Annotated in this window: 59 protein-coding genes (2 of these 59 running past the window's edge); 34 read left to right on the forward strand and 25 right to left on the reverse strand. The window is 35.7% G+C overall.

The features are described 5' to 3' along the window. Nucleotides 1-609: the 3' portion of a DeoR/GlpR family DNA-binding transcription regulator gene (locus tag BHE19_RS12375; protein ID WP_070907378.1), read on the forward strand. It extends 141 nt beyond the left edge of the window; only the last 609 of its 750 coding nucleotides appear in the window; its start codon lies beyond the left edge, outside the window; its stop codon occupies nt 607-609. 207 nt (nt 610-816) lie between these two features. On the opposite strand, the gene BHE19_RS12380 is transcribed toward BHE19_RS12375, so the two are convergent. Beyond that, nucleotides 817-1,809 carry a tail fiber protein gene (locus tag BHE19_RS12380; RefSeq protein ID WP_070907379.1) on the reverse strand — a complete coding sequence of 331 codons (993 nt, stop codon included), beginning with the start codon at nt 1,807-1,809 and terminating at the stop codon, nt 817-819. A 200-nt stretch (nt 1,810-2,009) separates the two neighbouring features. Between BHE19_RS12380 and BHE19_RS12385 the strand changes: the two genes are divergently transcribed. Together BHE19_RS12385 and BHE19_RS12390 are read left to right on the forward strand one after the other, a co-directional pair. Continuing rightward, entirely contained in the window at nt 2,010-2,819 is an 810-nt protein-coding gene (locus tag BHE19_RS12385; RefSeq protein ID WP_017495292.1) for a helix-turn-helix domain-containing protein, read from the forward strand. 148 nt (nt 2,820-2,967) lie between these two features. Continuing rightward, on the forward strand, nt 2,968-3,525 hold the full coding sequence (locus BHE19_RS12390; protein WP_123923525.1) for a YybH family protein: 558 nt from the start codon (nt 2,968-2,970) through the stop codon (nt 3,523-3,525). A gap of 98 nt (nt 3,526-3,623) precedes the next feature. On the opposite strand, the gene BHE19_RS12395 is transcribed toward BHE19_RS12390, so the two are convergent. The 11 genes from BHE19_RS12395 to BHE19_RS12445 all read right to left on the reverse strand — a co-directional run bounded on the left by BHE19_RS12395 (nt 3,624) and on the right by BHE19_RS12445 (nt 17,264). Beyond that, nucleotides 3,624-5,072 (reverse strand): TolC family protein, encoded by a 1,449-nt coding sequence (locus tag BHE19_RS12395; protein WP_070907380.1) that lies wholly within the window; start codon nt 5,070-5,072, stop codon nt 3,624-3,626. Continuing rightward, entirely contained in the window at nt 5,065-8,232 is a 3,168-nt protein-coding gene (locus BHE19_RS12400) for an efflux RND transporter permease subunit (protein ID WP_070907381.1), read from the reverse strand. Before BHE19_RS12400 ends, BHE19_RS12395 begins: the two co-directional genes overlap by 8 nt. Before the next feature lie 24 nt (nt 8,233-8,256). Continuing rightward, the gene (locus BHE19_RS12405) at nt 8,257-9,339 is read right to left on the reverse strand and encodes an efflux RND transporter periplasmic adaptor subunit (protein WP_017495288.1); all 1,083 of its coding nucleotides are present in this window, start codon (nt 9,337-9,339) and stop codon (nt 8,257-8,259) included. A gap of 173 nt (nt 9,340-9,512) precedes the next feature. Then, nucleotides 9,513-9,899 (reverse strand): hypothetical protein, encoded by a 387-nt coding sequence (locus tag BHE19_RS12410; protein WP_233430703.1) that lies wholly within the window; start codon nt 9,897-9,899, stop codon nt 9,513-9,515. Nucleotides 9,900-10,159: 260 nt separating this feature from the next. Further along, the gene (locus BHE19_RS12415) at nt 10,160-10,564 is read right to left on the reverse strand and encodes a GNAT family N-acetyltransferase (RefSeq protein ID WP_070907383.1); all 405 of its coding nucleotides are present in this window, start codon (nt 10,562-10,564) and stop codon (nt 10,160-10,162) included. Nucleotides 10,565-10,644: 80 nt separating this feature from the next. Continuing rightward, nucleotides 10,645-11,256, reverse strand: a complete 612-nt coding sequence (locus BHE19_RS12420; RefSeq protein ID WP_070907384.1) for a hypothetical protein — start codon at nt 11,254-11,256, stop codon at nt 10,645-10,647. A 176-nt stretch (nt 11,257-11,432) separates the two neighbouring features. Then, the gene (locus BHE19_RS12425; RefSeq protein ID WP_070907385.1) at nt 11,433-11,825 is read right to left on the reverse strand and encodes an ACT domain-containing protein; all 393 of its coding nucleotides are present in this window, start codon (nt 11,823-11,825) and stop codon (nt 11,433-11,435) included. Between the two features lie 21 nt (nt 11,826-11,846). After that, on the reverse strand, nt 11,847-13,103 hold the full coding sequence (locus tag BHE19_RS12430; protein ID WP_070907386.1) for an alpha/beta hydrolase-fold protein: 1,257 nt from the start codon (nt 13,101-13,103) through the stop codon (nt 11,847-11,849). A 105-nt stretch (nt 13,104-13,208) separates the two neighbouring features. After that, nucleotides 13,209-15,080, reverse strand: coding sequence for a M1 family metallopeptidase (locus BHE19_RS12435; RefSeq protein WP_070907387.1), 1,872 nt, complete (start codon nt 15,078-15,080; stop codon nt 13,209-13,211). Nucleotides 15,081-15,294: 214 nt separating this feature from the next. Continuing rightward, on the reverse strand, nt 15,295-16,875 hold the full coding sequence (locus tag BHE19_RS12440; protein ID WP_070907388.1) for an NADP-dependent glyceraldehyde-3-phosphate dehydrogenase: 1,581 nt from the start codon (nt 16,873-16,875) through the stop codon (nt 15,295-15,297). A 77-nt stretch (nt 16,876-16,952) separates the two neighbouring features. Beyond that, nucleotides 16,953-17,264 carry a rhodanese-like domain-containing protein gene (locus BHE19_RS12445; protein ID WP_017495279.1) on the reverse strand — a complete coding sequence of 104 codons (312 nt, stop codon included), beginning with the start codon at nt 17,262-17,264 and terminating at the stop codon, nt 16,953-16,955. 433 nt (nt 17,265-17,697) lie between these two features. Between BHE19_RS12445 and BHE19_RS12450 the strand changes: the two genes are divergently transcribed. Beyond that, a complete protein-coding gene (locus tag BHE19_RS12450) occupies nt 17,698-18,324 on the forward strand; it encodes a Crp/Fnr family transcriptional regulator (RefSeq protein ID WP_070907389.1) in 627 nt (208 codons plus the stop codon). A 190-nt stretch (nt 18,325-18,514) separates the two neighbouring features. Then, nucleotides 18,515-19,300 carry a sulfite exporter TauE/SafE family protein gene (locus tag BHE19_RS12455; protein ID WP_070907390.1) on the forward strand — a complete coding sequence of 262 codons (786 nt, stop codon included), beginning with the start codon at nt 18,515-18,517 and terminating at the stop codon, nt 19,298-19,300. A 269-nt stretch (nt 19,301-19,569) separates the two neighbouring features. Here BHE19_RS12455 and BHE19_RS12460 read toward each other — a convergent pair whose 3' ends face one another. From BHE19_RS12460 to BHE19_RS12480, 5 genes are all read right to left on the reverse strand, one after another. Continuing rightward, nucleotides 19,570-19,983 carry a helix-turn-helix domain-containing protein gene (locus BHE19_RS12460; protein ID WP_070907391.1) on the reverse strand — a complete coding sequence of 138 codons (414 nt, stop codon included), beginning with the start codon at nt 19,981-19,983 and terminating at the stop codon, nt 19,570-19,572. 162 nt (nt 19,984-20,145) lie between these two features. Further along, nucleotides 20,146-20,592: a GNAT family N-acetyltransferase gene (locus BHE19_RS12465; protein WP_070907392.1), complete on the reverse strand. Its 447-nt coding sequence runs from the start codon at nt 20,590-20,592 to the stop codon at nt 20,146-20,148. Nucleotides 20,593-21,235: 643 nt separating this feature from the next. Beyond that, nucleotides 21,236-22,312: a cytochrome d ubiquinol oxidase subunit II gene (gene cydB, locus BHE19_RS12470; protein ID WP_070907393.1), complete on the reverse strand. Its 1,077-nt coding sequence runs from the start codon at nt 22,310-22,312 to the stop codon at nt 21,236-21,238. Nucleotides 22,313-22,314: 2 nt separating this feature from the next. After that, nucleotides 22,315-23,658 (reverse strand): cytochrome ubiquinol oxidase subunit I, encoded by a 1,344-nt coding sequence (locus BHE19_RS12475; RefSeq protein ID WP_017495274.1) that lies wholly within the window; start codon nt 23,656-23,658, stop codon nt 22,315-22,317. A gap of 270 nt (nt 23,659-23,928) precedes the next feature. Further along, nucleotides 23,929-24,522: an HD domain-containing protein gene (locus BHE19_RS12480; RefSeq protein WP_070907394.1), complete on the reverse strand. Its 594-nt coding sequence runs from the start codon at nt 24,520-24,522 to the stop codon at nt 23,929-23,931. Between the two features lie 212 nt (nt 24,523-24,734). Between BHE19_RS12480 and BHE19_RS12485 the strand changes: the two genes are divergently transcribed. The 26 genes from BHE19_RS12485 to BHE19_RS12610 all read left to right on the forward strand — a co-directional run bounded on the left by BHE19_RS12485 (nt 24,735) and on the right by BHE19_RS12610 (nt 49,688). Next, nucleotides 24,735-26,150, forward strand: a complete 1,416-nt coding sequence (locus BHE19_RS12485) for an MBL fold metallo-hydrolase (protein ID WP_070907395.1) — start codon at nt 24,735-24,737, stop codon at nt 26,148-26,150. 133 nt (nt 26,151-26,283) lie between these two features. After that, nucleotides 26,284-26,847, forward strand: a complete 564-nt coding sequence (locus tag BHE19_RS12490; RefSeq protein ID WP_070907396.1) for a YeeE/YedE family protein — start codon at nt 26,284-26,286, stop codon at nt 26,845-26,847. A 10-nt stretch (nt 26,848-26,857) separates the two neighbouring features. Next, nucleotides 26,858-27,334 (forward strand): DUF6691 family protein, encoded by a 477-nt coding sequence (locus tag BHE19_RS12495; RefSeq protein WP_017495270.1) that lies wholly within the window; start codon nt 26,858-26,860, stop codon nt 27,332-27,334. 73 nt (nt 27,335-27,407) lie between these two features. Beyond that, on the forward strand, nt 27,408-27,929 hold the full coding sequence (locus BHE19_RS12500) for a GNAT family N-acetyltransferase (protein ID WP_083342539.1): 522 nt from the start codon (nt 27,408-27,410) through the stop codon (nt 27,927-27,929). A gap of 192 nt (nt 27,930-28,121) precedes the next feature. Next, on the forward strand, nt 28,122-29,699 hold the full coding sequence (locus BHE19_RS12505) for a glycerol-3-phosphate dehydrogenase/oxidase (protein WP_070907397.1): 1,578 nt from the start codon (nt 28,122-28,124) through the stop codon (nt 29,697-29,699). A gap of 28 nt (nt 29,700-29,727) precedes the next feature. Continuing rightward, nucleotides 29,728-31,224, forward strand: coding sequence for a glycerol kinase GlpK (gene glpK / locus BHE19_RS12510; protein ID WP_070907398.1), 1,497 nt, complete (start codon nt 29,728-29,730; stop codon nt 31,222-31,224). A gap of 28 nt (nt 31,225-31,252) precedes the next feature. Further along, nucleotides 31,253-31,984 (forward strand): MIP/aquaporin family protein, encoded by a 732-nt coding sequence (locus BHE19_RS12515; protein ID WP_070907399.1) that lies wholly within the window; start codon nt 31,253-31,255, stop codon nt 31,982-31,984. A 438-nt stretch (nt 31,985-32,422) separates the two neighbouring features. Beyond that, nucleotides 32,423-32,884 carry a MarR family winged helix-turn-helix transcriptional regulator gene (locus BHE19_RS12520; protein WP_017495265.1) on the forward strand — a complete coding sequence of 154 codons (462 nt, stop codon included), beginning with the start codon at nt 32,423-32,425 and terminating at the stop codon, nt 32,882-32,884. Between the two features lie 4 nt (nt 32,885-32,888). Next, nucleotides 32,889-33,521, forward strand: a complete 633-nt coding sequence (locus BHE19_RS12525) for an NAD(P)H-dependent oxidoreductase (protein ID WP_070907400.1) — start codon at nt 32,889-32,891, stop codon at nt 33,519-33,521. A 30-nt stretch (nt 33,522-33,551) separates the two neighbouring features. Beyond that, entirely contained in the window at nt 33,552-34,118 is a 567-nt protein-coding gene (locus BHE19_RS12530) for a YceI family protein (protein WP_017495263.1), read from the forward strand. Nucleotides 34,119-34,325: 207 nt separating this feature from the next. Then, the gene (locus BHE19_RS12535; protein WP_070907401.1) at nt 34,326-35,606 is read left to right on the forward strand and encodes a hypothetical protein; all 1,281 of its coding nucleotides are present in this window, start codon (nt 34,326-34,328) and stop codon (nt 35,604-35,606) included. A 300-nt stretch (nt 35,607-35,906) separates the two neighbouring features. Continuing rightward, a complete protein-coding gene (locus BHE19_RS12540; RefSeq protein ID WP_070907402.1) occupies nt 35,907-37,307 on the forward strand; it encodes an anthranilate synthase component I family protein in 1,401 nt (466 codons plus the stop codon). 174 nt (nt 37,308-37,481) lie between these two features. Continuing rightward, entirely contained in the window at nt 37,482-37,931 is a 450-nt protein-coding gene (locus BHE19_RS12545; protein WP_017495260.1) for a hypothetical protein, read from the forward strand. A gap of 85 nt (nt 37,932-38,016) precedes the next feature. Beyond that, on the forward strand, nt 38,017-38,583 hold the full coding sequence (locus BHE19_RS12550) for an anthranilate synthase component II (RefSeq protein WP_070907403.1): 567 nt from the start codon (nt 38,017-38,019) through the stop codon (nt 38,581-38,583). A 108-nt stretch (nt 38,584-38,691) separates the two neighbouring features. Further along, nucleotides 38,692-39,684, forward strand: a complete 993-nt coding sequence (gene trpD, locus BHE19_RS12555; RefSeq protein WP_070907404.1) for an anthranilate phosphoribosyltransferase — start codon at nt 38,692-38,694, stop codon at nt 39,682-39,684. 13 nt (nt 39,685-39,697) lie between these two features. Next, on the forward strand, nt 39,698-40,066 hold the full coding sequence (locus BHE19_RS12560) for a four helix bundle protein (RefSeq protein WP_070907405.1): 369 nt from the start codon (nt 39,698-39,700) through the stop codon (nt 40,064-40,066). Nucleotides 40,067-40,121: 55 nt separating this feature from the next. Next, on the forward strand, nt 40,122-40,922 hold the full coding sequence (gene trpC / locus BHE19_RS12565) for an indole-3-glycerol phosphate synthase TrpC (protein WP_070907406.1): 801 nt from the start codon (nt 40,122-40,124) through the stop codon (nt 40,920-40,922). A gap of 83 nt (nt 40,923-41,005) precedes the next feature. Next, nucleotides 41,006-41,668 (forward strand): phosphoribosylanthranilate isomerase, encoded by a 663-nt coding sequence (locus tag BHE19_RS12570; protein ID WP_070907407.1) that lies wholly within the window; start codon nt 41,006-41,008, stop codon nt 41,666-41,668. Next, nucleotides 41,658-42,839: a tryptophan synthase subunit beta gene (gene trpB / locus BHE19_RS12575; RefSeq protein ID WP_070907408.1), complete on the forward strand. Its 1,182-nt coding sequence runs from the start codon at nt 41,658-41,660 to the stop codon at nt 42,837-42,839. Before BHE19_RS12570 ends, trpB begins: the two co-directional genes overlap by 11 nt. A gap of 13 nt (nt 42,840-42,852) precedes the next feature. Beyond that, a complete protein-coding gene (locus BHE19_RS12580) occupies nt 42,853-43,173 on the forward strand; it encodes a gamma-glutamylcyclotransferase family protein (RefSeq protein ID WP_070907409.1) in 321 nt (106 codons plus the stop codon). Between the two features lie 9 nt (nt 43,174-43,182). Further along, nucleotides 43,183-43,920, forward strand: coding sequence for a carbon-nitrogen hydrolase family protein (locus BHE19_RS12585; protein WP_070907410.1), 738 nt, complete (start codon nt 43,183-43,185; stop codon nt 43,918-43,920). A gap of 94 nt (nt 43,921-44,014) precedes the next feature. Then, a complete protein-coding gene (gene trpA, locus BHE19_RS12590) occupies nt 44,015-44,776 on the forward strand; it encodes a tryptophan synthase subunit alpha (RefSeq protein WP_070907411.1) in 762 nt (253 codons plus the stop codon). A 290-nt stretch (nt 44,777-45,066) separates the two neighbouring features. Then, a complete protein-coding gene (locus tag BHE19_RS12595; RefSeq protein ID WP_070907412.1) occupies nt 45,067-45,696 on the forward strand; it encodes a TetR/AcrR family transcriptional regulator in 630 nt (209 codons plus the stop codon). Next, complete coding sequence (locus BHE19_RS12600) at nt 45,686-47,005, forward strand: TolC family protein (protein WP_070907413.1); 1,320 nt, start codon at nt 45,686-45,688, stop codon at nt 47,003-47,005. The genes BHE19_RS12595 and BHE19_RS12600 overlap by 11 nt, the downstream gene beginning before the upstream one ends. A gap of 12 nt (nt 47,006-47,017) precedes the next feature. Next, complete coding sequence (locus BHE19_RS12605) at nt 47,018-48,097, forward strand: HlyD family secretion protein (protein ID WP_070907414.1); 1,080 nt, start codon at nt 47,018-47,020, stop codon at nt 48,095-48,097. 4 nt (nt 48,098-48,101) lie between these two features. Continuing rightward, complete coding sequence (locus BHE19_RS12610; RefSeq protein WP_017495248.1) at nt 48,102-49,688, forward strand: MDR family MFS transporter; 1,587 nt, start codon at nt 48,102-48,104, stop codon at nt 49,686-49,688. A gap of 184 nt (nt 49,689-49,872) precedes the next feature. Here BHE19_RS12610 and yaaA read toward each other — a convergent pair whose 3' ends face one another. Continuing rightward, on the reverse strand, nt 49,873-50,631 hold the full coding sequence (gene yaaA, locus BHE19_RS12615; RefSeq protein WP_070907415.1) for a peroxide stress protein YaaA: 759 nt from the start codon (nt 50,629-50,631) through the stop codon (nt 49,873-49,875). A gap of 480 nt (nt 50,632-51,111) precedes the next feature. Between yaaA and BHE19_RS12620 the strand changes: the two genes are divergently transcribed. Genes BHE19_RS12620 through BHE19_RS12630 form a run of 3 tightly spaced genes read left to right on the forward strand, consistent with a single transcriptional unit; the run spans nt 51,112 to nt 53,976 of the window. Continuing rightward, on the forward strand, nt 51,112-51,486 hold the full coding sequence (locus tag BHE19_RS12620; RefSeq protein ID WP_070907416.1) for a GxxExxY protein: 375 nt from the start codon (nt 51,112-51,114) through the stop codon (nt 51,484-51,486). A 13-nt stretch (nt 51,487-51,499) separates the two neighbouring features. Continuing rightward, nucleotides 51,500-52,927, forward strand: coding sequence for a CCA tRNA nucleotidyltransferase (locus BHE19_RS12625; RefSeq protein ID WP_070907558.1), 1,428 nt, complete (start codon nt 51,500-51,502; stop codon nt 52,925-52,927). 23 nt (nt 52,928-52,950) lie between these two features. Next, nucleotides 52,951-53,976 (forward strand): COX15/CtaA family protein, encoded by a 1,026-nt coding sequence (locus BHE19_RS12630; protein WP_070907417.1) that lies wholly within the window; start codon nt 52,951-52,953, stop codon nt 53,974-53,976. 430 nt (nt 53,977-54,406) lie between these two features. Here BHE19_RS12630 and BHE19_RS12635 read toward each other — a convergent pair whose 3' ends face one another. The 7 genes in view from BHE19_RS12635 to BHE19_RS12665 are tightly spaced (at most 36 nt apart) and all read right to left on the reverse strand, a layout consistent with a single transcriptional unit that may run on beyond the window. Then, nucleotides 54,407-55,174: a LytR/AlgR family response regulator transcription factor gene (locus tag BHE19_RS12635; RefSeq protein WP_070907418.1), complete on the reverse strand. Its 768-nt coding sequence runs from the start codon at nt 55,172-55,174 to the stop codon at nt 54,407-54,409. A 36-nt stretch (nt 55,175-55,210) separates the two neighbouring features. After that, nucleotides 55,211-55,579, reverse strand: coding sequence for a 2TM domain-containing protein (locus BHE19_RS12640; RefSeq protein WP_017495242.1), 369 nt, complete (start codon nt 55,577-55,579; stop codon nt 55,211-55,213). An 18-nt stretch (nt 55,580-55,597) separates the two neighbouring features. Then, a complete protein-coding gene (locus BHE19_RS12645; RefSeq protein ID WP_070907419.1) occupies nt 55,598-55,969 on the reverse strand; it encodes a 2TM domain-containing protein in 372 nt (123 codons plus the stop codon). 10 nt (nt 55,970-55,979) lie between these two features. Continuing rightward, entirely contained in the window at nt 55,980-56,285 is a 306-nt protein-coding gene (locus tag BHE19_RS12650; RefSeq protein ID WP_233431378.1) for a 2TM domain-containing protein, read from the reverse strand. A gap of 2 nt (nt 56,286-56,287) precedes the next feature. Next, entirely contained in the window at nt 56,288-56,617 is a 330-nt protein-coding gene (locus BHE19_RS12655; protein ID WP_017495239.1) for a 2TM domain-containing protein, read from the reverse strand. Next, complete coding sequence (locus BHE19_RS12660; RefSeq protein WP_070907421.1) at nt 56,607-56,921, reverse strand: 2TM domain-containing protein; 315 nt, start codon at nt 56,919-56,921, stop codon at nt 56,607-56,609. Before BHE19_RS12660 ends, BHE19_RS12655 begins: the two co-directional genes overlap by 11 nt. 2 nt (nt 56,922-56,923) lie before the next feature. Next, nucleotides 56,924-57,671 carry the 3' portion of a 2TM domain-containing protein gene (locus BHE19_RS12665; protein WP_070907422.1) on the reverse strand. It continues 611 nt past the right edge of the window, so only the last 748 of its 1,359 coding nucleotides appear in the window; the start codon falls outside the window, past its right edge — the gene reads right to left on this strand; its stop codon occupies nt 56,924-56,926.

The following is a 57,671-nucleotide window of genomic DNA, read 5'->3' on the forward strand; positions in this document are numbered from 1 at the left end:
TTGTTAAAGGCTGTCCGCGGAGGTGCGGTTGCCCCGTCTCCGATTCCGCTTCATTTTAGAAATAGAGAGAAACATGACCTTGAAAACAAAAAAATAATAGCCGAAAAAGCAATCTCTTATCTAAAAGACGGACAGGTAGTTTTTATCGATGGCGGAACCACTTCATTAGCTTTAGTGGCCAGTTTCCCTTATGATTTGAAAATAACGGTCATTACCAACAGTTTTCCTGTAGCGGCCCTAATTGAAGATTTGCCCAATATCGAATTGATTTTTGCCGGAGGAAGAATGTGCAAAACTTCTTTTGCTACCGCCAGTATTGAGACGATTGATTTTTTCAGAAACTTCAGAGCCAACATTTGTATTCTCGGACTTTGCAGCATTCATCACGAACGTGGTGTTACAGGGGTTTTACACGATGATTCTCAGATAAAAAGAAACATGATTCAGCACTCCGATTTTGTTATCGCTCTGGGCTCTATCGAAAAAGTAGGCACTGCTGAATCCTATTTTGTTTGTCCGATTAAAGATATAGACGTACTGGTGACCAATATTGATCCGGAGGATGAAACTTTAAAACCTTATCAAAATGCAGGAGTGACACTTGTTTAATTTTTGTGATGATTAAGAATGCATTTTATCGCATAAATAAACTGATCCAATCTTTTACTATGATATATTTTAACTTAAAGAAGAATAACAAGGAATGTCAAGTACATCTTCACTAGAACGTTTTTGTTATAGCAAAACATCAAATAACCTAAACAGTCGAAAAAAAAGTCTTTAAAATTTAATTTTTTAAAGACTTCTAGTTTTTAATTACTTTTTCTCAAGAACATTTAACCTATAATTTTGTTCTTCTACTATTTTAATTAAATAGTCAACATTTTTTTGCTGCTCAATTGCATGTAAGGTTAATTCTTCTATTTTTTTAAGCAAACTCAAATTCATCTCTGCTAACATTAATCCATTTTTCTCTATTTCCTGAGCTGAAGGTATTTCTGGTAAATGATTATTTAGTTTAATATATTTTTCGACTTCTCGCAATGATTTTAATTTATAATCATTGGCAAAAACATAATCCGGAAACCTTCCTGCATTAACCGTTACTTTTACTTCCCGAGCATGAATATCTCCGGCAACCGTAAGTTTTGAATCTGGATTTTTCGTACCTATACCAACATTTTTACTATAATCAATACGCATCACTTCTGTGGCATCGGCTCCCCCAATCATAAAAATTGTAGAGGCTGCTCCTCCGGTATTCGGTCCTATTTTAATATCTCCACCATTACCCCCCATAATGTCGTTTACATAGAGATTTGATCTCACCATTACTTTACCATTAACATCTAAAAGAGTTAAGCTATTTGGTTGATCTGTTCCAATACCTAATTTACCTAAAACGTAACTTGTCCCACTACCCCCAATTTTTAAATTTCCAGAAGATTCTACATCGCTTTTGGAGTCTAAAAGATAACGCCAGCTTTCCCATGTATTTTGCTGAAAAAATGCACTCCTGTATAATATTCTGCCCCCATTCCAGGTATTGTCAAAATAAAGTTGTGAATCTAAATGACCTCCTCTACCATTTATCTCTAGCAGAGAGCCCCAGCTAGAGGGTGCACCTGCCCCTTCATAATTATCCCAAAGTCTTATAGACATTGGTTCTACACCAGCTCTGGGTGCACTATTAAAATCTTTTTGAGTCTGGCTCCAGTTTAAACTTTTAGTCCCCAAATTACCATCAAAAGTTTGACTGTACGAAAACGAACAAAGTAGTACAATAAATGAACATAGCTTTTTCTTCATGTGTTTTGTTTTGTTTATTCTGACAAATTTAGATAATCTTCAAAAAAGACTCCTAAAATGCTCTTATTTTTTCTAGCACGGTAATATTTTATTTCTATGTCCTACTATAAAATTCTCCTTACTATTTTTCATAACTTTACATCTATCAATAAATTAATCCTAAAAATCCATTTACTATTTGAAAATTAAACATCCGTAAAATGCAATTCCAATATTTTTTGCCATCAGAAATTCTGAAGCCTTATATCAAACATTACTATATTTTTGAATCAGATTCGGATAAGGAGTTTGAAGATACGGTATTTCCCAGTGGCGAAATGGAAATCATTTTCAATCTTGGTGATGGCATTTGGGAATCATTGGTTGACCAGACTTTCTACAAAACTCCAAAAATTGAATTATGGGGACAGATCACTAAACCTCTTGCCATAAAATCAAAAGGCAAACATACAATGTTGGGAATTCGGTTTTATACGCACACGGCAGCTTATTTTTTTAAGGATGAAATCGGAATATTCAACAATCAGATTTTCGATCTCGAAGATATAATTGGTAATCCAATAAAACATTTGCACGATCAGTTACTAGAAACTTCTGATATTAAAAAAAGGATCGAACTGATCGAAACCTTCCTGATACAAAAAATTATAACAAACGATAAAATATCGGATAAGATCGAAAAAGTAGCTCATATCTTATCCAGTTTACTCAACGACCCGACTGAAAGCAATATCAACAGTATTTCAGTAAAATATGGTATAACGCCCCGTTATCTTCATAAACTAGTCTTTCAGCATACGGGACTCGCTCCAAAAGCATTTAATAAAATCAAACGTTTCCAACACAGTCTTAAGCTCATTAACACTACCGAATACCCCTTTACTTCTATTGCTTATGATTCCGGCTATTTTGATCAATCCCATTTTATAAGGGATTTTAAATCCTTTACAGGAACTACGCCAACTTCCTATTTAGAGAATCAGTCTCCTATCAATCAATTAATTATCTAAAAAGAATATACTGCATTACAGAATTAATTCTTAGTACCTTAGAAACTAAGCCCCTTAATTTAAAATTCAGTTCCGATTTGTACAATTCAGACGTTTTTACCCTGACTATCTTTGACAAAAATAATAGTCAATCTAAAAACTTTATACTATGAATTCTTTTAATACGACATCAGAATTGAATCCAAAATCAACCTTTTTCTTAGTTGTTTTTTACAACCTCTTTTTTAATCGAAATCTCATTTATCTGACATTCAAATTCATTGCAATTGTCCTGTTGCTTTCCGGCTGTAATTCATCTTCCAAAAATAAAACAGCAGATTTAAGCGAAGCAAAAAAAGCAATACAGGAAAGCAATGCCATTTATTTTGATTCTTTTAAAAATAATGATCCATCCTTATTCATAGACCGATATGCTGAAGATGCTTCTATCTTACTCCCGAACGCACCACAAATTTATGGAAAAGAAAGTGCAGCCAAATTTTTCAGAAAAGCTTATGATGAATATGGCTTAAGAGGCGGAAAGTTTATCACCACAGCAGTATACGGTGACGGCATAGAGTATGTTACCGAAGAAGGCTTGTGGCAATCCTTAAACTCCAAAGGTGAATTAATGGATGACGGGAAATTTTTAGTTCTCTGGAAGAAAACTTCAAAAGGCTGGAAAATGTTCAGAGATTCTTTTAGCAGTAATCGAGAAGCTAAATAATTGCAATAATCTCTTTTACATTCTTTTCACCCGCAATTAAAAAAGCCTTTCAAGTATAAAATCTTGAAAGGCTTTTGTCTACAAATTAAAAAGCAATATTATTTCCAACCGCCGCCTAAGTCTCTGTAAACATGGACTGCAGCATTCAATTGTTCTTTTTTAGTATCAACCAATTCCAGTTTTGCTTCTAATGCATCTCGTTGTGTCATTAAAACCTCAAAATAATCTACTCTGGCCGATTTAAACAAATCATTAGAAACATCTATTGAAGTGTTCAGAGCATCTACCTGTTGCGATTTAAGATCATAGCCTTTTTGTAAGTTTTCAATCTTCGAAAGTTGATTAGAAACTTCTAAATAAGCATTCAAAATGGTACGATCGTAATTGTACAAAGCCTGAAGCTGTCTTGCATTTGCGCTGGCGAATTCTGCTTTAATCGCATTTCTGTTGATCAGCGGTGCGGCCAGATCTCCTGCTAATGAATACAGAAGTGACTCCGGAAATGTTAACAGATAAGAAGGCTTAAACGCCTGCACTCCTATTGCAGCTGAAATGTCTAATGAAGGATAGAATTCTGCACGTGCCACTTTTACATCTAATTTTGAAGCAACTAATTCTAATTCGGCCTGTTTCACATCAGGACGATTTGCCAGTAATTGAGACGGAATTCCTGAAGTCACTACAGCCGGTAATAAGCTCAGGAAGTTGTTTGTATTAGTTCTTTTAATTTCCTGTGGATATCTTCCCAATAAAAAGTTGATTTTATTCTCCGTTTCTTTTATTTGCTGAAGAATTCCAAATTCCATACTTTTTGAAGTTAAAACCTCAGCTTCAAACTTCTTCACGCCCAGTTCGGTCGCTCTTGCTGCCTGCTTCTGAATTTTTACAATTTCCAAAGCATTCGTCTGCAATTTGATGGTTTGTTTTACAATGTCCAATTGGGTATCTAAAGCCAGTAACTCGTAATAAGAATCGGCTACTTCGGCAATAAGATTCGTAATTACAAAGTTCTTCCCTTCAACTGTCGCTAAATATCGGTTTAAAGCTGCTTTTTTAGAATTACGCAGTTTTTTCCAGATATCAACTTCCCAGTTTGCATATGCCGAAATAGTAAAATCTCCTAGTGGATCTGGGGTCTTTACCCCCGGTTTGATGTCTGTATTGGCATCACCCGCACCCTGACTGGTATAGCGGCCCACTTTCTCTACTCCCGCTCCGGCACGAACACCAACAGTTGGCAATAGAAGTCCTTTTTTTACACGAATGTCATTTCTTGCAATCTCAATTTCCTGCAAAGTAATGTTTAATTCCTGATTGTTCTTAAGCGCAACATCAATTAGCTCTACCAGATTCTGATCTTTAAAATAATCTTTCCACGCTAATGTTGCTGTACTGTTGTTTGCATCCTGAATCTGAGTTGTTGTACCAAACGACTCAGGAACTGGTGTGCTTGTTGTTGTAGTCTCAGGAGCAGGGGCTTTACACCCTGCAACCATGAGACATGCACTCAATGCAATACTATATTGATATGATTTGAATTTATACATGATTGTTATCAATTTCTTCTGTTAATGGATTCTCTTCTTCATGTTTCACTAGTTTGTATCTCTCTGCTATTTTCCCAAAGATGTAATACAAACCAGGAATCAAAAACACCCCACAAATCGTTCCGATAAGCATACCTCCTGCCGCAGCAGTACCAATCGTACGGTTACCAATTTTTCCGGGACCGGTAGCAAATGCAAGTGGTAATAAACCTGCAATAAAAGCAAAGGAAGTCATCAAAATTGGACGGAACCTTGCTTTGGCTCCTTCCATTGCAGCTTCCAGAACTGATTTACCTGCAGCATGTCGCTGGATTGCAAACTCTACAATCAAAACGGCATTTTTACCCAATAAACCAATAAGCATTACCATCGCTACCTGTGCATAAATGTTGTTCTCTAATCCTGTTAATTTCAGTAAAAAGAAAGCTCCAAAAATACCTGCCGGTAAAGAAAGAATTACAGATAATGGTAAAATAAAACTCTCGTATTGAGCTGCCAGTACCAGATATACGAATCCTAAACAGATCAGGAATACCCAGATTGCCTGATTCCCCTGTGCCACCTCATCAGCAGAAATACCTGCCCAGTCGATGTCGTATCCTCTGGGTAATTTTTTAGCAGCAACTTCCTGAACAACTTTAATTGCCGTACCGGAACTATAACCCGCTGCCGCAGATCCACTAATTTGTGTGGAAGTGTACATATTATGTCTTGTGATTTCAGAAAGTCCGTATACTTTTTCCAATCTCATGAAAGCGGAGTAAGGTACCATTTCATCACGGTTGTTTTTCACATACAATTTTAGGATATCATCGGGCTGAGCACGATATTCCGGAGAAGCCTGAACAATTACTTTATAGTTAATTCCGAATTTAATAAAACTGATTTCGTAGTTACTTCCCACAAGAGTTGACAAGGTATTCATGGCATTTTCGATGGAAACTCCTTTTTGTTGTGCCAGATCATTGTCGACTTTCATCATGTATTGAGGAAAACTCGAACTATAGAAACTAAACACGTTAGACAATTCCGGATGTCTGTTCAATTCAGCAACAAAGTCATTATTTACCTTTTCCATTTTTTTGTAATCTCCGGAACCTGTTTTATCCAATAAACGAAGTTCAAATCCTCCGGCAGCACCATATCCAGGTACAGCAGGCGGTTGGAAAAACTCGATATTAGCTCCTGCAATATCTTTACATTTTTCCTCCATTTCATGCATGATCTCCAAAACAGATTCTTTTCGGTCGCTCCAATCCTTAAGGTTAACCAAACAAGTTCCTGAGTTTGCTCCTGTACCTTCAGAAAGAATTTCGTAACCTGCCAATGAAGAAACTGATTTTACTCCGTCTATATCTTCAGCAATTTTCTGAACTCGCTCTGCAATATTGTTGGTTCTTTCTAATGAAGAACCCGGAGGTGTCTGAATTACAGCATAGAACATTCCCTGATCCTCATTCGGAATAAATCCGGAAGGAACTGTGCTGCTCACTAACCATGTTCCGGCACAAAATCCTAACAAAGCAATTACAGTAACGGCTCTTCTGTTTACGATCTTACCTAATACATTTTGATATTTCCCCTGAGCCAGATTAAACTTGTTATTAAAACCATCTATAAAAACATTAACAGGTGTTTTCTTTTTAGGCAGAGCATGATTATTTTTTAACATCATAGCACAAAGTGCCGGTGTCAAGGTTAAAGCCACAATACCCGAAAGTATAATCGCCGTTGCCATAGTAACCGAGAACTGACGGTAAAACACCCCAACAGGACCTGACATGAATGCCACCGGAATAAATACCGCCGCCATCAGGAATGTAATCGCTATAATTGCCCCTGCAATCTCATGCATCGCTTTTTTAGTTGCTTTAAAAGGCGACAGATGTTCTTCTTCCATCTTCGCGTGTACAGCTTCGATCACAACGATCGCATCATCGACGACGACTCCAATTGCTAATACTAAAGCAAACAAAGTAATTAAGTTCAATGAAATATCTAAGAAAGTCATGAATACAAAGGTTCCAATCAACGATACCGGTACCGCAATTGCCGGAATAACAGTCGAACGCCAGTCTCCCAGGAAAAGAAATACCACTAAACCTACCAAAATAAAAGCTTCTACCAGCGTGTGGATTACTTTTTCGATAGAGGCATCCAAAAATTTAGAAACGTCGTATGAAATTTCATAATCCATTCCTTTTGGAAATTTTTGCTTAATTTTTTCCAATTTCGCTTTTACCTCCTCAATAACCTGATTGGCATTACTTCCAAATGACTGTTTCAATACAATAGCCGCAGAAGGCTTACCATTTAGGTTCGAGTAAATATCATACATCGAACTTCCAAATTCAATATTGGCAATATCTTTCAAACGTAAAAGTTCTCCGTTAGCATTGGATTTTACCACAATATTTCCATATTGCTCTTTTGTGGTAAAACGTCCTGAATATTTCAATACATATTCAAATGCCTGAGAACGTTTACCGGAACTTTCTCCTGTTTTACCCGGAGAAGCCTCCAAACTTTGACTTGACAATGCTTCCATTACCTCATCGGCAGAGATTTTGTACGCCAGCATACGATCCGGTTTCAGCCAGATACGCATAGCATATTCACGAGTTCCCAGGATATCTCCGGAACCAATACCATTTACCCTTTTCAATTCTGAAAGTACGTTGATATCAGCGTAGTTGTACAAGAACTTCATGTCGGTATTTTTGTCTGTACTGTAAAGGTTCACGTACATCAACATACTCGGCACTTCTCGGGTAATTTTTATACCCTCTCTAATTACCAATGGAGGTAATTTATTGGTAACCGAAGCTACACGGTTCTGAACGTTAACCGCCGCTTGGTTGGGATCTGTTCCTAAGTTAAAAACTACTTTTATAGTCGCCTCACCATCATTTCCGGCATCAGAAGACATGTATTTCATTCCCGGAACTCCATTTAAAGCTCTTTCTAAAGGAATAATAACTGCCTTGATCATCAATTCACCGTTAGATCCGGGATAATCTGCAGTAACATTCACCATTGGTGGTGAGATTGTAGGGAATTGCGTGATAGGTAAATTCAATACCGACAATACTCCTAAAAAGACAATTATAAGCGATATTACTATCGACAGTACAGGTCTTTGAATAAATTTATTAAACATTTTTTATTTTTTTAATGATTAAACCTATTCTGCTTTTAAGCGTAAATTGTTCATTACCGCTTTAGGAGATTGGAATTCATATTTGATTTTGTCGTTCTCTTTTACTTTTTGAACTCCTTCAAGTAAAATTTTATCGGTATCGGCAAGTCCGGTTCTGATCACATACAAATCAGGGATTTCGCCTGTTATTGTGATTTCTCTTGAATTTACTTTATTGTTTTTATCGATCACAAAAACATATTTTTTATCCTGAATTTCGTAAGTCGCTTTTTGAGGAATTACGATGGCATTCTTAAGCGGAACAATCATTTGAACCTGTCCTGTTTCTCCATTTCTAAGCAATTTTCCTGAATTAGGAAAGCGTGCTCTGAACGCAATATTTCCGGTTTCATTATTAAACTCGCTTTCGATAACTTCTACATTTCCTTTTTCTTTAAAAGTTTCACCGTTAGCCAAAACCAAGCTTACTCTGTTATCAGCACGATCTTTTACATCGGTCTGGTATTGTAGATATTCCGGTTCTGAAACATTGAAATAAGCAAACATTTGACTGTTGTCTGAAAGACTCGTCATCAATTCACCTTCATCAATAAGGCTTCCTAATTTTAATGGAATACGATCGATAGTTCCGTCAAACGGAGCTCTGATTTCTGTAAATGACAAATGAAGTTTTGCCAGTGCTACTTCGGCTTTTGCAGATTGCAATTTTGCTTGTGCTACACTTAATTCGTTCTTAGAAACGATATTTTTATCTGCCAGTAATTTGGCATTTTGAAGTTCTATTTCTACTGATTTTTGTTCAGCTTGTGCTTTTAATAATTCTGCCTGATACATATTTGGCATAATTTTAAACAACAGCTGCCCTTTTTTTACAAATTGTCCTTCATCGACAAAGATGTTTTGTAAAAAACCTTTTTCCTGAGCACGGATTTCAATATTACGTACTGATTTGATTTGTGAAACGTACTGTTTCGTAAACGAAGTGTCTATTTTTACCGGATTGGTAACAACAAATTTTTCTACTTCTTCTTTTTCTTCTTTTTTAGTTGTACAACTAGTTAGGCACACCAGGGCAATTAAGCCTGTGAACAAGATAATTCTTTTCATGATTTTAATGGAAATTAAGCGATTGAGTGCTTGGAATACGGTGATTCCTTTAGATGAAAAAATGCATCAGGTGCCCTTAGTCAGAACTTAACTTTCATATAAGATGAAGTAGCAAAAAATACATCAACAAAATATGCAGATCACAACTTAGGCAACCGATGTATATTGTTGAATCAAATTCTTAGTACTCGTTGAGTAATGTAGATAGGATTTGAGTTGCCACATAAGGACAAGAAGATTTTAAAACGATTATAATCGTTTGCAGCTGTCTGACTGGTAGCAAAGGAAAGATACCAACTGTCAAGTAAGCTGTAATTTGTTGTAAACAAATGGTTGGAAAGGCCACCTTTAAGATCATCACTTCCAAGGCATTCTTCTTCAGTATCACAGTCAGCATCTTCTATAATAGAACTGCCCTGATCCTGATTGGTGAATTTCACACGGTGTCTTTTCTCAAGATGGTGAGAATGAGAGTCTTTAGGAGTACCCGCATTAAGATATTGCCCTCCGCCAAGCAGAAGCAAATTCATAAATACTAAAAAGACTATTAACTTTCTCATTTGGGTGCGAAAGTAAGGAAAGTATCGAAAGAAAAAAAGATTTTTTTATAAGCTTTAACATTTAATAAAACACGAAAACGTTTTCAGGGTTTTAATAGGCTGATTTTGTGATAAAAAAACACTCTTTCTTGCCTAAAAATCATAAAAAATTGACTCTGATTCAGAATCAAATTGATAACATTTCGAAAAACATCAAAAAAACATCAAAATCGCAAATATCTGAGGATGTATATTTTATTTCAAAAAGTACGCTCTGTTTTCTAAAGTAAAATCTCCATTATGGTAAATTGCTGTCCTGCTTTTGTAAAAACCTGCCCCATATCCTGCATGCCCAATTTCTCATAAAAAGCTTTTTTATTAACTCTGGCGTTACACCAAACTTTTTTCAATTTCTTTTCTTTCGCTAACTGCAAAATATATTTTACAAGCTCAGAACCAATGCCTTTCCCCTGATATTCTTCCAGCGTAGCCAGCTTTCTGAACTGCATTTTGTCATCATTGATGAAACAGGAAACAATTGAAACCAGCTTATCCTCCACAAAAACGCCAAAGTGTAATCCTAAAGCATCTTCTTCTAACTGTACAAACTCAAACGGCTGATCCGGCCACATTACTTCATGTCTGATTTGCCAGGTCTCCGAAGCCTTTATTGTTTTGATTTTCATTGTTCTGCTAATTACTCTTTTGCACACAAAGATATTTCATAAAAACAAAAAAAGGGAATCTAAGTTGATTCCCTTTTTTACTATTCTACTTTTATATAAAATCGCTCTGTATTATTGTCGGTTATTTTTTCAATACCCTCATCTCCCTTCTTACCAACATTAATGACATGTAATTCATTTCCATTTATGGTGCAATTCCAAACTGTACCATCAGATAAAATAATGTCCGAAAACAATGCATCTGATTTCTCTTTGTTGTAATACACTAATTTCTCAGACTTAATAAGTTTTTTTTCCTGCGTTTTCTTATTCTTCTCATACGAAAAGATTTCATCATCTTTAATCTCAATTAATTCCTCAAAATCTTTCTGAGAAGCTGCATTGTTTTGACTAGCAGCCCAAACCGGTTTATCTCCAACCATTTTCCAGGTACCAATAGCCTGCTTTAAAAGATGTTCTCTCAAAACTGTTCTTAAGGTATCTACTTTTTTAATCGATTCCTGACCTATTGTATTATCAGGTTTAATTTTTGAGGCAATGTAAAACAAGTCAATTGCTTTCTTATAATCTGCTTTTTCATAGTAATCTAAAGCTAATTCGTATCTGCTTTTCTGAAATGCGATTTTAGGGTTGTTTTGAGCAAAGTTTTTAAAACAGATTAATAAAACAATAAAAAATAGTTTCTTTTTCATTAATAATGTAGGTTTTCATTTTTTTGCAAACCTAGTTTTTTAATCGCAGACTTCCATCTCCTTTTTAACTTTTTTTTAATTCAAAAATAAGATTTTACTTATAAATTATCAGAAAAGAAATTCAACGACCCTGTCTCTCTTATATTTACTGCTACTTTTAACTATTTTACTCTAATTTAGACTGAAAATAAATTTAAAACTTCCATTGCTTTATCTGTGTCTTTTTTAGCCACGAAGATATGATCATGATAAAAAGCAGCCACGACATTACAGCTAATACCATTCTCAGAAAGCGCTTTCGAAAAAGCCGCTGTTAAACCTACTGCTTCTAAGGAAGAATGTACAGTAAGTGTGATCCAGGACATTACAACTGAGTAATCCAACTTTAATGTGTCTGCAATTTCTTTTTTCAAAATCAGAGTAATTGCTTCATTTTCTTTGAACAACATTACAATATCATCCATAGACATGTTCTCGATCTTTTCTACTTTACAGAAAACATAATCTCCTAAATTATGCTGAGGTTTCATGCTTTTTAGCAATTTTTCCAAATCTTTTTCTCCTGACATTTTAAGTTTTTGTTAAATCGGTTATTTTAGTTTCTCCAGCTTCCCCTTTGCTTCCGAAAAGTTTTTATCCAACAGCAGCGCCTTTTCGTAACTGGCAATTGCATTTTTCTTATCACCATTAGCTTCATAAAAATCTCCAAGGGAATCATATACGTTTGCACTTTTAGGATAATTGGCAACATTTAACTTAAACAGATAACCGGCCAAATCCATATCTTTTTTTCCTAAAGACTGATAAGCATAAGCATTTACGGTATTTTCAGGAACATTAACGGTATAACCCAATTTTTTTGAAACATTCTCGAAGTGTTTTTCAATCTTAGCAAAAACTGCTTTATTAAAATTAAACTGTTCCGTAATGGAAAGTTTCAATTGATTGAACTTAAACAGAAAACGCAGACCATCATAGGTGGCGATCAATGGCACAGATCCGTGATTGTCATCGTTGTAATATTGGTACGCATAATTCAGATTGCTTTTCTTATTGTTCTGCAAAAAATCATTGAAATCTAAAATAGAACGGATATGTTTGGTAAGAAGTGTTGCATCTTCTCTAACTTTTTCAATATTCATCCCCTCATCCATAGTATTTGCAGCGGCCATAAATAAGGAAACTTTTGACAGGTTTTTATTGGCTAATTTTTTCTTCGTATCTGCTAAAAACTTCTGACGATCCCACCACAAACTTGGATCGATCGCAATATAAGAGTTAAATAAGTCGGTATGATTAGTAAGGATATTCAGGGCTGTCAACCCTCCAAAAGAATGTCCAATCAAAGTTTTAAAAGGTGCTGTGGGGTATTTACTGTCGATATACGGAATCAGTTCTTTTTCGAGGAATTCAACAAATTTTTCTCCTCCACCAGACTGATCACTTAGGCTTTGGGGTACAAAAGGAGGATCTACATCCGAATGTGTTGGAGTTAAATCACGATTTCTATTAGTGTTCGTAATCCCTACTATAATCATTTCCGGGCAATTTGTATTTCCGTTCGTCTCGCTTAATTCTTCAATGATTCCCACAACTGAGCTAAAGTGCCCTTCTGCATCCAATAAATAAACAACCGGATATTTTTGTTTTGCAAAACCTGTATTTCGTGCACTTTTAGGAAGATGAATCCATATTTTTCTATTTTCATTTAAAACTTTAGAGGAAATACTATCTATCGTTCCGATTTCAATTTTAGTTTTATTCTGGGAAAAGGCAGAACCCGTCAGCAATGTGAATAAACTAAGGAATACTATCTTTTTTTTTAAAATAATTTGCAAACTATTCATCACTTTTTAACTGATTAAAAATTCGTTACTAAAAATTTAACATTCGCTTTTATTACAAACAGAAGCCGCTTTTCTATTGAAAAAAGCGGCTTCTGTTGTATTCTTTTATTTTCCTGACCAGGTATTGTCGGCAGGAGTAGCATCCATAAAAATACCACCATCTAGAACTACTTTTTTAATTGGCTTGCTGCTCTTCACTGTAACAGCGGCCAGTTTTTGATTCGCCTGCCAAACAGCCGGTGTGCTATGAACTGTTTCTGTCGTATTATCTGCGTAGGTTACAATGGCATCAAACGGAATTGCAAAACCACCAACATTGGCTACAGAAATAACATTCTTAGCCACCTTTTTAACGGAAAGATCTAAGTAATTATTCGTGAAAAACCAATTATCAAAAAACCAATTCAAATTTTTACCCGAAGCTGTATTAATCGAATTAAAGTAATCCCATGGAACCGGGTGTTTACCATTCCAATTGTCCATATAGGCATGCAATGCTTTTTTAAACAAATCATCACCTAGCAAGTCTTTTAAAGCCAGGTATGATAAAGAAGCTTTTCCGTATGAATTATTGCCATAACCTGAATCTGATAACTGTGACGACATAGTGATGATAGGCTGATCTTCTTCTGTAGACGGGTCATTTATATATTGCTCTACTCGAAATTCTTTATAAAACTTGTCGGCAGCTTCTTTTCCGTGCTCTGCGATTCCTATTAAATATTCAAAAGTTGTCGCCCAGCCTTCGTCCATAAAAGCATAACGCGTTTCGTTAATTCCCATATAAAAAGGAAAATAGGTATGAGCTACTTCATGATCCTGAACCAATTGTGCAAAAACAGGATCTCCCATTTGCGAATCATTACACATCATTGGATATTCCATATCTGCAAAACCCTGAAAAGCCGTCATTTTAGAATATGGATAAGGTACTCCCGGCCAATTGTGTGAGAAGAAATCTAAAGCATATTGGTTGTACTTAATCGAATTTTCGAAATCGGTTCCTTTTACATCATAAGCTGCTTGGATACTCGCGCGGCGCTTTGTTTTTTTATCTACAATTACACTTCCGGCATCCCATAAATAATGATCGCTTAAACCAAAACAAACATCTGTAATGTTTTTAGCTTCAAATTTCCAAACGTTCCAATCGCTTTGTTTTGTTACCAGACCGCTTTTCATTTCCTGCTCATTGGCAATGTGTAAAATTTCATCTGTTACGTATGATTTTTTTAAACGTGCAGCAAATTCAGGCTGTAAAACCTCATCCGGATTCAATAAATCTCCTGTTCCGTAAACCACATAATTTTTAGGTGCTTTTACAGAATACGTATAATCATTAAAATCATTATAAAACTCCTGACCTGAAGTATGAGGCAGGTTATCCCATTTATTGTAATCATCAAAAACAGAAACACGAGGATAACTATAGGCTACAAAAAAAGTAGTGTTATCGATTTGCCCTTCTCTCCCGCTCACTTCTGATAGCGGATAATTCCAGTCGATATCAATTGTAATTTTACTATGAGGCGGCAAAGGTTTCTTCATTTTTACACTCCCAACGGTACCCCAACTTTTAGCATCTTCTTTGTAGACTTCGCCTTCGATTTTCAAATTTGTAATTGTCAATCCTTCCGTAAAAAAACCTTCACTATTTAATACCGCTCGTGGCGAGGTTTTTTTATGAATATTATTCACAAATCTAATTCGTAAATTTCTTAGCGTATCATTACTGTTGTTTTCATACACAATCGTTTCGGTTCCGCTAACTATTTTTGTATTGGCGTCTACAGTCAAAGCCATGTCATATTTACCATGATTTTGCCAATAATTTTTCCCGGGTTTTCCATCCATAGAACGAACACCATTAGTATAAGATTCCTTAATGTTCCTTGGCATGTAAAGTTCCTGTGCAAAACTATTTTGTGCTAAAAACAAAAACGCTATAAATAGCAATTGAAGTGATTTTTTTTCCATAAGTTGTTTTAAGATTTTGGTGGTTTGATTGATTATAGTAGTTAGATGACATTTTTAGCTTTAAGTTACATTATTCAGAAAATTTATTTCTAAAAATAAACAATAAAGTCAGAACCTCAATCACACAGAAAATCAAAGACTTAAAAAGAAAATAAAAACCGTCCAATTCAAAAAGAAAAAGACGGCCTCTACAATTAATATATAACCTTGGAAACTACAAAATATAATCGGTATTAATAAAATTCGATTCTCTGCTGTTTAGCAATTCCTGCAAAATTTCATTGTTATAAGCGATATCTTTTGAAGCCACAAACGTACGGATAGAAAAAGAACGCAAGGCATCCGGAATACTTAAAGTTCCTACAGCAGAATCTTTACGCCCCGTAAACGGAAAGGCATCAGGGCCACGCTGACAAGAACTGTTGAGGTTTACTCTGCATACTAAATTTACTAAGGCATCAATAAGCGGTGCCAAAGTTTTAATGTCTTTCCCAAAAAGACTCACCTGCTGTCCATAATTCGATTCGGCCATATCTTCAAGTGGTTCGTTGATATCTTTGAAAGAGATAATGGGAACCACCGGTCCAAACTGCTCTTCGTGATACACTCGCATTTCTTTGTTTACCGGATACAAAACTGCCGGAAAAATATAATTTTCACTATGCTTTCCTCCTTTTTCGTTCAATACTTTTGCGCCCTTATGTAGGGCATCATCAATTAAGCCCTGAATGTATTTTGGTTTGTCTGTTTCCGGAAGCGGTGTTAAAGAAACTCCTTTTTCCCAAGGATTTCCAAATGCCAGACCGTCTACTTTTTCAGCAAAACGTTTATTGAATTCTTCCGCAATAGATTCATGTACATATAGAACTTTCAGTGCCGTACAACGTTGTCCGTTAAACGATAAACTTCCGGTAATACATTCCTGAATCGCCAGATCTAAATCGGCATCGGGTAAAATAATCGCCGGGTTTTTCGCTTCCAGACCTAAAATCAAACGAAGTCTGTTTTTATTTGGATGCTGATCCTGTAATGCTATTGCCGATTTACTGTTTCCGATTAACGCTAAAACGTCAATTTTTCCCGACTTCATAATAGGCGAAGCTACTTCTCGGCCACGACCGTAAACAATATTGATTACTCCTTTCGGAAAACTGCTTCTGAACGCTTCCAACAAAGGCGAAATACATAAAACACCATGTTTTGCAGGTTTAAAAATCACAGTGTTTCCCATAATTAAAGCGGGAATCAACAATGAAAAAGTCTCATTTAAAGGATAATTATAAGGTCCAAGGCACAAAACTACACCCAGAGGCCCACGACGAATCATCGCATTAACACCCTGAACTTTTTCAAAGTGCGAGCTACGTCCGTTTAGTTCTTTATAACTGTCTATGGTATCCTGAATATATTCAACGGTTCTGTCAAATTCTTTTTGCGAATCGCCAAGGTTTTTTCCAATTTCCCACATCAAAAGTTTCACCACCTCTTCGCGGGTTTCCTTCATCTGTTTTACGAAATTCTCCATGCATTTAATGCGGTCAACTACCTTCATCGTTGGCCATAAGCCCTGACCTTTGTTGTAAGCGGCATTGGCAGCTTCTACTACTTCGGCAGCTTCTTTCTCTTCCATAAACGGAATCGATCCTAATAAAGTTGGCGTGTATTTTTCGGTTGAGGAAATGGTCGAAAAAACCGGGGTTGTCTGTCCCGTCCATGGTTTTAATTCTCCATTTACAAGATAAGTATCTTGATTGATCAAATTTTTAATTTGAAATTCTTCGGGTATTAAACTCATAATTTGGTCTGTTATAGTTTGGTTATTAATAGCATTTGAAAAAGAAAAAAGAGGCTTTATAGGCCTCTTCTTCTGTTTTATGGGTTTACGGTTTCACCTTCCCAATCCAGAATTCCACCAAGCAAATTGTAGGCATTACTAATCCCTAACTCATTCATAATCTGACATGCTTTGGCACTTCTGGCACCAGAACGGCAATACACATAATAGTTTTTGTTTTTATCAAGCTCTTCGATTTCATAAATAAACCCTTGTCCTTTATTAATGTCGATGTTTACGGCATTTTCAATGTAGCCGTCATTAAATTCGTCTTCAGTTCTTACGTCCAGTATAACTGCATTCTCGTCAGCAGCCAGCTGATTAACCCAATCTTCTTGTGATAAATTCATAGTAAATGTGTTTTTGTAAAATTACGACGTTTCTATTGATTAAAAACGTGCCAAATGCGATTTCGATTATTATTCTCAGAAAACGTTTTAGAGAAAGTACTATAATCAGTGAAAAGCAAATTTACTTACTATTTTTAAAAATATAGTCTATAAATTCGATAGAAAATAGGATTTTTTCATTTACACAAAACACCTCTTAAATATAATTTTCTGATAATTTATACCATTGCAATCCCCTATCTTTGTAATAAATTATAGATTTTAATTTTAATTTAATAAAAATGTTCTTCACGAATGTTTTTTGCCACTGATTAAAAGGATTAAAATATTCGCCACGAATTTCCACAAATTAATTCGTGGAATTTGTGGCAAAAAAAAGTGTAAACCTGTTCAAACCGTAAAAACCGTGGGCATTAATTCCCTCCTATTATCAATGCAAAACTCACTAAAAAATATATTCCCTAATTTTTCCGACGAACTTATTGCAACAATTGAAGAAAACGGAATTCCACAGGATTTTGAAGCCGGAACCATCTTAATGCGAACCGGACAATACATTAAAAACACCGTGTTAATCACCAAAGGAAAAATTAAAATTTACCGCGAAGGTGAAGATGGCGGCGAGTTTTTAATGTACTACCTGCAACCCGGGCAAGCCTGTGCCATTTCGATGATCTGCACTGCTAAAAGCGAAAAAAGCCAGATAATGGCAAAAGTTGTCGAAGATGTTTCGGTTATGATGATTCCGTTACAAATGATGGACAAATGGATGATGGAACACCGAACCTGGTATGAGTTTGTAATCGATACCTACCGCAGCCGCTTTGAAGAAGTTCTCGAAGTAGTAGACAACATCGCTTTCCGTTCTATGGACGAGCGTTTAGAGTTTTACCTCAAACGACATTCGGATGCCTGTGGCTGCTCTGAAGTAAATCTTTCGCATCAGGAAATTGCAACGGAATTGAATACTTCCAGAGAGGTAATCTCCCGACTCCTTAAAAAAATGGAACAAAGAGGTCTGGTCAAACTCAACCGCAATCAAATCGAACTTTTAAAATAGACAGTTGCCACAGATTAAATTGATTAAATTGATTTTTTAACGATATGACGAATTTACAGCAATGCTGATTTAAAAACTAACCCAACAGGAATCCTATTAATCTTTTTAATCTGTGGCAAAATACTCTTATGTGATAAATGTTACTGTCAGTCTCTCTTAAACGAAGCATCTTTGCGTTAAAACAAATGCAATGGAATATTTAGGGTACTTTGCCTCAATCATTATAGGAATATCACTAGGCTTAATTGGCGGAGGCGGATCTATACTTACCATTCCGATTTTGGTGTATTTGTTCAAAGTAAATCCGGAACAAGCTACTTCTTATTCTTTATTTATAGTGGGATTAACTGCCATGTTTGGAAGTTACAGTCATTACAAAATGGGGAATCTTAAACTTAAGTCGGCTTTGTATTTTGCGATTCCTTCTGTCATTTCGATTCTGATTATTCGGGAAGTTATTTTTCCTCAAATTGCTTCTACCCTGTTTTCTATAGCTTCATATTCGGTTTCCAAAGATTTTCTTATCATGATTATCTTCTCGGTATTGATGATTACAGCAGCAATTTCGATGATCCGAAAAAATAAACCCGAAACAAAAGCCACCGAAACTAATTATGTTCAATTAAGTCTAATTGGATTTTTAGTTGGAATTGTGACCGGATTTTTGGGTGCCGGAGGCGGATTTTTAATTATCCCTGCACTGCTTTTCTTCGCTAATTTACCCATGAAACAAGCCGTTGGAACTTCATTGTTGATTATTACGATTAACTCTTCGATAGGTTTCGGCGGCGATTTATACATCGGAACTCCTATCGATTATACTTTTTTATTAGGCGTTTCGGCAATGGCACTCTTCGGAATGTTTATAGGAAGCCAGCTTTCTAAAAAAATCGACGGTGCTAAACTAAAACCCATTTTTGGATGGTTTGTTCTCGTAATGGGATTTTATATTATTACCAAGGAAGTTTTGTTTTAAAGTTTTAAAGTTTCACGCAGATTCAGCAGATTTAAACAGATTTTTATTTTACCTATTCAATTCAACTTTGGCAACCATTAAAAATAAGAAATCCGTTTTATTCACAAGGAAAAAACGGATTTGTATTTTTTGGGCGTTCCCTTCGGTCGGGCTATCCGCTAAATTCCAGATTAACAAAAACTACGGCTAAAAAGCCTTGTTTTTCTAAATCGGGAGATATCGCTCCTATCCCTAACGCAGATTTACGTGACCTTAAGTCCTTTATATTTCTATTTATTCAAAAGCTTTTCCAGGTATTCTACTTTTTCTTTTTCAGCCTGAACTAATTCTTTTTCAGCCAAAACCAAACGTTCGTAAAGTTCAACCATCTTATCCAAAGGATTAAAAGTAAAAATAGGTCCAGACGCAGCCTGACCATTACTTGTGCTATTATCATAAAAATTATTGAAGAAATTAAAAACAGATTCTTCTGTAAAATTTTCAATAGCTTCTACCGTCACACCAAGTGCTTTTGCAATTTGTACCAATTTTTCAAATTCAACAGTTTCACTGGTTTCAATATTTGAAATAGTCTGCTGGCTTGTGCCAATGGCATCAGCAAGTGCTCCTTGTTTCATACCACGAAGTTCTCTAATTCGGCTTATGTTTCGGCCAATATTTTTGGGTCTGTTCAATGTACTCATAATTCAAAGATATTTAAAATTCTTTAAAATTTTCTGTTTTCGTAAAATACAAATCCATCTTTGTAAAATACAATCTCAAAAGATTTAGAAACAAACAAAAATACAACTTTTCGTACATCCAAAACAAAAAAACTGATCATTAGCCTCTTTATCTTTTGAATCTTACTTCCACCAATAATAATAGTTATGTTGACCGTCGTATTCGAAACCACAGCGCGGATATAATTGATTTCCTATATCATTTGTTTTTTCGGTTTCCAGCATCAAACCACAAGCATTTGTTTCCTCACACCATTTTTTACTGCGATCAATTAATGCCACAGAAAATCCTTTACCTCTGTAATCAGGATGCACAAAAAGATCATTTAGTAACCATAGTCTTTGCATTTTAGTAGAGCTAAATATTTTATAGAGCTGTACAAAGCCAACTGCTTTTCCGTCTGCAATCGCTAAAAAAATATCCGACTCATTATGCAACAATCGTTCTTTAAGAAATGCTTTGCCTGCCTCAACATCAGATTTCTGACGATAGAAAACACGATAGAGGTCAAAAAGTTCAGCTGTTTCATTAAGATCTTCCAAACTTGCTTTTTTGATTTGGTAATTCATTATTGTAAATTTTGAGATTAAAAGAACGAAAATATTCTAAAACTTAAACTCTTTTATAGTCCAGATTTCATAAAACGGGATCATCCAGAACTTAATTCTTTTCAAAAGATTAACTTAAACAAAAAAACAAATGATCTCTTTTACCACTTCTATTAAACCCTGAATTTTGATAAAGATGAAAACCAAAAAAACAACCTAAAAATTACTTACATTCGAAACCTTACGCTCTGAAAGAGCCTTAGCAACAACATGGTGGGAAGCACTATGAATGAAAAAAGATTATGATGATAAGCCCTGAAAGGGCGAAAGCCTAATCTCAAAAAAAAAAATCCTTTATATATTTTTGAGAAACATTTATTCTTCTTTAATCTATTACTACTCATTTGCTTTAGCCCTTTCAGGGCAATATTCACTGCTTCTTAATTCGTAGTGCGATGCACTACGTTATTACTTTAAGGCTTTCAGCCTATTTTTAAAGGTTTCAAATCACAAAATTTATAAAAATAATCTTTCACAACTTTACCTAACAACTCTTTTTTTTTGCTAAAGCCATCTCGGAATCAAACAAAAAAACCGTTGGTTAAAACCAACGGCTATGCATATCATTAATTCATGAAAATTTGTGAATTCGCGGTTATAAATCCTAATGTTCCCCATACCCGATATCATCCATTTTCCCACTAAAAACACGGTATTGAATAATAAAATAGATAATCACCAAAAACAAAGCGATAAAAAACCAACTCATTCCGGCATTCAATCCATATTCGCCGGCGGCAGTATTATAAATAGTTAAGGATGGATTCACCTTATTCGTAGAAGGCAAAACATTCGGAAAAATAGAAACAGCTGTTGAAGCAAATCCACCTACCAAAAACAGAGATGAAAACAAAAATCCATAACCGTCTTTTTTCCACGAGCGTACTTTAAATAATCCTAAAATCCCAACAAAAGTCATCAATGGAAAAAACCAAAGAATTGGATTCTCTACAAAATTATGGAAAGGCTTTGGTTCAATAAAGTGCCAGATTTGCAACGAAATACACACCAAAACCAGCAAGACAATATTCAATTTAAAAACAACATTTTTAAGCTGTGGATTCAATGCTGAATTGGTTTTAAAGATGATCCAGTTTGCGCCGTGGATGGTTAAAGAAACCACACTCACAATTCCCAGGAAAAGTGTAAACCAGTCGATAATCCCCAATTCACTTGCCCGCGGACTAAATGTTGGATTCCACAATGGCAAAAAGAAATAGTGTGCCTCCTGAGTCGAAACGCCATTGGTTACCATTCCAAGATTAACTCCGCGCACGATATTTCCTAAAGCAATTCCGAAGAACAAAGCCAAAAGCAAACTTGCAATTCCGAAAGCCTTATCCCAGATTGCTTCCCACATGGGATGATGCACCTGTCCGCGCATTTCCAAACCAATGGCACGAAAAATCAGCAACCATAAAATCATGATCAAAGGCAGGTAAAATCCGCTAAAAGAAGAAGCGTATAAAGTAGGGAAAGCAAAAAACAAAACACCTCCTGCAGCGATAATCCAAACTTCGTTGGCATCCCAAAACGGACCGATTGCATTTGTAATTGCTTTTTTGTCTTTTTCTGTTTTGGCAAAAAATAAATGAATAATTCCTGCTCCAAAATCATAACCGTCTAACACAATATAAACAGCCAAAATTCCCATTAAAACTACGTACCAAAAAAATTCCATACTTATATATTTTCAGTTATGACTTCAGTGTGAGGTCCTTTATTGATAATTTTTCCAATCAAAAGCAAAAACAGCATTCCAAGCAAAAGATACAATCCTATAAATCCTAACAAAGTAAACAGGGTATTTCCGGAAGATACGGTTGGAGAGGCTCCGGCTGCTGTTCGCATTAAATTATAAACAAGCCAGGGTTGTCTTCCCAACTCCGCCGTATACCATCCGGTAGTATTGGCAATATAGGGGAATGGCATCATAAAAAGCAAGGACCAGAGAATCCACTTGGTTTCGTACAATTTACCTCTGATCAATTGAAACAAGGCCAAAGACATCAAACCAATAAAAACTGTTCCAAGTCCCACCATAATATGATACGCATAGTATAAGCCTGAAATATTAGTTGGATGAAGATCTTCTTCAAACTGATCCAGTCCTTTTATTTCCTGCTCCCAATTTCCATAAGTCAGGAAACTTAAAATATTAGGTACGGCAATTTTATTATCTAATTTTTTGTCTTTCACATCGGGCTGACCGATTAAAACAATTTCAGATCCTTTTTTCTCGGTATGGAAAATTCCTTCCATAGCCGCGAAAGTTACCGGCTGGTATTTCACCACATTCTTGGCTAATAAATCTCCTGTTGGAACAGCTACAATCATACTGGCAATCAATCCAAAGATTACTCCCGTTTTAAGAAACAGTTTTCCAAAAACAATATTCTTTTTACTTAAAATATAAAAAGAACCAATTCCTGCCACCACAAAAGAACTTGTCACTAAAGAAGCGGCCTGATTGTGTAAATAGGATGGCCATAGCCAAGGATTTAGAAACAGTGCTTTGAAATTGGTCAACACGAATTTTCCGTTCTCCAAAATCTCGTAACCTACCGGATTCTGCATCCACGAATGTGTTGCGATAATTAAATAACCACTGGCCCAGGAACCGATACAAATGAGTAATCCGGTGACAAAATGCCATTTATGTCCCAATAATTTTTCTCCAAACAAAAACAGACCTAAAAAAGAGGATTCCAGAAAAAACGAAAACATACCTTCCATGGCTAATGTCTGACCGATAATCCCTCCGGTTAACTCGGAGAACTTTGCCCAGTTGGTTCCAAACTGAAACTCCATCGGAATTCCGGTTACCACCCCCATCGCAAAATTCAGGGCGAAGATTTTCATCCAGAAATGGGTGGCGTGATTGTATTGTTCGTTTTTAGTTTTGAGATATTTCCATTTGAAGTACACAATGATCAGCGAAAGACCCATTGTAAGTTGCGGAAAAAGATAGTGGAAAGTAATTGTGAAGGCAAATTGCATTCGGTCATAAAAAAGCATTTCTTCCATAGCGGTATTTTATTTATGAAGTCCCACAAATTTACCCATTAAAACCCGAAACTCCTGCCTTTAAAAAAAGTTTATCCCCTGATAATTGTTAAACTTTTCAACAATTTAGTTGTACAAACTGCACTTATGTTTTTAAACCAGAATTGTCATTTCGACCGAAGGAAGAAATCGCATTAGAAAATCCGCAAACAAAATCGCCAATCTTTATTGAGCTTCTTGTGTCATTGCGTGCGATTTCTCCCTTCGGTCGAAATGACAAGATTATCCACACTATTCTTTCTTCAAAATCCCTTTTTCAACACTTTCGTTAATTAATCCTTCGGCATAACTCCATAATGTTTTAGAACCTTCTTTTATCACGCTCTTTTTCTCGTACACTTTATCATAACTTACACCGAACTCTTTCCAGGTTCCGCCATTGTTAGAAGTATTCTGCAACAAAGGCTCTAAACGATCCATCGATCTGGCAAATTTAGCTTCGTTAGTTTCACCTGCTTCAAATTCTTCCCAAATAGCAATTAATTCTTCTGCCTGTTTTTTCGGTAGCAAACCAAAAATACGATTCGCCGCCAATCGTTCTTCGTCGGTATTCGAATGATTTTTCTGTGAATCATATATAAAGGTATCACCTGCGTCAATTTCTACAATATCGTGTATCAAAACCATTTTCACGACTTTCAGAACGTCAATTGGTTCATCTGAATGTTCGGCCAAAACGATTGCCATTAAAGCCAAATGCCAACTATGTTCCGCATCATTTTCGTTTCGGTCACTATGAAACAGCTTCGTTTTTCGCTGAATGTATTTTACCTTATCAATTTCTTTTATAAAAGCAATCTGATTCAATAAATCTTCTGTTTTCATCTTTTTAACTGTTTATTGGTTTTAAAATGACATTCGTCATATGCAAAATTATAAGTTAAAGCTTAATTGCACGGGTTTAAATCAAATAATATAACTTGTATGATAAAATCCGCTTTTTATTTCACACCGAAATTAAATTTCTGTAACAATAGTCACTTAATTTCCCGAAAAACAGACTTACCTTTGTATCACATTATTTTAGATTTCAAATCATGAAAATAGAACAAATTTACACCGGATGCCTTGCGCAGGGTGCCTATTATATTACTTCAAATGGTGAAGCCGCAATTATTGATCCGTTAAGAGAAATTCAGCCTTACTTAGACCGTTTAGAGCGTGATGAGGTAAAATTGAAATATATTTTTGAAACGCATTTTCACGCCGATTTTGTTTCCGGACATGTCGATTTAAGCAAAGAAACTCAGGCACCAATCGTTTACGGACCCAACGCTGCCTGCGAATTTGACTGTATTTCGGCAAAAGACGGACAGGAATTCAAAATTGGAAATATCACCATCAAAGCGCTGCATACTCCGGGTCACACTATGGAAAGCACCACTTATTTACTGATTGATGAAAACGGAAAAGATCACGCCATTTTCTCCGGAGATACTTTATTTATCGGAGATGTTGGACGCCCGGATTTAGCTCAGAAAGCAGCCGGAATGACACAGGACCAATTAGCAGGGATTTTATACCATTCGTTAAGAGATAAAATTATGACTTTGGCCGATGATGTGATCGTTTATCCTGCCCATGGTGCGGGAAGCGCCTGCGGAAAAAACATGAGCAAAGAAACGGTTTCTACAATAGGAAATCAGAAAGTAAATAACTATGCGTTGCGCGCTAATATGACCGAAGCTGAATTTATTGCTGAAGTCACAGACGGTTTATTGCCTCCTCCAGCCTATTTCAGTATGAATGTGGCGATGAACAAACAAGGTTACGAAAGTTTTGAAACGGTTTTGTACAATGGAATGAAAACCATAAAAGCAGAAGAATTTGAAGCCGTAGCTGAAGAAACAGGTGCTTTGATTCTGGATACCAGAAGTGCTGCCAATTTTAGTAAAGGATTTATTCCGCAATCTATTAATATTGGAATCAATGGCGATTTTGCTCCTTGGGTTGGAACTTTAATTGGTGATGTAAAACAGCCTATTATATTGGTGACAGAAACCGGTCTTGAAGAAGAAACTGTAACCCGTTTAAGCCGCGTAGGATTTGACACGATTATTGGTCACTTAGAAGGCGGTTTTGAAGCCTGGGAAAAAGCAGGTTACGAAATTGATACTGTAAACAGAATCACTGCTCAACAATTTTCAAATGAGTTCAAATTCGGAGAAGACAAAGTAATTGACATTCGTAAAGAAACAGAATATGCTGCAGAGCACATCGAAGATGCGTATAGCAAACCGCTGGCTTATATTAATGATTGGGTAAAAGACATTAACCCAAACGAACATTTTTATCTGCATTGCGCCGGAGGATATCGCAGTATGATTGCCGCTTCGATTTTACAGGCTCGCGGTTTCAGAAATTTTAGCGAAATTGAAGGCGGTTTTGGAGCCATTTCTAAAACAGAAATTCCGAAATCAGATTTTGTTTGTCAAAGTAAAGTGCTGAAATAAAGTTGCTGAGGCTCTAAGTCGCTAAGATTCTAAGATTTTACCTTTGAAATTTAACGACGAGACCTTATTAATAAAACGCTTAAAAATACAACTCAGAACCTTAGAATCTTAGTAACTTAGAACCTCAAAAAAAATGCTTGAAATCTTAAAAGAACCTTGGCCTTGGTATGTTTCCGGGCCGTTAATCGGATTAACAGTTCCTATTTTATTGATTCTTGGAAATAAATCCTTCGGAATCAGTTCCTCACTTCGTCACATTTGTGCGGCTTGTATTCCTGCCAATATTTCTTTCTTTAAATACGACTGGAAAAAAGAAAGCTGGAATTTATTTTTCGTTTTTGGAATTTTCCTGGGTGGAGTCATTGCGGCTTATTTCCTGGCAAATCCAAATCCAATAGAAATTAGTCCCGAATTATCAACGAAATTAGCTGCCTACGGAATCACCGATCATAACGGTTTGGTTCCTGCACAATTATTCTCCTGGGAAAGTTTATTCACACTTCGTGGTTTTATCATGATTGTGGTAGGCGGATTTCTGGTAGGTTTTGGAACACGTTACGCCGGCGGATGTACCAGCGGGCATGCTATTATGGGAATTTCAAATTTACAATGGCCATCATTGGTAGCGACAATCTGTTTTATGATTGGAGGTTTTGTGATGACACTTTTGATCTTACCTTATATTCTTTCACTTTAAAATTTCAAAAATGAGTTTAGAAAATAAAACAGTCGACGGCGAGGGAATCAACGCAAGCCAGAAAAAAGAAACGGTCTTTGGAAATCTTAAATATTTAATCGTTGGTATCTTTTTCGGAATCGTATTCGTAAAAACTGAAATCATAAGCTGGTTCCGTATTCAGGAAATGTTCCATCTTGAATCATTTCATATGTACGGTGTAATTGGAAGTGCAGTTGCTGTTGGAGTAATCTCTGTATTTCTTATTAAAAAGTTCAACATAAAAACACTGCAAGGCGAAAAAATCGAAATTCAGCCCAAAACATTCAGTAAAGGACAAATTTATGGAGGTCTTTTATTTGGTTTTGGATGGGCCATTACAGGCGCTTGTCCGGGGCCTTTATTTGCTCAAATTGGTACTGGTGCAACTGTTATTATTGTAACGCTGATAAGTGCCATCTTTGGAACCTGGGTTTATGGTCTTATTAAAGACAAATTGCCTCATTAATATTCTTACTTATATTATACACATCAAACCCAACAAGTTTTAAAAACCTGTTGGGTTTACTAATAGCTAACAGATGACTCACATTACCGAAAACTTAATTTTAAGAAAAGCGATTATTTCTGACGTGCCTTTCATTTGGGAGATTCTGCAAGATGCTATCGAACAGCGAAGACTTGACGGAAGTACACAATGGCAGGACGGTTATCCTAATGAGCTTACCATTCATACCGATATTGAAAATGATCATGGGTACGTGCTTACAGAAAACGACACTATTTTATCTTATGCGGCGATTCTTTTTGATAAAGAACCAGCCTACGAAGTCATAGAAGGCCAATGGCTCACTGATGGCGATTATGGAGCTGTTCATCGGGTAGCCGTATCAAAACTCGCAAAAGGTAAAGGTATTGCAACCAAACTGTTTGAAAAGATAGAAAGTTTATGCCTCAAACAGAACATATACAGTATAAAGGTAGACACGAATTTTGACAATATTCCAATGCTTAAAATTTTAGACAGACTGGAGTACACCTATTGTGGCGAAGTTTTTTTCAGAGGAGGAGCGCGAAAAGCGTTTGAAAAAAAACTGATTTAGAAAATAGAACAATAAAATAAGTAAACCCGACAGATTTCAAAAACCTCTGTCGGGTTTTATTTTACCTGCGATTAAGTTCTATAGTTTTTTTTAAGACATTTTTTTCGACTGAGAGTATTATCTTCATTTTACTTTCATTAAGTTTACAATACCAGATTTAATCTTACAAAAAAGCGAACCAATCACAGTCCTATGAAACGCTCAGAACAATTGTCGAAACTAGAAAATACGGAACACTGGGATGTAATCATAATTGGCGGGGGAGCAAGCGGTTTGGGGACTGCTCTTGATGCCGCAAGCCGGGGTTATAAGACCATTTTGCTTGAAGCAGTCGATTTTGCAAAAGGAACCTCCAGCCGAAGTACTAAATTAGTTCATGGCGGTGTTCGCTATTTAGAGCAGGGAAATATTCATCTGGTCATCGAAGCCTTAAAAGAAAGAGGTTTACTTGCCAAAAATGCCGGCCATTTAGTAAAAAATCAATCTTTTATAATTCCGAATTACAACTTCTTTGCCGGTTTATTCTACACCATCGGATTGACTGTTTATGATTTATTGGCAGGGCGTTTAAGTTTGGGAAGATCAAAATACCTTTCCAGAAAAAAAACAATTGAAATGCTTCCTGCCGTAGCAGAAAGAAATCTAACAAATGGTGTAATTTATCATGACGGTCAATTTGACGATTCCCGACTGGCGATAAACATTGCTCAAACGGCTATTGAAAAAGGAGCCTGCCTTTTAAATTATGTCAAAGTTGTTAATTTACTGAAGAATGATAACAACCAAATCATCGGTGTTGAAGCCATAAATCATGAAACTGGCAAGAAGTACGAAATCAAAGGGTCGGCTATCATTAATGCGACAGGAGTTTTTACAAATGCCATCATGAAACTTAACGACACTGTATACAAAAAATACATTGTGCCAAGTCAGGGAATTCATCTTGTATTTGATCAATCCTTTTTGCCTGGTGAACACGCTTTGATGATTCCTAAAACAAGTGATGGAAGAGTTTTGTTTGCCGTCCCCTGGCACAATCGAATTGTAGTCGGAACCACTGATACCTTAATTCGAAAACACAGTCTCGAGCCCATTGCGCTAGAGAGTGAAATTGAATTTGTTTTGGAAACTGCTCAACGTTTTCTGGCTAAAAAACCCACAAGAGCCGATGTTTTATCTGTTTTTGCCGGTTTACGACCTTTGGCTGCACCGAAAGAAGAAGGCAAAAGCACCAAAGAAGTTTCCCGAAGCCATAAAATTATAGTTTCAGAAACCGGATTAATCACAATTACCGGAGGCAAATGGACTACTTACAGAAAGATCTCTGAGGATATTATCGATAAGGCGATCAAAATAGGCAAACTGCCTAAAAAAACTTGTATTACCGAGCATCTTCCGATTCATGGAAATAAAGCCACTACAAATTCAGACAGAACAAATCATTTATATATCTACGGATCAGACCTTTCTGAAATACTAGAATTGCAGAAAAGAGAGCCTGAACTGAAAGAAAAATTACATCCGGATCACGAATTTACAATGGCCGAAGTTGTTTGGGCTATTCGATATGAAATGGCAAGAACGGTAGATGACATTCTCGCAAGACGTGTTCGCTTGTTGTTCTTAGATGCCAGAGCTGCCATAGCTTCTTCTGAAAAAGTAGCGCGCCTTCTGGCAAAGGAACTCGGACATGATGAAACCTGGATCCTTAGAGAAATGACCAACTTTCATGGAATTGCAAAAGGTTTTCTTCTAAAAGAATTTCAATAGATTTTTATTAACTTAAGAATATAAGATCATGCAGGACAAATTAATTCTGGCTTTGGATCAGGGAACTACTTCTTCCAGAGCCATTGTATTCAATCATAAAGGAGAAATAGTCAGTATTTCTCAAAAGCCATTTAAACAAATTTTTCCAAAACCGGGATGGGTTGAACATGATCCTAACGAAATCTGGTCTTCGCAAGTTAGTGTCGCTGCCGAAGTAATAGCAAAAGTTGGAATTACGGGCCGCGAAATTGCAGCCATAGGAATTACCAACCAGCGGGAAACTACCATTGTCTGGGATCGTGAAACAAGTGAACCTGTCTACAAGGCTATTGTCTGGCAAGACCGCAGAACGGCAAAATACTGCGACGAACTAAAAGCAAAAGGACATACAGAAATGATCCAGAAAAAAACCGGATTAATTCTCGATGCTTATTTCTCCGGAACCAAAGTAAAATGGATATTAGACAATGTTCCCGGAGCACGCGAAAAAGCAGAACAGGGAAAACTTTGTTTTGGAACTGTAGATACCTGGTTAATTTGGAAACTAACCCGAAGTAAATTGTTTATGACGGACGTTTCTAATGCCAGCAGAACTTTACTATTCAATATAAACACTCTGGACTGGGACGACGAGTTGCTGGCATTATTTGATATTCCGAGAGCTATGTTGCCAGAAGTAAAAGAAAGCAGTGCCATTTATGGAGAAACAAGCACTACCCTATTCTCGACAAAAATTCCAATCAGCGGAGTTGCCGGAGATCAGCAGGCAGCCCTTTTTGGTCAACTCTGTACCAACTCCGGAATGATTAAAAATACGTATGGAACAGGTTGTTTTATGCTCATGAATACCGGTGAAAAACCTATTTTTTCAGCCCACAATTTATTGACTACAATTGCATGGAAAATCAACGGAAAAACTACCTATGCTTTAGAAGGCAGTGTTTTTGTTGGAGGTGCAGCCGTACAATGGTTGCGAGACGGCGCAAAAATAATCAATTCATCAGATGAAATCGAAGCTCTCGCAGCAACCGTACCTGACAATGGTGGTATTTATTTTGTTCCTGCTTTGACCGGTTTAGGAGCTCCGCATTGGGATCAATACGCAAGAGGTGCCATCGTTGGAATCACCAGAGGTACAACAAATGCACATATTGCCAGAGCAACTTTAGAAGGAATTGCTTATCAGGTAAACGATCTGCTCAAAGCTATGGAAGCAGATTCCGGATACAAAGGAATAGAACTACGGGTAGACGGTGGCGCAGCCGCAAATAATTTATTAATGCAATTTCAATCAGACATATTTGGGTCTAATGTAACCCGGCCTACCACATTAGAAACTACAGCTTTGGGAGCCGCATATCTGGCAGGACTAGCTGTGGGATATTGGTCTGGTTTGGATGATCTGAAAGAACAATGGTCGATAGACCAAGTATTTTCTCCAAAAATGGATCAGGAAAAAGTAGACTTATTGGTCAAAAACTGGGACAGAGCTGTTGGCCGCGCATCGCATTGGATTGAAGAATAAATTTTAATTACTAACTAAACCGTAAAAAATGACTCCTTTTATAGCAGAAATTTTAGGCACAATGATTATGATTTTATTAGGGAATGGCGTTGTAGCAAACGTCTTACTTAAAGATACCAAAGGAAACAATTCGGGTTGGATGGTGATTACATCAGCTTGGGCATTTGCTGTTTTTGTGGGCGTTACTATCGCGGGACCAATTAGCGGTGCTCATTTAAATCCTATTGTTACATTAGGTTTGGCCCTAATTGGAAAATTCACCTGGAATTTGGTTCCTGTTTACATCCTTGCTCAAATGATTGGAGCAATGTCAGGTGCTTTTTTAGTGTGGTTGTCTCATAAAGATCATTTTGCAGCAACAGAAGACGAAGGAACTACGCTTGCCTGTTTCTCCACCTCACCCGCAATCAAAAACAATCTCTCCAACTTAATCAGTGAAGTAATTGCGACTTTTGTCTTACTATTTTCAATCTTTTATATTGCCGGACCAAGTTTACAAATCGCAACCGATGCTAATGCAACAATTGGCTTAGGAACCATTGGAGCGCTTCCGGTAGCAATAGTCGTATGGGCAATTGGTCTGTCACTAGGAGGCACTACAGGTTATGCTATAAATCCGGCAAGAGATTTAGGTCCGAGAATCATGCATGCTATTTTACCTATAAAAGGAAGCAGTAACTGGACGTATGCCTGGATTCCTATTGTAGGCCCCATAATTGGTTCGGGATTAGCTGCCGCACTATATCTGGCAATTAATTAATGCTTAACACACTGAGAGTTCTAAAATTTAGGGCTCCTGGGTTTCTCCTATTATGAGCTCGCGTGAGGGATAGAAGCTATCTGCCGAAGCAGTGCGGATAACCCGACAGCATCCTGATAAGAGGGCGTATAAGCACAACGTAACTTTGCCCTCTTATCAGGATGCTGTCGGGCCCTGGTCACCATTAAATTATTTCTTTATATAAGATTTTACCAAGGTTTAATTTTTTGAAAAAGCTTAATTCGTTTTAAATAAACATTAAATAATTCACAAATCTTACATTAAATTAAAAACTTATAGTATTTTTACTCTAGTTCTATAGGGTATATGAAGTTTAAAATCAGCGTTATTTTTAATTAACAAAAAATTAACGATACATTTGTATATACAAATATGAAAAGTTATACATTTGTATATACAAATTATACACTTACGACTATGACAATTGAAGAGGTTATAAAAAGTACAGTTAAGATGGATAATGCGAGAAAAGTTATTCTGAATATTATGTACACGCAAAATGTGATTCAGGATCATTTCAACGAATTGATAAAACCGTATGATCTGTCCGGAGAGCAATATAATGTATTGCGTATATTAAGAGGACAAAAAGGAAACCCTGCTAATATGTGTGTGATACAGGAGCGTATGCTGGCCAAAACAAGCAACACGACCCGATTAGTAGACAAATTATTATTGAAAGATTTCGTTACCAGAAATGTTTGTCCCGGTAATCGACGTAAAATTGAAGTTCTAATCACCCAAAAGGGATTGGATGTATTGAAAGAATTAGATCCAAAAGTAGACGAGCACGAGCGTTTGTTTGCCAAGAATATAAGCCCAGAAGAATTAGAATTATTAAACCAATTATTAGAGAAATACAGAACCCAACAAAATTAAAATTATGAGTACATTATTAGACAATCTAAACTGGAGATATGCTACAAAGAAATTTGATGCCACCAAAAAAATATCTTCACAAGATTTAAACACTTTAAAAGAAGCTGTTAGATTAAGTGCTTCTTCATACGGATTACAACCCTACAAAGTTATTATCGTTGAAAATCCGGAAATCAGAGAAAAATTAAAAGCTGCTGCTTACGGACAGACACAAATTACAGATGCTTCTCAAATATTTATTTTCGCAAACGACTTAAATCTTGGAGCAGATTCTGTAGATGCTTACATCAACACCATCAGTGAAACAAGAGGTGTTCCTGCTGACGCTTTAGGCGGATTCAGTGACATGATGAAAGGTACTATTTCAAATCTTTCTGTTGAAGCTAAAAATATCTGGACAGCAAAACAAACTTATATCGCTTTAGGTACTTTATTGACTGCTGCTTCTGAATTAAAAATCGATGCGACTCCAATGGAAGGATTTAATGCGGCTGCATTTAATGAAATTTTAGGTTTTGACAAATTAGGCCTAAACACTTCTGTTATTGCAACTGTAGGATACAGACATGATGAGGACGAAACTCAACACTACAAAAAAGTTAGAAAATCACACGAGAATTTATTTATCACTATATAATTATTATTAATCAAAATCAATTTTAACAAAATGAAAAATTTAAAGACAATTGCAATAGCATTATTCGTAGCAGTAGCTGGACTTTCAGTAAACGCACAAACTAAAAAAATCGACGTAAAAGCAAGTACTATCAAATGGGTAGGTAAAAAAGTAACCGGAGAGCACTCAGGAACTGTAAACTTCAAAGAAGGAGCTGTAGTTTTCAAAGGAAAAAAATTAACAGGTGGTAACTTCACTGTTGATATGACTTCATTAACAGCAACAGATTTGACAGGAGAGTACCAAGGAAAATTAAACGGTCACTTAAAAGCTGACGATTTCTTTGGAACTGAGAAATTCCCAACTGCAAAATTAGTTTTCAAAACTATCGGAGCAAAATCTACTGATGTTTACACAGTAACTGCTGATTTAACTATTAAAGGAATCACTAAACCTGTAACTTTTGATATCGCTGTGAAAGGAAATACTGCTACAACAGCTTTCAAAGTGGACAGAACTAAATACGATATCAAATACAACTCTGGTAACTTCTTCCAAAACTTAGGAGACAAAACTATCAATGACGAATTTGAATTGACTGTAGCTTTAAAATTCTAATAGCATAAAAAACAGCAATTCTTATTATTATAAGAAAAACCCCAATAGTTTAACACTGTTGGGGTTTATTTTTGCGTTTTTCCCAAAAAAATAACATTCATAATATTCCCCTAACGCTTTCGTAATACCATACTGGGCTTTGATTAACATTGGCCTTCTACTTTTGAACTTATTAAAAATCAAAAACTAGAAATCAAAATCATAGTTATGAAAGCAAAAATACATCTTATAGTTGTCACGGTTCTTAGTACTTTTTTTCTACAGGCACAACAACAGCCTAAAGGTATTATTGGTACCTCAAACTGGATGAACAACTGGACCAATTTTAAACCTGCCAATACCGAATATAGCGAAGCCACAAACATTATTGCAGGGACCATTAACAAGGACACCAAACTCCTTAAACGCAATACATATCAATTAGTTGGAGTTGTTTACGTTACCAACAATGCCGTATTATCTATCGAACCGGGAACTGTAATACGAGGCGACGATAAAACATGTGGAACTCTGGTCATTACAAACGGATCAAAAATTGTAGCCGAAGGTTTAGAAACAGACCCTATTGTTTTTACTTCCAACAAAGAAACGACCCAAAGAAAACCGGGAGACTGGGGTGGAATTATCATTTTGGGAAAAGCACCAATCAACACCCTTGGAGGAGTACATACTTTACCTTTTGATCTGGAACCAATGCTAAACCACTACGGCGGTCAGGATGCCGAAGACAACTCGGGAGTTCTAAAATATGTACGAATTGAATATTCCGGACGAAAACTAAGTGCTGCCAAAGAACTTAACGGACTTTCCCTTGCCGGAGTGGGAAAAAAAACAATTTTAAGCAATATTCAGATTAGTTACTCTAATGATGACTCTTTCGAATGTTACGGAGGAGATTTAAACCTGAACAATCTGGTTTCTTATCGCACCACCGATGATGATTTTGATTTCACTCAGGGTGCACAAATCAACATCAATAACAGTATTGCCATTCGTCATCCCTTTTCATCGGATATTTCGGGCTCAAGATGTTTTGAAGTTGATTCTTATGACAAAATTGGAAATACAGACATGAGCAAAAAATTGACTAAAATTAATGCCAGTAATATTACGCTTATAAATCTGGAAGAAAACAATCAGGGACTCGTGAGAGAATCTGTTTACGTCAGAGAGAACACTTTTTTTAATTTTACGAACAGTATTGTTTCCGGATTTACGCCTTTTGTTCTACTAGAAGGAAATATAGGAAACGGCGAGGTTAACTTGGGGAAAATTACCTTCAAAAACTTAATCGTCAATAACTGTAATGGTGGAATCACAAGTGAAGCTGGCGGAGCAAATACTGCAATTGAAAGTTATTACAACAATCCTATTTTTGACATTAACTTCACTAAAATCAAAAACAGCGAATTGTTTACAACACCAAATATCAAAGGAAGTCCGGACTTTAGGATGAACGTAAACAACACCATAGCCATTGGTAACTAAGGCCTTAAAACAACCACGCAGCAACAAAATTTAACAAATTTTAAAATTTAGAAAAGTTTTTTTGACTTTTTATGTCTTCTAATTCAAATTACATTTATATATTTGTGAAATCAAAATAAGATATGAAAACAATAATGAACAATACTTGGTGGTGGAAGAATTTACGTCAAACGTCGTGAACAAAGCTTCCTATGGTATTGTAAAACTATAAATATAAAAGGCTTGTCATCACGACAAGCCTTTTTTTTTGGTCTAAACTCTGATAAGAAAATCTATTAAAAATAAAAAAAACGAAATACTTTGAAACCATTTACACTCAACACACACTACAAACAAATTCTGGCAGACACCATTACACCAGTAAGTGTTTACTTTAAAATCCGGGACAAATTCCCAAATAGCTTACTATTGGAAAGTAGTGATTATCACGGAAATGACAACAGTTTCTCTTACATCTGCTGCAATCCTATTGCAACCATTAAAATTGAGAACGAAACTATTTCAAAAACTTTTCCTGACGGAACTAAAGAACGAATCTCTATCGACAGTTCAACGAATATTCCGGAAATTATTCAGGAATTTTCAAACCAATTCCAATCAGAGAAAAATGATTTTAAATTTATCAATAATGGTTTATTTGGATACATCTCTTACGATGCCGTTCGTTATTTTGAAAAAGTTTCGATTGCCAAAAAAGACAGAGCTACTTTAATTCCGGATGTGTTTTATGCTGTTTATCAAAATATCATTGCCATCAATCACTTTAAAAATGAAGCGTACATTTTTTGTCATAGTGTTGATGGAAGAAATAATATTTCGGAGATCGAACAATTGTTACAATCCAGAAATATAGCCTCTTATAAATTCACCAAGGAAGGTGAAGGTTTCTCTAATTTAACCGATGAAGAATTCAAACACAATGTAGCTTTAGCCAAAAAACACTGCTTCCGTGGAGATGTTTTTCAACTGGTACTTTCTCGTCGTTTTACTCAAGGTTTCAAAGGTGATGAATTCAACGTGTATCGTGCCTTACGAAGCATAAATCCTTCTCCGTACTTATTCTTCTTCGATTATGGCGATTTCAAAATATTCGGATCTTCACCTGAAGCACAAATAATTGTAAAAAACAGAAAAGCCGAAATTCATCCTATAGCGGGAACTTTTAAAAGAACCGGAAATGACGAACAGGACGCTGTTTTAGCCAAACAACTTTCAGAAGATAAAAAGGAGAATAGCGAACACGTGATGCTTGTCGATTTGGCCAGAAATGATTTAAGCCGAAATGGACATGATGTAAATGTCGAAAAATACAGAGAAGTTCAGTTTTTCTCGCATGTAATTCATTTGGTTTCAAAAGTAACGGGTTATTTACATGAAAAAGCAACCACGATGCAGGTAGTAGCCGATACTTTCCCGGCAGGAACTTTAAGTGGAGCTCCAAAACACAGAGCCATGCAACTGATCGAAGATTATGAAAAAACAAATCGTAATTTCTACGGAGGAGCCATTGGGTTCATGGATTTTGAAGGTAATTTCAATCACGCTATTATGATTCGAACCTTCCTGAGTAAAAATCATCAATTACACTGCCAGGCTGGTGCCGGAATTGTTGCCAGTTCTGATGAAGAAAGCGAGATGCAGGAAGTTTACAACAAACTAAGAGCCTTGAATACAGCCTTAGAGATGGCCGAGAAAATATAAGTCATTTTGTTTCAGGTTTCAAGTTTCACGTTGTTGGAATACAAACAAAACCTGAAACAAAAAAACCTGAAACAAAAAAACCTGAAACTTGAAACTTGAAACCTGAAACCTGAAACCTGAAACCTGAAACCTGAAACAAAACTAAAAAACAACCATAAACACAACCTAAAAACGATGAAGAACATTATTCCATTTTTGATTGCCATTGTATTATTTACTTCCTGCGAAGTTAAAAAAGAATCGAACACACTTCCTTTAAGCGGAACCTGGCGTCTGATATCAGCTGAAACCACCGAAAAAGACTCTACGTTCTCGACTTTCAATCCAAAAACAAAAATGATTAAGATTATAAATGATAGCCATTTTGCTTTTTTCAATCATGATTTAAACAACGGTAAGGATTCAACAAATGCAGTTTTCTTTGGCGGAGGCGGAAAATATACTCTAAAAGACAGTATTTATACCGAAAATCTGGAATACTTCAATAACCGTCAATGGGAAAACAATAAGTTTGAGTTTGTTGTAAAAATTAAAAATGATACGCTAATTCAAAAGGGAATCGAAAAATTAGAAAAATTAGGAATCGATCGTATTATCACTGAAAAATATGTTCGGGAAAAATAAAAATTAGTTTCAGGTTTTCTTTGTTTCAGGTTTCAAGTTGTTGAAATCTGAAACCTGAAACCTGAGACTTGAAACAAAAAACACAATGAAAAAAATATTAGTTATAGACAATTACGATAGTTTCACTTATAATTTAGTACACTATCTGGAAGATTTGAACTGTGAAGTTACGGTATACAGAAACGATGAGTTTGATATTGATGAAATCGCCTCTTTTGAAAAAATACTACTTTCTCCAGGCCCCGGAATACCGGATGAAGCAGGGTTGTTAAAAGCGGTGATTCAAAAATATGCTCCAACAAAAAGTATTTTAGGCGTTTGTTTAGGACAACAGGCTATCGGAGAAGTTTTCGGAGGAACACTTTCTAACCTTGATAAAGTTTATCACGGCGTTGCTACAAATGTAAAAACAGTAGTTTCAGACGAAATTTTGTTCGAAGGTTTAGGCAGTGAATTTGAGGTCGGTCGATACCATTCCTGGGTAGTCGACAGCAATTTACCTGACGCTCTTGAAGCCACTTCAGTTGATGAAAACGGACAAATCATGTCTTTAAGACACAAAACTTTTGATGTAAGAGGTGTACAATTTCATCCGGAAAGTGTACTTACACCAAAAGGAAAACTAATTTTAGAGAATTGGATTAAAAGCTAGTAAAAAATAGTTTCAAGTTTCAAATTTTAGGTTATTGGAACGTGAAACCTGAAACTTGAAACAAACTCAAAATTCTCTACAACTTAGAACCTTAGCAACTTAAAAAAAATGAAAAACATACTAAATAAATTAATCAATCACGAAGTGCTTTCGAAAGAGGAAGCCAAAGACGTGTTGATTAACATCTCAAGCGGGGCTTACAACCCAAGTCAGATTTCGGCATTTTTGACTGTATTTATGATGCGAAGCATTACCATTGATGAGCTTTCCGGATTCCGCGAAGCTTTATTAGAATTGTGTATTCGTGTGGATTTATCGGCCTACAACGCTATTGATTTGTGCGGAACGGGTGGTGACGGAAAAGATACTTTCAACATTTCGACTCTTGCTTCATTCGTAGCTGCCGGAGCAGGAATAAAGGTAGCAAAACATGGAAATTATGGGGTCTCCTCTATTTCGGGATCAAGCAACGTGATGGAAAAAATGGGAATAAAATTCAGCAACGATCCGTCATTTTTAGAAAAATGTATCGATCAGGCAGGAATTTGTGTTTTACACGCTCCTCTATTTCACCCAGCCATGAAACATGTGGGACCAATCCGAAAAGAGCTGGCTGTAAAAACATTTTTTAACATGTTAGGTCCAATGGTAAACCCATCTTTCCCTAAAAATCAATTAGTTGGTGTTTTCAATTTAGAATTGGCGAGAATGTATGCTTATTTATATCAAAACACCGATGTTAATTTTACCATACTGCATTCGCTTGATGGTTACGATGAAATCTCGTTAACCGGTCCAACAAAAATCATTACAAGCGATATGGAAGGCATGCTGAAACCCGAAGATTTCAACGTTCGTCTTTTATCACAAAGAGAAATTGAGGGAGGAAGAACCATCGAAGAATCAGCCGATATGTTTGTGAGTATTATTTCCGGAAAAGGAAGTGAGGCTCAGAATAATGTGGTTTGTGCAAATGCCGGAATGGCCATTTCAACCGTAACCAAATGCTCACCTCAGGAAGGTTTTAAGCAGGCCAAAGAAAGTTTGTTTTCCGGAAAAGCTTTAAATGTTCTAAAAAAATTAAAAGATTTAATGATTTAAAAATTAAAAAATTATGACAAAATCTTTTGAAGAATTTGAAGTCTATAAAAAAGGGATCCAGTTGGCTAAATTAATTTTTGAATTAATGAATAATAAACCTTTTGAAAAAGAATTTGGATTTAAAGATCAAATGAAAAGAGCTGTTGTTTCAATCACAAATAATATCGCTGAGGGATCCGAATACAATAACAACAAACAGTTAGTTAGATATTTAAAAATCTCCAAAGGAAGTTGTGCAGAAGTAAGAAGTATGCTGATATTATCAAGAGAACTTAATTTTTGTAGTCCATCAGAAATTCAAAAAGGCTACAATTTAAGTATTGAAATATCTCAGAACTTATCAAATTTTATAAAATATTTAAATACCAAGACAGATGCTTAATTTATAGAGTAGTTATTCAATCTTTAAATTTTTCAATCTTTAAATTATAACAACAATGAACATTTTAGATAAAATAATTGTAGATAAAAAACGAGAAGTCGTCCTTAAAAAATCAATCATTCCCGTTTCACAATTGGAAGCTTCTGTATTTTTTGGAAGAGAAACGATTTCTCTAAGTCAAAAACTGAAGACAAGTTCGACAGGAATAATTGCGGAGCACAAACGCCGTTCACCGTCAAAATCTGTAATCAATCAAAGCTTCACAGTAGAAGAAGTGGTTAAAGGATATGAGAATGCTGGCGCCTGTGGAATTTCAGTTTTAACCGACGGAAAATACTTTGGCGGTTCATTAGACGATTTACTTCTGGCAAGAGCAAGTGTAAATATTCCGCTTTTGCGAAAAGAGTTTATTGTCGATGAATATCAGATTTTAGAAGCCAAAGCGTACGGAGCCGATTTAATTTTACTGATTGCGGCCGTTTTAACCCGCGAAGAAATCAAATCGTTATCCGAATTTGCCAAGCAATTAGGATTAGAAGTTTTACTGGAAGTACACAATCAGGAAGAATTAGAGAAATCTGTAATGCCAAATCTAGATATGATTGGCGTGAACAACAGAAATCTGAAAACTTTTGAAGTAAGTCTGGATTTCAGCAAACAGTTGGCCTCTCAAATCCCGAATGATTTTGTAAAAGTTTCAGAAAGCGGAATTTCCTCTATTGAAGCCATTTCGGAATTAAGACCCTATGGTTACAGTGGTTTCCTAATCGGAGAAAACTTTATGAAAACAGACAATGCCGGTCAGGCAGCAACTGAATTTATTAGACAGCTGTATGCTGTAAGCTTTAAGCCGTAAGCTGAAAACCGAAAAACTTTCTTAACATTACTAATTTAGCCTAAAGCTTATTGCCTAAAGCTTAAAGCATAAAAATAAAAAAAATGAAACTAAAAATATGCGGTATGAAATATCCCGACAATATACTCGAAACAGGAGCACTCCTGCCCGATTATATGGGATTTATTTTCTGGGAAAAATCCGCACGTTATTTTGACGGAACAATTCCGGAATTGATTCATACCATCAGGAAAACCGGTGTTTTTGTAGATGAAACGGTTGATAACGTACTATCAACAGCAGACAAATATCATTTACAGGCCGTTCAGTTACACGGAAAAGAAACCGTAGAATTTTGCCGGGAACTGAGAGCTAAGATCGATGCCAAAATTGATGTGACTATTGAAATCATAAAAACATTCTCGATAGATGAAAGCTTTGATTTTGAGGTACTGGCACCTTTTGAAAAGGTTTGTGATTATTTCCTGTTTGATACAAAAGGAAAATTACCGGGCGGAAACGGAACCACTTTTGACTGGAAAATATTAGAAAATTATAAATCTGAGAAACCAATCTTTTTGAGCGGTGGCATCGGAATTGAAGAAATACCTGCGATAAAGAACCTCAAAGTGCCTATTTATGCTATCGACGTAAACAGTAAATTTGAGACAGAACCAGGATTAAAAAATACAACTCTATTAAGAAAGTTTCAGAAAAATCTAAAACCTGCTACTTTAAACCCAAAACAACTATACAATGAATTATAATGTTAACGAAAAAGGATATTACGGAGAGTTTGGAGGAGCCTACATTCCCGAAATGCTTTATCCGAATGTAGAAGAATTACGTCAGAATTATCTAAAAATAACAAGCGAACCAGGTTTTAAAGCAGAATTTGACCAATTACTTAGAGATTATGTAGGCCGTCCTAGTCCGCTTTATTTCGCAAAACGTTTGTCAGAGAAGTACAATACCAAAATTTATCTGAAAAGAGAAGATTTAAATCATACCGGAGCACACAAAGTCAATAATACTATTGGACAAATTCTGGTTGCCAAACGTCTGGGTAAAAAAAGAATTATCGCTGAAACTGGTGCCGGTCAGCATGGTGTGGCTACCGCTACGGTATGCGCTCTAATGGGGCTGGAATGTATCGTGTATATGGGTGAAATTGACATCGCGCGTCAGGCACCAAACGTGGCACGTATGAAAATGTTAGGAGCTGAAGTCCGTCCAGCACTTTCAGGTTCCAAAACATTAAAAGATGCTACAAATGAAGCTATTCGTGATTGGATTAACAATCCCGTGGATACACATTATATTATAGGTTCTGCAATTGGACCACACCCCTATCCTGACATGGTTACCCGTTTTCAAAGTGTTATTTCAGAAGAAATCAAATGGCAGTTAAAAGCAAAAGAAGGACGTGAAAATCCTGATTATGTAGTGGCTTGTATTGGTGGAGGAAGTAATGCGGCCGGAACTTATTATCACTTTCTGCACGAACCTGAAGTGGGGATTATTGCCGTAGAAGCTGCCGGAAAAGGTGTAGACAGCGGTCACAGCGCTGCCACCAGTAAATTAGGAAAAATGGGGATTATTCACGGCTGTAAAACCCTTTTGATGCAAACTCCGGACGGACAAATCACCGAACCGTATTCTATTTCTGCAGGTCTTGATTATCCCGGAGTTGGTCCTATGCATGCACATCTGGCGCAAACCGGTCGCGGGGAATTCTTTTCTGTAACTGATGATGATGCAATGAATGCAGGTTTACAGCTGACCAAACTGGAAGGAATTATTCCGGCAATTGAAAGTGCACATGCTTTTGCTGTTTTAGATCAGAAGAAGTTCAAACCAAGCGATATCGTAGTGATCAGTCTTTCCGGTCGCGGAGATAAGGATTTAGATAATTATATTGAATATTTTAAATTGTAATAAAATAGCAACTATGGAAAAGTTATTCTCTTACGGAACATTGCGATCAAAAGAAATTCAGATGCGTCTTTTTAATAAGATACTGACCGGAACCCGAGATCAGCTTCACGGTCACAAACTAAAAAGTCTACAAATCGAAGAAGAATTTGGAATGGCGGATTATGTTGTAGTCGTACCAAGCGCAACCTCTACGGATCCTATACACGGTGTTGTTTTTGAAGTCACAAATGCCGATTTGGCTAAAGTAGATCTATTCGAATCTAATGCTTACAAAAGAGTTCAGGTAACTTTGAATTCCGGAACAGTTGCCTGGATTTATATCGAAAACAAATAATTCTATACCATGATTCTGGCAGCTGCACAAACAAAACCATTCCGCGAGGATATTGATTCCAACTTATTAGAGCACTATCGTCTTATCGAACTAGCCGTTCAGAATGGAGCAAAATTAATTGCATTCCCTGAAATGTCAATCACAGGTTACGAAAGGGAGTACGCTCAAAAATTGGCTTTCCAAAAAGACGATTCGAGATTAGATCATTTAAGAAAATTAGCTGTAAAAAACAATATCGTCATCATTGCAGGAGCGCCAATCCAAATTGGATCAGCATTATTTATCGGCGAATTTATTATTGCTCCGGACAATTCTGTTTCGATATACACTAAGCAATTTTTGCATGAAGGAGAAGACGAATTTTTTCAATCTTCGTTTGATTATAATCCGATGATTGAAATTGAAAATCAGAAAATTTCATTTGCTATTTGTGCTGATATTGACCATCCGCTGCATCCGCAAAATGCATGTAAGAGAGAAGCAAGTATATATATTGCCAGTATTTTCTTTTCACCAAACGGGATTCCAAATGCTTACAGGCATTTACAAAGTTATGCCGGGAAACACCAATTAAATGTGCTGATGTCTAATTTCAGCGGCGAATCGTGGGGATCACCATCAGCCGGACAAAGTGCTTTCTGGAATAATAAAGGCGAACTTATTGGACAGATGAACGATACAGATTCGGGAATATTATTAGTCGAAAAACTAAATGAGGATTGGAAAAGTAAGATTTTAAAAAAATAAAAATAATGCCACAGATTTCAAAGATTCTAACAGATTAAACTATTAAAAAAATGGTTGAAATCCTTTTAATCTGTGGCACAAAAAACATAATAAAATGAACAGAATAACTCAAAAATTACAAGAAGATAAAAAGATTCTTTCTATTTATTTCTCAGCGGGATATCCCAATTTGAATGATACCGTTCCCATCATTCAGGATTTAGAAAAAAATGGTGTTGATTTAATCGAAATTGGCTTGCCTTTTAGTGATCCTTTGGCTGATGGACCAACCATTCAGGCAAGTTCAACACAGGCACTTCACAATGGAATGACTACCCAAATTCTTTTCGATCAGTTGAAAAACATCCGCGAAAGCGTAAAAATTCCGTTGATTATTATGGGATACTTTAACCCGATGCTGCAATACGGAATCGAAGAATTTTGTAAAAAATGTGCCGAAATTGGTATCGACGGCTTAATTATTCCGGATTTACCAGTTGATGTTTACGCAGCCGAATACAAAGCAATTTTCGAAAAATACGGTTTAATCAATGTCTTTCTGATTACCCCACAAACGTCAGAAGAACGTATACGTTTTATCGACAGCGTTTCAAATGGATTCATTTATATGGTGAGTTCTGCCAGCGTAACGGGTTCTCAGGCCGGTTTCGGAAATACTCAGGAAAGTTACTTCGAAAGAATTGCCCAAATGGATCTTAAAAACCCACAAATCGTAGGTTTTGGAATTTCAAATAAAGAAACATTCAATCAGGCTACCAAATATGCCAAAGGTGCTATCATCGGAAGCGCGTTTATCAAACATTTGTCTGAGAATGGAAGCAGAAAAATTGCAGAATTTGTTGGAGAGATTAGATAATTAATTTTTCTACTAAATATATAATACCATCTGGTTTGTCATTTCTCCTTCGTCGAAATGACACTTGTAATTCGACAAAGATTGACTATTATGCATGAGGATTTCTTATGTGATTTCTCCCTTCGGTCGAAATGGCAAAAACCCATTAAAAGCTGAAAACAGGTCTGTTTTCAGCTTTTTTTATGCAAAATTATCAAGCCTAAACCGTGTTAATATTTTGTTAAAATAAAATTAAACAACTGTTTAATTTAAACACTTGTTTAATTTTGTACCCGATTAGAAACAATACCATGTCAGACTTCGAATTAAACGATAAAAAAATTCAAATTCTGGAAGTTGCTGAAAAGCTATTCTCAGAAAAAGGATTTGAAGGGACTTCGATACGGGATATCTCCAAACATGCAAAAATTAATATTGCAATGGTTTCGTATTACTTTGGCTCTAAAGAAAGACTACTAGAAGCCCTTATTATCTACAAAACTGCCGATTTAAAGCTTCAGCTTGAAAATTTATTACAGGAAAATATCGAACCTCTCGATAAAGTCAATAAATTAATCGAAATTTACATTACAAGAATCAGCTGTAACAAAGGGATTTTCAGAGTATTACACTTCGAGCTTAACTCTAAAAAAAGAGAAAAAAGTATGATCGCCTTCACAGAACTTAAAAAAGGAAATTTAAAATCGGTTGAAAGTATTATTGCACAGGGTCAGTCTAAAGGAGTTTTTAGAAAAGATGTAATTATTCCACTCATTACTCCTACCATTATTGGAACCTTTTTTCACTTTCACATGAATAGACCTTTTTTTGAGGAACTATTAAATTTAAAAACAGAAGAGATGTACAACGAGTACATCAAAAACAGTCTTACAAAGCACATTCAACAAACTATAAAAGCGCTACTTGTTTATGAAAATTAGTCAATTAATGCTCTTTGGGGTTTTCTTCATCGGAATTTCGTCAATAGAAGCACAAGAGAAAACAAGTTTAACCTTAGGCGAGGCCGTACAAATGGCTTGGGAAAAAAGTAACGAAGTTACACTTGCCAACACTAAGGTAAACACAAAAAAATACGAATTAAAAAGCGTAAAAGACAATCAATACCCGGATATTAAAATTTCCGGTCAATACCAACGTCTTACGAAGGCATCGATTAGTATGCCAAATCAAAGTGAAAATGCCTCTATTGCATCTCCGGACAGAGCAATGTTTGGAATGGCAACTTTGAGCCTTCCTTTATTTTCAGGATTCAAAATTCAGAATAGTATTGAAGCCTACGATAACTTATACGAAGCGGAAAATGCTACAGCTGCAAAAACAAAAGAGGATGTTGCTTTAAAAGTAATTACCTATTATACTGCTTTGTATAAAGCTCAAAAAACATTAGATGTTTTAAATGAAAACCAAAAAAGTGCGAAACAACGTGTTACTGATTTTACCGAATTGGAGAAGAATGGAATTATTCCAAGAAATGATTTATTAAAGTCTCAATTACTGGTTTCAAAAACGCAATTATCTATTGATGAAGCGACTAATAATCTTAACAATATCAACTTCTATCTAACCACTTTATTAAAGTTAGACCCCAACACGAAACTGCAGGTTAATGAAGCTGATTTTTTCAACTTAAAAACAAGCAATGCACCAACATCAGATGCAATAGCTCTTGAAAACAGAAAAGATTTGGAAGCAATTCGTTTGCAGCAAAAAGCTACTGAGTCAAATATAAAAGTAGCAAAAGCAGCCTATTATCCTACATTAGCCTTACTTGGCGGTTATACAGCTCTGGACCTTAAAGACATTATAACGGTAAGATATGCTATGAACTTTGGATTAGGTTTAACTTATGACTTATCCGGAATTTACAAAAACAGTGCTCATGTACGAGTAGCGGAAAGCAAAGCTATGGAAGTTAAAAATAGTGAGGCTGTAATGACGGACCGTATTAAAGTTGAAGTTCAAAAATCAATTGAAGATTATGATCTGGCTATAAATCAAAGTGTGGTTTACGATGAAGCTCTTCAACAAGCAAGTGAAAATTACAGACTTGTAAAAGATAAGTTTGACAATGGTTTATCAGATACTAATGATTTGGTTGAAGCTGACGTTGAACAATTAAGCGCTAAAATAAATACAGCACTATCAAAAGCTACTATCATTCAAAAATATTACGAATTACTTTCGGTATCCGGACAATTATCACAATCATTCAATCTTTCTAAAATATAATCGACAGCTCTCATGGAAAAGAAAAAAACAAATACTAAATTCATCATTATACTAGCCGTTTTGGTTTTAGTGGGCGGAACTTACGGAATAACTAAGTACATGCACTCTTTAGCTCACGAAGAAACGGACGATGCTCAAATCGAGAAAAAAATGAATCCGATTATTCCAAGAGTATCGGGATATATTAGTAAAGTATACGTTAAAGATAATGATTTTGTAAAAAAAGGGGATACTTTGTTTACGATTGATAAAAGAGATTACCAGTTAAAAATCGATGAGGCTAATGCTGCTTTATTAGGTGCTGAAGGACAATACGAAGCTGCAAAAGCTGATATTGGAAGCGCTAATGCAAGCATCTCTGTGTCAGATGCGCAAATGAAATCTGCAACAGGTTCTATCGAAAGCGCAAAAATCAGATTAAGACAAATTACAAACGATTACAACCGTTACAATAATTTATACAAAACACATACGATTACAAAACAACAATACGAACAGGCTCTATCTGCAAAAGAAGAAGCTGAAAACCAGGTACGTGTTTTGCAAGATCAACAACGAGCTAGTTCTTACCAGAAATCAGTAATTCAATCGAAATCAAAAGTTTCTGACAAACAAACTGAAGTAGCTTCCGCTAATATCAAAAAAGCGAAAACAATGTTAGACGTTGCTCATTTAAACCTTAGCTATACGGTTGTAACTGCTGCAATTGACGGTCAGGTTTCTAAAGTAGATATTCAACCGGGACAATTAGTTCAACCGGGACAATCTTTATTTTACATCATCAACAACAATGAAGCTTGGGTTGTGGCTAACTTTAAAGAAACACAATTGAACAAAATGGTTGCCGGACAAAAAGTAAGTCTAAAAGTTGATGCTTATCCAAACTATGAATTTAAAGGAACGGTAACATCTTTTTCTCCTGCAACAGGATCACGTTTTTCTTTATTACCTCCTGATAATGCAACAGGTAACTTCGTAAAAACAATTCAGAGATTACCAGTAAAAATTAGTTTAGACGAATCAAACGATCCGGAGAAAGTAAAATTACTAAGACCAGGGATGAATGTTGATGTAGATGTACATTTAAAATAAAATAATGGCAGCAGTACAAGCAGACGAAGATTTAGTAGAATACGGATACAGACGTGTCATCATTACGATTACGGCAGTACTTTGTGCCTTGCTTGAAATTGTAGATACGACAATTGTAAACGTAGCACTAACAGACATGCGAGGTAGCCTTGGTGCTACTTTAACTGATGTGGCCTGGGTAATTACAGCATACGCCATTGCGAATGTGATTGTAATTCCGATGACGAGCTGGCTTTCGCAACAATTTGGAAGACGTAATTATTTTGTGGCTTCTATCATAATATTTACAGTCTGTTCCTTTTTATGCGGAAACGCCACCAATATTTGGGAACTGGTAGCTTTTAGATTTGTTCAGGGTATGGGTGGAGGTGCCTTATTGGTAACCGCACAGACCATTATCACCGAAAGTTATCCTGTAGCAAAACGTGGAATGGCTCAGGCTATTTACGGAATGGGAGTAATTGTTGGACCAACTTTAGGACCGCCATTAGGAGGATATTTAGTAGACAACTACTCCTGGCCTTATATTTTTTACATTAATATTCCATTGGGGATCATCGCTACAATTTTAGCGTTAACGTTCGTAAGAAGCCCTAAATATGGAGAAAAATTAAAAGCCAATCAGGTTGACTGGTGGGGAATTATATTGCTTGCAGCCTTTATCGGGTCTTTACAATTCGTTCTGGAGCACGGGCAACAAGACGATTGGTTCAACGATTCAACTATCATAACTTTAAGTGTGGTTACGGTTTTAGGATTGGTCTTATTTATCTGGAGAGAGCTCACTTATAAACATCCAATCGTAAACTTAAGTGTTCTAAAGGATGGAAATCTTAGAATAGGAACCGTAATGTGTTTCATTCTTGGTTTCGGTCTGTACGGATCGACTTTAATTATCCCGATCTACACACAATCTATTTTAGGATGGACCGCAACAGATGCCGGATTATTATTGATTCCAGGGTCTATTACCACAGCAATCATGATGCCTTTTGTGGGGAACATGATTCAGAGAGGAGTTCCTCAGGGATATATGGTGGGAGTTGGATTTTTGGTATTCTTTTTCTTTACCTTTATGATGCAGACCCGTATGACTCCTGATACCGGAGTTGAACATATGTACTGGCCTTTAATTCTAAGAGGAATTGGTTTGGGATTACTTTTCGTACCTATTACTACACTCTCTCTATCTACCTTAAAAGGAAAACATATTGGTGAAGGAGCTGCTTTTACCGGAATGATGAGACAATTAGGAGGTTCGTTTGGTATTGCCATTATCACCACGTTTATTACTCGTTTAGGACAGGAACACCGAGTGAACTTACTAACCAATTTAGATCCTGCAAAATATGAAGTACAGCAGCGTATTGCAGGAATGCAAAGAGCTTTTATGTCTAAAGGATATAGCGCAGACGTTGCTCTGAAAAAAGCTTACCAAGCCATTGAATATTCTGTAATGAAACAAAGTACCGTAATGGCTTATATGGATATTTTCATGTATTTGGGAATTATGTTCTTATGCTGTATTCCAATTATTCTTTTAATCAAAAAAGGAAAAAACAAGATTAATCCTGCTGATGCAATGCATTAATAATAATTGATTTATAATACGTAAAAACGCCGAATTCAAAAATCGAATTCGGCGTTTTTCTTTTAAATATATTTGATCCATCATAAAGGGATTAAAATCCCTCCCTACAATATGATTCGAGCCTACTGCTCTTCAAAAAATCTCAGAAACTTAGCATCTTAGTCACTTAGAACCTTAAAAAAAACTATCTGGTAAATACCAAATGATTTCCTTTCGAAAGATTACCATCAAACTGATACCCTTCATAATTAAATCCTTTTAAGTCTTCAATAGTTTCAGCATTAGTATCAATAATATAACGCACCATCATCCCCCTTGCCTTTTTGGCAAAGAAACTGATCATTTTGAGTTTTCCGTCTTTATAATCTTTAAAGTCGGGTGTGATCACAGGAACTTTTAAAGCTTTCACATCTACTGCAGAGAAGTACTCGTTACTCGCTAAATTGACGAACAGCTCTCCCTTAGATAACTCTCTATTTAATGCTTTTGTCACAGTTGGTTTCCAAAACTCGTGCAGATTTTTATACTCCCCAACTGGCAATTTTGTTCCCATTTCCAGACGGTAAGCCTGCATTAAATCTAATGGTTTCAAAACTCCGTAAAGTCCCGACAGAATTCGAAGTTTGCTTTGAAGAACATCCAGTTTCTCCACCGGAATAGAATAAGCATCTAAACCCGTATAAACGTCTCCATCAAAAGTATAGACTGCCGGACGGGCGTTTTCAGGTGTAAATGGTGTTTTCCAATCCTGATTTCTTTTCCAGTTCAAATCTGATAGCTTAGCTGAAATCGACATTAATTCAGATAACTCAGCAGGTTTTTTAGTCTTTAAGATTTTATGAACTACACGTGCTTCTTTTAAAAAATGAGGTTCTGTATATTGAGTAGTAGGTAATTCTTTTTCGAAATTCAATGACTTTGCAGGCGATATAACAATTTTCATGTGTACATTTTTATATACTCCAAAAATACAAATTGAAATTTTAAAAATAACAGATCTGAATTGATTTGTTCGATCGCATTATAAAGGTTCCTTTTCGCCACGAATTCACGAATTAACTTTTTTAAATTAATTAAATAAAATCCGTGAGTTGTTTCACCTCTTCACATTACTAAATATTTTTTTGCCACGAATTTTCGCTAATTTATTTTTCTATTCCCGATCTAATTCGCAAAAATTCGTGTAATTCATGGTAGCCATACTTCTATTAATAAAATCCCAGCGCTCAAACTGTGAATTTATTTAAAAAAGTGAGCCTTAGATTATAATAGGCATTTTCTATGTTGTAAATTTGCAACCATAAAATTCCAAAAACATTTTCAATGCAAAATTGAAAGTTGTATTCTAAATAATAGCCACGAATTCACGAATTAACTTTTTTAAAATTAATTCGTGAATTCGTGGCAGATAAAAATTTAGATCATGACAAAAATTTTGTACCAGCTGGAAAGTTATCAAATAATAGGAATTTTATTTGATGTTCATAGAAATTTAGGTGGAGGCTTTTCTGAAATCGTATATAAAGATGCTTTAGAATATGAATTTAAGAAAGCGAATATTCCATTTGAAAGAGAAAAAGAATATTTGGTAAACTATAAAGACATAATACTAAATCACAAATTTTATGCTGATTTTATTTTGTTTGATAAAATTATACTTGAAGTAAAATCGAGTGAATTTCTACATCCAAAATACATTTCACAATGTCTTAATTATCTCAAAGTTTCTAAAACGCATTTAGCAATTTTAGCGAACTTCAATTCTGTCTCACTTGAATACAAACGTATTATTTTATAAAATTAGTGAATTCGTGGCTATACAAACAAATTATAAAACTGCTTTACAACATAAAATCTTCGATATCATTTCGAAGGCATCCCGGGAACTCAACGTTGACAGTTACGTCATCGGAGGTTTTGTTCGGGATTTACTTTTAAACAGAGGTTCTAAAAAAGATATTGATGTTGTTGCTGTAGGCAGCGGTATCGAATTGGCACTTAAAGTTTCTGATTTACTTCCTAATAAACCAAAAGTTCAGGTTTTTAAAACTTATGGAACTGCCATGCTTCGTTTTGAAGATACCGATATTGAATTTGTCGGAGCAAGAAAAGAATCTTACAGTTCAGACAGCCGAAATCCAGTAGTGGAGAACGGAACCCTGGAAGACGATCAAAACCGTCGTGATTTTACGATTAATGCTTTGGCTTTATCATTAAACGAAGAAAACTTCGGAGATCTTTCTGATCCTTTTAATGGTTTGTCTGATTTAGAAAACAAAATCATCAAAACCCCTTTAGATCCGGACATCACTTATTCTGATGATCCGCTGCGCATGCTGCGTGCAATTCGTTTTGCCACACAATTGAATTTCGAAATAGAAGTAAATTCATTAAATGCCATCACAAAAAATGCCGATCGCATTAAAATTATTTCAGGTGAAAGAATTGTTGACGAATTAAACAAAATCCTCTCCACTCCTAAACCTTCAACCGGCTTTTTACTATTATACAAAACGGGACTTTTAGATTTAATTTTACCTGAATTAACGGCATTAAATCAGGTCGAAGAAATTGAAGGTCATACTCATAAAAACAACTTTTATCACACACTCGAAGTGGTTGATAATATTTGCCCGAATACAGACGATGTCTGGTTACGCTGGGCGGCTTTATTGCACGATATTGGAAAAGCACCCACAAAACGTTTCAATAAAAAACAGGGCTGGACTTTTCATGGGCATGAGTTTTTAGGTGGGAAGATGACTAAAAAAATCTTCGAGCGTCTGCACATGCCACTGAATCACAAAATGAAATTTGTGCAAAAAATGGTTATCATGAGTTCACGTCCTATTGTTTTGGCTGACGACATCGTAACCGATAGTGCAGTTCGACGTTTGGTTTTTGATGCCGGTGAGGATGTCGAAAATCTAATGACTTTGTGTGAGGCAGATATCACCACCAAAAATCCGTCAAAGTTTAAAAAATACCATAAAAACTTCGAAATCGTCCGCAAGAAAATCGTTGAAGTCGAAGAGCGAGACCATGTTCGTAATTTTCAACCGCCCATTTCCGGTGAAGAAATTATGGAAATCTTTGATTTGAAGCCTTCAAGAGAAATCGGAATTTTGAAAGAAGCTGTAAAAGAAGCAATTCTCGAAGGTGACATTCCAAATGAATATCAGGCTGCTTATGATTTTGTGATTAAAAGAGCTGAAAAATTAGGCTTAAAAAAAGTATAAAGAATTAAGTATTATTTTATAAAATGAAAAAAGAAAATAAATCAGTAATCATCTGGTTGCTATCAGGTTGTGTTTTGTTATTTTTAATGGTTGTCGTTGGCGGAATTACCCGTCTGACCAATTCAGGTTTATCCATGACCGACTGGCATTTGGTAACAGATACTTTTCCTCCACTGACAGAAGCAAAATGGAATGAAGCATTTGAACAATACAAGAAATTTCCGGAGTACCAAAAAATTAATATTCACAACGATTTTCAGCTTTCAGATTATAAATTCATCTATTTCTGGGAATGGTTTCACCGCTTTATCGGTCGTATTATCGGACTGGTTTTCTTTGTTCCTTTTGTGTATTTCCTAATTCGAAAAAAACTCGATCGTCCAACCATAAACAAATGTATTGTCCTTTTGGCAATGGGAGGTTTTCAGGGGTTCTTAGGCTGGTTTATGGTTCGCAGCGGATTAATCGACAATCCGGATGTTAGTCATTTCAGACTTTCTCTTCATCTTACTTTTGCCTTTATTACTTTTGCTTATACACTTTGGGTTGCCTTAGATTTAATTTATCCGGAACGCAATGTTTACAAAATAATTCCGCTTCGTAATATCGCAAGAATTGCTCTTGTCGCTTTACTGATTCAAATTATTTACGGCGGATTTGTAGCAGGTCTTAATGCCGGTTTAATACACAATCACTGGCCTTTGATGAGTGACGGACAATTTATTCACGATTCGGTTTTTATTGAACAATCTACTTTGGTTAAAAACTTAATCGAAGGAAAAAGCGGAGTTCAGTTTGTACATAGAACTTTTGCTTATGTAGTAGTGGCTCTTATCCTTTTCTTATATTACAAAGGAACTCAATTTTCTCTTACCAGAAATCAATCTAAGGGAATCAACGTTCTTCTTGTTTTTGTTTTCATTCAGTTCTTACTGGGCGTTTTTACACTTTTATACAGTGTTCCTCTAGCATTAGGATTAATTCATCAAATTATGGCTTTTTTCCTTTTGAGTGCCATGACCTACACTTTGCACCGATTGAGTAAATAATAACTTAAATTATATAGAAAGAGCTGGAAAATCCCAGCTCTTTTTTATTTAGGATATGACCCGAGCCCACAGCTCTCCATATTTGATAACCTATTTTTTAAAGCGGATTAAAATCCGCTCCTACAAAATGCGTCGAGCCAATGGCTCTCTGTCTTAATCATTGAAGCTGTTCTCAACACATTATAATTTAGAATATGGACCAAACCTACGGCTCTCCATATTGATAACCTATTTTTTAAAGCGGATTAAAATCCGCACTTACAAAATAACATCGAGCCAATGACTCTCTGTCTTAATCATTGAAGCTGTTCAAGCACATTATAAAATTCTGAAGGAATGACAAATATTGTAGCAATGGATTTTAATCCATTGAAAAATAAATTCAACCCACAAAAAAGTTCCGTAGGAACGACACATTTATCAAATATGTTTACCCCAGCCAGTTTTTAAAGTCCTGCACTTTCTCGCGGCTCACAATTACCTCATCCTCTTTATAGGTAGGTAAAATTACCTTTAAACGTGAATTGGTGTACACCTGAATTTCTTTTATCGCGATAAGCGGAACAATGAATTTTCGGCTAACGCGAAAGAAATCTTTTTTATCGATTTCCTGCTCCAGGATTTCTAAAGTCGAATCGATTAAATAATTTCTATTATCAAAAGTATGAATGTAGGTTCCTTTATTTTCACTAAAGAAACACTCAATTTCGTCTGTTGTAATGACCTTTAAATGCTGTCCGATTTTAACTGTAAATCGTTTTTTATAATTCTTTTCAAAGGGATTTGACAACATTTGACGAATTTGTTCAAAATCAAGTTGCAAATTTGAATTTTCTGAACTTGTTTTTGGCAATCTGGTTTTGAATTTCGCAACAGCAACCTCCAGATCATCTTCGTCAATTGGTTTTAAAAGATAATCGATACTGTTTAATTTGAATGCTTTTAAGGCATATTCATCATAAGCCGTGGTAAAAATAATGGCGCTCTGAATATTTATTTTTTCGAAAATTTCAAACGATAAACCATCAGACAATTGAATATCCAGAAATATGAGATCCGGATGTTCATTATTTTCAAACCAATAAACGGATTCTTCAACAGAATGTAACATGGTCTTTACAGCAATATCTAATTTTTCGAGTTTTCGTTGTAGTAATCTTGCTGCCGGTTTTTCGTCTTCTATAATTAATGTGGTCATTTCGTAAGATGCAAAAATTAAAAATTCAGTTTAAAATTACTTCCATTTATTTTTATTTTCAGCCTCTTTCTTCATTATTTTTTGAATTTTCTTTTGCTCCCAATCTCTATTAAAAAAAACATCAGGGCCAAAAACGGAAATTCCATGAATCACTAAAGCAATTCCCCAAAAAAATGCAGTCGAATAAATTTCCCAATCACGGAATCCTCTAATGACAAAATGATCACCTATATAACTTTGATTCAGACTTGAAACAATGATGATAATGTTCACCAATATATAAACTCTTAAATGCGAATAAAAGCCTTTAATTCTTTTTACTTTTTTGTATGCCAAATTGAAACTTTCGTCTGTACTAAACTCATGCGAATACTCTTCGTACATCTGTCTTCTAAACTGTCCCATATTATTTTGATTTAAAAATTATTGCCATTTTGTGTTATTGTTCTGTGCCTCTCTCTCCATATATTTTTGGATCTTTTTTTGTTCCCATTCACTGCTAAAAAAAATATCAGGGCCAAACACGGTAAAAGCATGAATGGCTAAAGCTACTCCCCAGCATATGGCTGTCGAATAAGTACGCCAGTCTAACAATCCATTTTCATAAACACTATGGCTGAAATAATCTCTGTTTAAATTAGAAACTATAATGATGGCATTCACAATCAAATACACTTTTAAGTGTGTGTAAAAGCCTTTGATTTTTTTCACTTTTCTGTACGCTAAATTATAGCTTTCGTCTGTACTAATTTCATCTCTGTAAACTTCGTACCTGTCTCTTCTATATCGTCTCATTTTACTTTAATTATTGCCATTTATTTTTATTTTCTCTCTCTTTTTCCATCAGTTCTTTGATCTTTTTCTCTTCCCAGTCTTTTCCGAGAACCGGAAACACTTTAAAGACTTTCAAACCGTGAAAAACCACTCCGACTCCCCACCACATTAAGGGCCAGTAAAACCATAAATGCCTTGGTGATGTATAAAGATTGATAAAAATCAGAACAAGATTTACAATAACGTATGCCGTTAAATTGCCATAAAAACCTTTGATTTCCTCCACTCTCTTTTTTGCGAGGTAATATTTATCCTCTTCATTCAAATTTACTTCCATGACTACTCCCATTTTTGTTTTTTTTCTTTTTTCTCTAAGATGCTCTTCATTTTACGCTCTTCCCACTCTTCTCCAAAAATTTTAAAGGAAGCGAATATATCTATCGCCGATACTACAAAAGCAGTGGTCCAGATACACATGACAAATCCGTTCAGATATTGTACAGGAAAAATATTAAGTGGAAGTCCAAAATAATCTTTTAAAATATAAAGTATAAGACCCACACTGTAGAAAATCACATGGGTGTAAAAAGCCTTTAACTTCACCACCTTTTTACTTGCCATCTTTTGAAGTTCGAAATCTTCCTGTTCCTTATTAAAATTAGTTTCCATAATTATTCTCAGGTTTTCTTAATTTTTCTTTTTCCAAAATTTCTTTGATTTTCTTCTCTTCCCAATCTTTACTGAAAAAAGGCGGGATATCAAATACTGTCAGTCCATGAATGACTACTCCTACTCCCCAACCCAAAACGCACCAGACAAACCATAAATATTCAGGCGAGGTTATAAGATTTACAGCTATCACAATAATGTTTACTAGAATGAAAACTGCCAGGTGCTCGTAAAACTCTCTAATTTCTTTTACTTTTTTCTTGGCCTGATAAAAACGTTCTGCTTCTATAAAATCCTTTTCCATGGCTACTTCCAGTTTTTTTGTTTGTTTTCGCGTTCCAAAATCTCTCTTATTTTTCGTTCTTCCCAATCTGAGCTGTACCCAAATACTTTAAAAGCATGCATGACAACTCCAAACCCCCAGCCTAAAGCCGAGAACCAAAACCATTGAAATCCAGGAGAGTACCTCAAATTTATAAAAATTAAAAATGGTACCACACAACAATATGAAATTACGTTACCGTAAAAACCTTTTAGTTCCTCTACTCTTTTCTTAGCTCTGAAATAAGCTTTATTTTCGTCGCTATATTCTGCACTTGTTTCCATAACTGTAATTTGTTTGGTTAAAATTGGAATTTTAACGGTGAAATTTTCCTCATTTTGTTCAATCAGAACCTTTCTGTTGGTTACAATTGAATATCGGTTAACAATGTTCTGCAACCCTACTCCCTGTCTGTCCTGTAACACTTCTTTCTTCTGAAAATCATTTTGTATCGCCAGATAATCTCCCTCTACAAAAATCCTGATATGCAACGGTTTTTGTTCGCTAACGATATTGTGTTTTACCGTATTCTCTAATAAAAGCTGCAAGGATAGCGGAACTACTTTTGCATCGGGATTAATATTTGTCGTTGGTAATTCATAGAACAAACTGTTCTCGAATCGCATTTTAAGCAAATTCATATAGGTTTTAGCAAACGACAATTCATCTTCAACAGAAACCAGCTCCTTATCTTTTTGCTCTAAAACGTAGCGATAGATTTTAGACAGAGAT

The sequence above is a fragment of the Flavobacterium tructae genome, from assembly GCF_001853485.1.
GTDB classification, from domain to species: Bacteria; Bacteroidota; Bacteroidia; order Flavobacteriales; family Flavobacteriaceae; genus Flavobacterium; species Flavobacterium tructae.

What these genes read in the sequence shown, in the direction of transcription:
- BHE19_RS12440 (WP_070907388.1), bottom strand. Translation starts at nt 16,875, where the DNA reads ATGAGTTTAATACCCGAAGAATTTCAAATTAAAAATTTGATCAATCAA.
- trpB (WP_070907408.1), top strand. Translation starts at nt 41,658, where the DNA reads ATGAATTATAATGTTAACGAAAAAGGATATTACGGAGAGTTTGGAGGA.
- BHE19_RS12495 (WP_017495270.1), top strand. Translation starts at nt 26,858, where the DNA reads ATGAGTTTAGAAAATAAAACAGTCGACGGCGAGGGAATCAACGCAAGC.
- yaaA (WP_070907415.1), bottom strand. Translation starts at nt 50,631, where the DNA reads ATGAAAATTGTTATATCGCCTGCAAAGTCATTGAATTTCGAAAAAGAA.
- BHE19_RS12520 (WP_017495265.1), top strand. Translation starts at nt 32,423, where the DNA reads ATGACAATTGAAGAGGTTATAAAAAGTACAGTTAAGATGGATAATGCG.
- BHE19_RS12570 (WP_070907407.1), top strand. Translation starts at nt 41,006, where the DNA reads ATGAAACTAAAAATATGCGGTATGAAATATCCCGACAATATACTCGAA.
- BHE19_RS12390 (WP_123923525.1), top strand. Translation starts at nt 2,968, where the DNA reads ATGAATTCTTTTAATACGACATCAGAATTGAATCCAAAATCAACCTTT.
- BHE19_RS12410 (WP_233430703.1), bottom strand. Translation starts at nt 9,899, where the DNA reads ATGAGAAAGTTAATAGTCTTTTTAGTATTTATGAATTTGCTTCTGCTT.
- BHE19_RS12560 (WP_070907405.1), top strand. Translation starts at nt 39,698, where the DNA reads ATGACAAAATCTTTTGAAGAATTTGAAGTCTATAAAAAAGGGATCCAG.
- BHE19_RS12595 (WP_070907412.1), top strand. Translation starts at nt 45,067, where the DNA reads ATGTCAGACTTCGAATTAAACGATAAAAAAATTCAAATTCTGGAAGTT.
- BHE19_RS12580 (WP_070907409.1), top strand. Translation starts at nt 42,853, where the DNA reads ATGGAAAAGTTATTCTCTTACGGAACATTGCGATCAAAAGAAATTCAG.
- BHE19_RS12660 (WP_070907421.1), bottom strand. Translation starts at nt 56,921, where the DNA reads ATGGAAAAGGATTTTATAGAAGCAGAACGTTTTTATCAGGCCAAGAAA.
- trpC (WP_070907406.1), top strand. Translation starts at nt 40,122, where the DNA reads ATGAACATTTTAGATAAAATAATTGTAGATAAAAAACGAGAAGTCGTC.
- BHE19_RS12445 (WP_017495279.1), bottom strand. Translation starts at nt 17,264, where the DNA reads ATGAATTTATCACAAGAAGATTGGGTTAATCAGCTGGCTGCTGACGAG.
- BHE19_RS12630 (WP_070907417.1), top strand. Translation starts at nt 52,951, where the DNA reads ATGAAAAAAGAAAATAAATCAGTAATCATCTGGTTGCTATCAGGTTGT.
- BHE19_RS12480 (WP_070907394.1), bottom strand. Translation starts at nt 24,522, where the DNA reads ATGAAAACAGAAGATTTATTGAATCAGATTGCTTTTATAAAAGAAATT.
- BHE19_RS12420 (WP_070907384.1), bottom strand. Translation starts at nt 11,256, where the DNA reads ATGAAAAAGAAACTATTTTTTATTGTTTTATTAATCTGTTTTAAAAAC.
- BHE19_RS12600 (WP_070907413.1), top strand. Translation starts at nt 45,686, where the DNA reads ATGAAAATTAGTCAATTAATGCTCTTTGGGGTTTTCTTCATCGGAATT.
- BHE19_RS12530 (WP_017495263.1), top strand. Translation starts at nt 33,552, where the DNA reads ATGAAAAATTTAAAGACAATTGCAATAGCATTATTCGTAGCAGTAGCT.
- BHE19_RS12535 (WP_070907401.1), top strand. Translation starts at nt 34,326, where the DNA reads ATGAAAGCAAAAATACATCTTATAGTTGTCACGGTTCTTAGTACTTTT.
- BHE19_RS12605 (WP_070907414.1), top strand. Translation starts at nt 47,018, where the DNA reads ATGGAAAAGAAAAAAACAAATACTAAATTCATCATTATACTAGCCGTT.
- BHE19_RS12430 (WP_070907386.1), bottom strand. Translation starts at nt 13,103, where the DNA reads ATGAATAGTTTGCAAATTATTTTAAAAAAAAAGATAGTATTCCTTAGT.
- BHE19_RS12525 (WP_070907400.1), top strand. Translation starts at nt 32,889, where the DNA reads ATGAGTACATTATTAGACAATCTAAACTGGAGATATGCTACAAAGAAA.
- BHE19_RS12455 (WP_070907390.1), top strand. Translation starts at nt 18,515, where the DNA reads ATGGAATATTTAGGGTACTTTGCCTCAATCATTATAGGAATATCACTA.
- BHE19_RS12465 (WP_070907392.1), bottom strand. Translation starts at nt 20,592, where the DNA reads ATGAATTACCAAATCAAAAAAGCAAGTTTGGAAGATCTTAATGAAACA.
- BHE19_RS12515 (WP_070907399.1), top strand. Translation starts at nt 31,253, where the DNA reads ATGACTCCTTTTATAGCAGAAATTTTAGGCACAATGATTATGATTTTA.
- BHE19_RS12435 (WP_070907387.1), bottom strand. Translation starts at nt 15,080, where the DNA reads ATGGAAAAAAAATCACTTCAATTGCTATTTATAGCGTTTTTGTTTTTA.
- BHE19_RS12385 (WP_017495292.1), top strand. Translation starts at nt 2,010, where the DNA reads ATGCAATTCCAATATTTTTTGCCATCAGAAATTCTGAAGCCTTATATC.
- glpK (WP_070907398.1), top strand. Translation starts at nt 29,728, where the DNA reads ATGCAGGACAAATTAATTCTGGCTTTGGATCAGGGAACTACTTCTTCC.
- BHE19_RS12620 (WP_070907416.1), top strand. Translation starts at nt 51,112, where the DNA reads ATGACAAAAATTTTGTACCAGCTGGAAAGTTATCAAATAATAGGAATT.
- BHE19_RS12635 (WP_070907418.1), bottom strand. Translation starts at nt 55,174, where the DNA reads ATGACCACATTAATTATAGAAGACGAAAAACCGGCAGCAAGATTACTA.
- BHE19_RS12640 (WP_017495242.1), bottom strand. Translation starts at nt 55,579, where the DNA reads ATGGGACAGTTTAGAAGACAGATGTACGAAGAGTATTCGCATGAGTTT.
- BHE19_RS12380 (WP_070907379.1), bottom strand. Translation starts at nt 1,809, where the DNA reads ATGAAGAAAAAGCTATGTTCATTTATTGTACTACTTTGTTCGTTTTCG.
- BHE19_RS12500 (WP_083342539.1), top strand. Translation starts at nt 27,408, where the DNA reads ATGACTCACATTACCGAAAACTTAATTTTAAGAAAAGCGATTATTTCT.
- trpD (WP_070907404.1), top strand. Translation starts at nt 38,692, where the DNA reads ATGAAAAACATACTAAATAAATTAATCAATCACGAAGTGCTTTCGAAA.
- BHE19_RS12415 (WP_070907383.1), bottom strand. Translation starts at nt 10,564, where the DNA reads ATGAAAATCAAAACAATAAAGGCTTCGGAGACCTGGCAAATCAGACAT.
- BHE19_RS12460 (WP_070907391.1), bottom strand. Translation starts at nt 19,983, where the DNA reads ATGAGTACATTGAACAGACCCAAAAATATTGGCCGAAACATAAGCCGA.
- trpA (WP_070907411.1), top strand. Translation starts at nt 44,015, where the DNA reads ATGAACAGAATAACTCAAAAATTACAAGAAGATAAAAAGATTCTTTCT.
- BHE19_RS12650 (WP_233431378.1), bottom strand. Translation starts at nt 56,285, where the DNA reads ATGGAAGTAAATTTGAATGAAGAGGATAAATATTACCTCGCAAAAAAG.
- BHE19_RS12400 (WP_070907381.1), bottom strand. Translation starts at nt 8,232, where the DNA reads ATGTTTAATAAATTTATTCAAAGACCTGTACTGTCGATAGTAATATCG.
- BHE19_RS12610 (WP_017495248.1), top strand. Translation starts at nt 48,102, where the DNA reads ATGGCAGCAGTACAAGCAGACGAAGATTTAGTAGAATACGGATACAGA.
- BHE19_RS12475 (WP_017495274.1), bottom strand. Translation starts at nt 23,658, where the DNA reads ATGGAAGAAATGCTTTTTTATGACCGAATGCAATTTGCCTTCACAATT.
- BHE19_RS12505 (WP_070907397.1), top strand. Translation starts at nt 28,122, where the DNA reads ATGAAACGCTCAGAACAATTGTCGAAACTAGAAAATACGGAACACTGG.
- BHE19_RS12585 (WP_070907410.1), top strand. Translation starts at nt 43,183, where the DNA reads ATGATTCTGGCAGCTGCACAAACAAAACCATTCCGCGAGGATATTGAT.
- BHE19_RS12490 (WP_070907396.1), top strand. Translation starts at nt 26,284, where the DNA reads ATGCTTGAAATCTTAAAAGAACCTTGGCCTTGGTATGTTTCCGGGCCG.
- BHE19_RS12395 (WP_070907380.1), bottom strand. Translation starts at nt 5,072, where the DNA reads ATGTATAAATTCAAATCATATCAATATAGTATTGCATTGAGTGCATGT.
- BHE19_RS12450 (WP_070907389.1), top strand. Translation starts at nt 17,698, where the DNA reads ATGCAAAACTCACTAAAAAATATATTCCCTAATTTTTCCGACGAACTT.
- cydB (WP_070907393.1), bottom strand. Translation starts at nt 22,312, where the DNA reads ATGGAATTTTTTTGGTACGTAGTTTTAATGGGAATTTTGGCTGTTTAT.
- BHE19_RS12550 (WP_070907403.1), top strand. Translation starts at nt 38,017, where the DNA reads ATGAAAAAAATATTAGTTATAGACAATTACGATAGTTTCACTTATAAT.
- BHE19_RS12655 (WP_017495239.1), bottom strand. Translation starts at nt 56,617, where the DNA reads ATGGAAACTAATTTTAATAAGGAACAGGAAGATTTCGAACTTCAAAAG.
- BHE19_RS12545 (WP_017495260.1), top strand. Translation starts at nt 37,482, where the DNA reads ATGAAGAACATTATTCCATTTTTGATTGCCATTGTATTATTTACTTCC.
- BHE19_RS12405 (WP_017495288.1), bottom strand. Translation starts at nt 9,339, where the DNA reads ATGAAAAGAATTATCTTGTTCACAGGCTTAATTGCCCTGGTGTGCCTA.
- BHE19_RS12645 (WP_070907419.1), bottom strand. Translation starts at nt 55,969, where the DNA reads ATGAGACGATATAGAAGAGACAGGTACGAAGTTTACAGAGATGAAATT.
- BHE19_RS12485 (WP_070907395.1), top strand. Translation starts at nt 24,735, where the DNA reads ATGAAAATAGAACAAATTTACACCGGATGCCTTGCGCAGGGTGCCTAT.
- BHE19_RS12425 (WP_070907385.1), bottom strand. Translation starts at nt 11,825, where the DNA reads ATGTCAGGAGAAAAAGATTTGGAAAAATTGCTAAAAAGCATGAAACCT.